General features: G+C 62.8%; 49 protein-coding genes (1 of these 49 cut by a window edge). 33 read left to right on the top strand and 16 right to left on the bottom strand.

Features of this window, described 5'->3' with window-relative positions; translation table 11 throughout:
• The 3 genes from APH36_RS02495 to APH36_RS02485 all read left to right on the top strand — a co-directional run.
• Nucleotides 1–59 carry the 3' end of an OprD family porin gene (locus APH36_RS02495; protein WP_060497347.1) on the top strand. Its footprint begins 1285 nt before the window's first position, so 59 of the gene's 1344 nt are visible here — the last part of the coding sequence; its start codon lies beyond the left edge, outside the window; the stop codon is at nucleotides 57–59.
• A gap of 168 nt (nucleotides 60–227) precedes the next feature.
• Nucleotides 228–1463, top strand: coding sequence for an SfnB family sulfur acquisition oxidoreductase (locus tag APH36_RS02490; RefSeq protein WP_060497346.1), 1236 nt, complete (start codon nucleotides 228–230; stop codon nucleotides 1461–1463).
• 10 nt (nucleotides 1464–1473) lie between these two features.
• Nucleotides 1474–1851: a hypothetical protein gene (locus APH36_RS02485; protein ID WP_060497345.1), complete on the top strand. Its 378-nt coding sequence runs from the start codon at nucleotides 1474–1476 to the stop codon at nucleotides 1849–1851.
• Between the two features lie 44 nt (nucleotides 1852–1895).
• Here APH36_RS02485 and APH36_RS02480 read toward each other — a convergent pair whose 3' ends face one another.
• Nucleotides 1896–3137, bottom strand: a complete 1242-nt coding sequence (locus tag APH36_RS02480) for an acyl-CoA dehydrogenase family protein (RefSeq protein ID WP_060497344.1) — start codon at nucleotides 3135–3137, stop codon at nucleotides 1896–1898.
• Nucleotides 3138–3419: 282 nt separating this feature from the next.
• Between APH36_RS02480 and APH36_RS02475 the strand changes: the two genes are divergently transcribed.
• On the top strand, nucleotides 3420–4520 hold the full coding sequence (locus APH36_RS02475) for an efflux RND transporter periplasmic adaptor subunit (protein ID WP_060497343.1): 1101 nt from the start codon (nucleotides 3420–3422) through the stop codon (nucleotides 4518–4520).
• Nucleotides 4521–4526: 6 nt separating this feature from the next.
• Entirely contained in the window at nucleotides 4527–7592 is a 3066-nt protein-coding gene (locus tag APH36_RS02470) for an efflux RND transporter permease subunit (protein ID WP_060497342.1), read from the top strand.
• A gap of 139 nt (nucleotides 7593–7731) precedes the next feature.
• On the opposite strand, the gene APH36_RS02465 is transcribed toward APH36_RS02470, so the two are convergent.
• The 3 genes from APH36_RS02465 to plsB all read right to left on the bottom strand — a co-directional run bounded on the left by APH36_RS02465 (nucleotide 7732) and on the right by plsB (nucleotide 11413).
• The gene (locus APH36_RS02465; RefSeq protein WP_060497341.1) at nucleotides 7732–8418 is read right to left on the bottom strand and encodes a DUF4197 domain-containing protein; all 687 of its coding nucleotides are present in this window, start codon (nucleotides 8416–8418) and stop codon (nucleotides 7732–7734) included.
• A gap of 33 nt (nucleotides 8419–8451) precedes the next feature.
• Complete coding sequence (locus tag APH36_RS02460) at nucleotides 8452–8850, bottom strand: YbaY family lipoprotein (protein WP_060497340.1); 399 nt, start codon at nucleotides 8848–8850, stop codon at nucleotides 8452–8454.
• A gap of 76 nt (nucleotides 8851–8926) precedes the next feature.
• On the bottom strand, nucleotides 8927–11413 hold the full coding sequence (gene plsB / locus APH36_RS02455) for a glycerol-3-phosphate 1-O-acyltransferase PlsB (protein WP_060497339.1): 2487 nt from the start codon (nucleotides 11411–11413) through the stop codon (nucleotides 8927–8929).
• Nucleotides 11414–11645: 232 nt separating this feature from the next.
• On the opposite strand from plsB, the gene APH36_RS02450 reads away from it, so the two are divergent.
• A complete protein-coding gene (locus tag APH36_RS02450) occupies nucleotides 11646–11855 on the top strand; it encodes a cold-shock protein (RefSeq protein WP_003252255.1) in 210 nt (69 codons plus the stop codon).
• Nucleotides 11856–11931: 76 nt separating this feature from the next.
• Here the strand turns inward: APH36_RS02450 and APH36_RS02445 are convergent, their stop codons facing one another.
• The 4 genes from APH36_RS02445 to APH36_RS02430 all read right to left on the bottom strand — a co-directional run bounded on the left by APH36_RS02445 (nucleotide 11932) and on the right by APH36_RS02430 (nucleotide 16979).
• Entirely contained in the window at nucleotides 11932–12309 is a 378-nt protein-coding gene (locus tag APH36_RS02445; RefSeq protein WP_016712948.1) for a hypothetical protein, read from the bottom strand.
• Nucleotides 12310–12326: 17 nt separating this feature from the next.
• Nucleotides 12327–13139 (bottom strand): putative RNA methyltransferase, encoded by an 813-nt coding sequence (locus APH36_RS02440; protein ID WP_060497338.1) that lies wholly within the window; start codon nucleotides 13137–13139, stop codon nucleotides 12327–12329.
• On the bottom strand, nucleotides 13139–14290 hold the full coding sequence (gene dapE, locus APH36_RS02435; protein ID WP_060497337.1) for a succinyl-diaminopimelate desuccinylase: 1152 nt from the start codon (nucleotides 14288–14290) through the stop codon (nucleotides 13139–13141). The genes APH36_RS02440 and dapE overlap by 1 nt, the downstream gene beginning before the upstream one ends.
• Before the next feature lie 97 nt (nucleotides 14291–14387).
• Complete coding sequence (locus APH36_RS02430; protein WP_060497336.1) at nucleotides 14388–16979, bottom strand: glycosyltransferase; 2592 nt, start codon at nucleotides 16977–16979, stop codon at nucleotides 14388–14390.
• Between the two features lie 119 nt (nucleotides 16980–17098).
• Here APH36_RS02430 and tcdA point away from each other — a divergent pair, with 119 nt between their 5' ends.
• Nucleotides 17099–17908 carry a tRNA cyclic N6-threonylcarbamoyladenosine(37) synthase TcdA gene (gene tcdA / locus APH36_RS02425; RefSeq protein ID WP_164524974.1) on the top strand — a complete coding sequence of 270 codons (810 nt, stop codon included), beginning with the start codon at nucleotides 17099–17101 and terminating at the stop codon, nucleotides 17906–17908.
• Between the two features lie 49 nt (nucleotides 17909–17957).
• Here the strand turns inward: tcdA and APH36_RS02420 are convergent, their stop codons facing one another.
• The 4 genes from APH36_RS02420 to APH36_RS02405 form a co-directional block, all read right to left on the bottom strand.
• The gene (locus APH36_RS02420) at nucleotides 17958–18368 is read right to left on the bottom strand and encodes a SufE family protein (protein ID WP_060497334.1); all 411 of its coding nucleotides are present in this window, start codon (nucleotides 18366–18368) and stop codon (nucleotides 17958–17960) included.
• Nucleotides 18365–19570 (bottom strand): cysteine desulfurase, encoded by a 1206-nt coding sequence (locus APH36_RS02415; protein WP_060497333.1) that lies wholly within the window; start codon nucleotides 19568–19570, stop codon nucleotides 18365–18367. Before APH36_RS02415 ends, APH36_RS02420 begins: the two co-directional genes overlap by 4 nt.
• A gap of 81 nt (nucleotides 19571–19651) precedes the next feature.
• A complete protein-coding gene (gene dapD / locus APH36_RS02410) occupies nucleotides 19652–20686 on the bottom strand; it encodes a 2,3,4,5-tetrahydropyridine-2,6-dicarboxylate N-succinyltransferase (RefSeq protein WP_060497332.1) in 1035 nt (344 codons plus the stop codon).
• 31 nt (nucleotides 20687–20717) lie between these two features.
• On the bottom strand, nucleotides 20718–21065 hold the full coding sequence (locus APH36_RS02405) for an ArsC family reductase (protein WP_060497331.1): 348 nt from the start codon (nucleotides 21063–21065) through the stop codon (nucleotides 20718–20720).
• 309 nt (nucleotides 21066–21374) lie between these two features.
• Here APH36_RS02405 and APH36_RS02400 point away from each other — a divergent pair, with 309 nt between their 5' ends.
• Complete coding sequence (locus APH36_RS02400) at nucleotides 21375–23021, top strand: Na+/H+ antiporter (RefSeq protein WP_016712939.1); 1647 nt, start codon at nucleotides 21375–21377, stop codon at nucleotides 23019–23021.
• 105 nt (nucleotides 23022–23126) lie between these two features.
• On the opposite strand, the gene dapC is transcribed toward APH36_RS02400, so the two are convergent.
• The 3 genes from dapC to map are packed head-to-tail and all read right to left on the bottom strand — an operon-like array spanning nucleotide 23127 to nucleotide 27880.
• Nucleotides 23127–24323, bottom strand: a complete 1197-nt coding sequence (dapC, locus tag APH36_RS02395) for a succinyldiaminopimelate transaminase (RefSeq protein ID WP_060497330.1) — start codon at nucleotides 24321–24323, stop codon at nucleotides 23127–23129.
• Nucleotides 24324–24353: 30 nt separating this feature from the next.
• Entirely contained in the window at nucleotides 24354–27056 is a 2703-nt protein-coding gene (locus APH36_RS02390; RefSeq protein ID WP_060497329.1) for a [protein-PII] uridylyltransferase, read from the bottom strand.
• Nucleotides 27057–27097: 41 nt separating this feature from the next.
• The gene (gene map, locus APH36_RS02385) at nucleotides 27098–27880 is read right to left on the bottom strand and encodes a type I methionyl aminopeptidase (RefSeq protein ID WP_060497328.1); all 783 of its coding nucleotides are present in this window, start codon (nucleotides 27878–27880) and stop codon (nucleotides 27098–27100) included.
• A gap of 307 nt (nucleotides 27881–28187) precedes the next feature.
• On the opposite strand from map, the gene rpsB reads away from it, so the two are divergent.
• The 23 genes from rpsB to ispD all read left to right on the top strand — a co-directional run bounded on the left by rpsB (nucleotide 28188) and on the right by ispD (nucleotide 54267).
• A complete protein-coding gene (gene rpsB, locus APH36_RS02380) occupies nucleotides 28188–28925 on the top strand; it encodes a 30S ribosomal protein S2 (protein ID WP_003252287.1) in 738 nt (245 codons plus the stop codon).
• 185 nt (nucleotides 28926–29110) lie between these two features.
• Nucleotides 29111–29974 carry a translation elongation factor Ts gene (gene tsf, locus APH36_RS02375; protein ID WP_060497327.1) on the top strand — a complete coding sequence of 288 codons (864 nt, stop codon included), beginning with the start codon at nucleotides 29111–29113 and terminating at the stop codon, nucleotides 29972–29974.
• A gap of 180 nt (nucleotides 29975–30154) precedes the next feature.
• On the top strand, nucleotides 30155–30898 hold the full coding sequence (pyrH, locus tag APH36_RS02370; RefSeq protein WP_003252294.1) for a UMP kinase: 744 nt from the start codon (nucleotides 30155–30157) through the stop codon (nucleotides 30896–30898).
• On the top strand, nucleotides 30895–31452 hold the full coding sequence (frr, locus tag APH36_RS02365; protein ID WP_060497326.1) for a ribosome recycling factor: 558 nt from the start codon (nucleotides 30895–30897) through the stop codon (nucleotides 31450–31452). Before pyrH ends, frr begins: the two co-directional genes overlap by 4 nt.
• 15 nt (nucleotides 31453–31467) lie before the next feature.
• Nucleotides 31468–32223, top strand: a complete 756-nt coding sequence (uppS, locus tag APH36_RS02360; protein ID WP_016712933.1) for a polyprenyl diphosphate synthase — start codon at nucleotides 31468–31470, stop codon at nucleotides 32221–32223.
• Nucleotides 32223–33038 carry a phosphatidate cytidylyltransferase gene (locus tag APH36_RS02355; RefSeq protein ID WP_016712932.1) on the top strand — a complete coding sequence of 272 codons (816 nt, stop codon included), beginning with the start codon at nucleotides 32223–32225 and terminating at the stop codon, nucleotides 33036–33038. The genes uppS and APH36_RS02355 overlap by 1 nt, the downstream gene beginning before the upstream one ends.
• Nucleotides 33035–34225, top strand: coding sequence for a 1-deoxy-D-xylulose-5-phosphate reductoisomerase (gene ispC / locus APH36_RS02350; RefSeq protein WP_060497325.1), 1191 nt, complete (start codon nucleotides 33035–33037; stop codon nucleotides 34223–34225). The genes APH36_RS02355 and ispC overlap by 4 nt, the downstream gene beginning before the upstream one ends.
• A 33-nt stretch (nucleotides 34226–34258) precedes the next feature.
• Nucleotides 34259–35611: an RIP metalloprotease RseP gene (gene rseP / locus APH36_RS02345; RefSeq protein WP_060497324.1), complete on the top strand. Its 1353-nt coding sequence runs from the start codon at nucleotides 34259–34261 to the stop codon at nucleotides 35609–35611.
• 73 nt (nucleotides 35612–35684) lie between these two features.
• Nucleotides 35685–38045 carry an outer membrane protein assembly factor BamA gene (gene bamA / locus APH36_RS02340; protein WP_060497323.1) on the top strand — a complete coding sequence of 787 codons (2361 nt, stop codon included), beginning with the start codon at nucleotides 35685–35687 and terminating at the stop codon, nucleotides 38043–38045.
• Between the two features lie 44 nt (nucleotides 38046–38089).
• Nucleotides 38090–38593: an OmpH family outer membrane protein gene (locus APH36_RS02335; RefSeq protein WP_003252311.1), complete on the top strand. Its 504-nt coding sequence runs from the start codon at nucleotides 38090–38092 to the stop codon at nucleotides 38591–38593.
• Between the two features lies 1 nt (nucleotide 38594).
• Nucleotides 38595–39650 (top strand): UDP-3-O-(3-hydroxymyristoyl)glucosamine N-acyltransferase, encoded by a 1056-nt coding sequence (gene lpxD, locus APH36_RS02330; RefSeq protein ID WP_060497322.1) that lies wholly within the window; start codon nucleotides 38595–38597, stop codon nucleotides 39648–39650.
• A gap of 114 nt (nucleotides 39651–39764) precedes the next feature.
• Nucleotides 39765–40205, top strand: coding sequence for a 3-hydroxyacyl-ACP dehydratase FabZ (fabZ, locus tag APH36_RS02325; RefSeq protein ID WP_003252314.1), 441 nt, complete (start codon nucleotides 39765–39767; stop codon nucleotides 40203–40205).
• Entirely contained in the window at nucleotides 40202–40978 is a 777-nt protein-coding gene (lpxA, locus tag APH36_RS02320) for an acyl-ACP--UDP-N-acetylglucosamine O-acyltransferase (RefSeq protein ID WP_016712927.1), read from the top strand. The genes fabZ and lpxA overlap by 4 nt, the downstream gene beginning before the upstream one ends.
• Before the next feature lies 1 nt (nucleotide 40979).
• The gene (gene lpxB, locus APH36_RS02315; RefSeq protein ID WP_060497321.1) at nucleotides 40980–42107 is read left to right on the top strand and encodes a lipid-A-disaccharide synthase; all 1128 of its coding nucleotides are present in this window, start codon (nucleotides 40980–40982) and stop codon (nucleotides 42105–42107) included.
• 1 nt (nucleotide 42108) lies between these two features.
• Complete coding sequence (gene rnhB / locus APH36_RS02310; protein ID WP_060497320.1) at nucleotides 42109–42732, top strand: ribonuclease HII; 624 nt, start codon at nucleotides 42109–42111, stop codon at nucleotides 42730–42732.
• A 188-nt stretch (nucleotides 42733–42920) separates the two neighbouring features.
• Nucleotides 42921–46445 (top strand): DNA polymerase III subunit alpha, encoded by a 3525-nt coding sequence (gene dnaE / locus APH36_RS02305; RefSeq protein WP_060497319.1) that lies wholly within the window; start codon nucleotides 42921–42923, stop codon nucleotides 46443–46445.
• A gap of 106 nt (nucleotides 46446–46551) precedes the next feature.
• Complete coding sequence (locus APH36_RS02300) at nucleotides 46552–47499, top strand: acetyl-CoA carboxylase carboxyltransferase subunit alpha (RefSeq protein WP_028698702.1); 948 nt, start codon at nucleotides 46552–46554, stop codon at nucleotides 47497–47499.
• Between the two features lie 140 nt (nucleotides 47500–47639).
• Nucleotides 47640–48923 (top strand): tRNA lysidine(34) synthetase TilS, encoded by a 1284-nt coding sequence (gene tilS / locus APH36_RS02295; protein ID WP_060497318.1) that lies wholly within the window; start codon nucleotides 47640–47642, stop codon nucleotides 48921–48923.
• A gap of 269 nt (nucleotides 48924–49192) precedes the next feature.
• On the top strand, nucleotides 49193–50821 hold the full coding sequence (locus tag APH36_RS02290) for a CTP synthase (protein WP_060497317.1): 1629 nt from the start codon (nucleotides 49193–49195) through the stop codon (nucleotides 50819–50821).
• 3 nt (nucleotides 50822–50824) lie between these two features.
• Entirely contained in the window at nucleotides 50825–51670 is an 846-nt protein-coding gene (gene kdsA / locus APH36_RS02285) for a 3-deoxy-8-phosphooctulonate synthase (protein ID WP_060497316.1), read from the top strand.
• Between the two features lie 153 nt (nucleotides 51671–51823).
• Complete coding sequence (eno, locus tag APH36_RS02280) at nucleotides 51824–53113, top strand: phosphopyruvate hydratase (protein ID WP_060497315.1); 1290 nt, start codon at nucleotides 51824–51826, stop codon at nucleotides 53111–53113.
• 168 nt (nucleotides 53114–53281) lie between these two features.
• On the top strand, nucleotides 53282–53563 hold the full coding sequence (gene ftsB, locus APH36_RS02275) for a cell division protein FtsB (protein ID WP_016712918.1): 282 nt from the start codon (nucleotides 53282–53284) through the stop codon (nucleotides 53561–53563).
• Nucleotides 53560–54267, top strand: a complete 708-nt coding sequence (ispD, locus tag APH36_RS02270; protein ID WP_060497314.1) for a 2-C-methyl-D-erythritol 4-phosphate cytidylyltransferase — start codon at nucleotides 53560–53562, stop codon at nucleotides 54265–54267. The genes ftsB and ispD overlap by 4 nt, the downstream gene beginning before the upstream one ends.
• Nucleotides 54268–54324: 57 nt before the next feature.
• On the opposite strand, the gene APH36_RS02265 is transcribed toward ispD, so the two are convergent.
• Nucleotides 54325–55221, bottom strand: a complete 897-nt coding sequence (locus APH36_RS02265; RefSeq protein WP_060497313.1) for a LysR substrate-binding domain-containing protein — start codon at nucleotides 55219–55221, stop codon at nucleotides 54325–54327.
• A gap of 107 nt (nucleotides 55222–55328) precedes the next feature.
• Between APH36_RS02265 and APH36_RS02260 the strand changes: the two genes are divergently transcribed.
• Nucleotides 55329–56441 (top strand): S-(hydroxymethyl)glutathione dehydrogenase/class III alcohol dehydrogenase, encoded by a 1113-nt coding sequence (locus tag APH36_RS02260; RefSeq protein ID WP_016712915.1) that lies wholly within the window; start codon nucleotides 55329–55331, stop codon nucleotides 56439–56441.
• An 8-nt stretch (nucleotides 56442–56449) separates the two neighbouring features.
• Nucleotides 56450–57304 carry an S-formylglutathione hydrolase gene (gene fghA / locus APH36_RS02255; RefSeq protein WP_060497312.1) on the top strand — a complete coding sequence of 285 codons (855 nt, stop codon included), beginning with the start codon at nucleotides 56450–56452 and terminating at the stop codon, nucleotides 57302–57304.
• Nucleotides 57305–57325 lie beyond the last annotated feature (21 nt).

Genomic DNA, 57325 nt, shown 5'->3' with positions numbered 1-57325 from the left:
AGGCCAACGTCGACGAGTTGCGGGTGATCGTCGAGTACCCGCTGGACATCAGCCTTTGAGTGGCCCCGGCGAACTGTTTGCGGGGCAACAGACAATCTGCAGTTTGTCGGCCTCGGGGCTTTTCGAATGCCAGGATAATTCGCCTAACTATCTGAATTAAAAGGATTTTTAAGGTTGGCACAGGTTCTGCTCAACAACTGTGGAACCTGTTACGCATGGAGCAGCACATGACGACCTTTTCACCCGCATCCAGCCTGCCTGGGCAGGCCCGTTCGGCGCCACGGCGCGCCGCCCATGTCATCCGCAGCGATGCCGAAGCCATCGAAGTCGCGCAGCGCCTGGCCGAGGAATTTGCCCAGGAAGCTGCCCTTCGCGACCGTGAGCGGCGCTTGCCGTGGGATGAGCTTGACCGCTTTTCCGACAGCGGCCTTTGGGCAATCACCGTGCCCAAGGAGTACGGTGGCGCGGGCGTGTCCTACGCCACGCTCAGCGAAGTGATTGCAACCATTTCGGCGGCCGATTCGTCCCTCGGCCAGCTGCCGCAAAACCACTTTGGTGTACTCAGCAACCTGCGCCTGACCGGCAGCGAAACGCAGAAGCGTGACTACTTCGCCAAGGTGCTGCAGGGCTACCGCTTCGGCAATGCGTTTTCTGAGTCGCGTGGCCAGTATGTGACCACCTTCCAGACGCAAATCCGCTTCAACGGCGACAGCGCCGTGGTCGACGGCGAGAAGGCGTACTGCACCGGCGCCTTGTTTGCCCATATCGTTCCTGTTGCTGGCGTTGATGAAGAAGGGCGGCCGCATATCGCCTTTGTCCCGCGTGATGCCGCAGGCCTCACCGTGATCGACAGTTGGGACGGCTTTGGCCAGCGCATTACCGCCAGTGGCCAGGTGCGCCTCGATGGCGTGCGGGTTCCGGCGGGCGATGTGATACCGGCCTGGAAGGCCTACGACCAGCCCACCGCCGATGGTCCGATCTCGCAGATCATCCAGGCCGCTGTGGACACCGGTATCGCCCGTGGCGCTTTCGCCGCGACCTTGCAGGTGGCCCGCCAGGCAAGGCCATGGGCCGACAGTGGCCTGCAGCATGGCTGGCAGGACCCGTTGAGCCAGGCGCTGATCGGCGAACTGGCCTGGCGCCTGCAGGCAGCCGAAGCCATCTTGCGTCGTGCGGCGCAGGCCGTCGACCTGGCGGTTGCCCAGCCTGACGAAGCGCACGTGGCGCAAGCCTCGGTGATAGTCGGTCAGGCCAAGGTGCTGTCAACGGCCATTTCGCTGGAGGCTTCCAGCCGCCTGCTGGAACTGGGTGGTACGCGCAGTGTTTCGGCCAGCCGGGGGCTGGACCGCTTCTGGCGCAATGCCCGCACGCACACCCTGCATGACCCGGTGCGCTGGAAGTACCACTTGGTCGGTAACCAGTTGCTTAACGGCATCAAGCCGCAACGTCACGCCTGGAACTGAGGAGGCGCACATGTCCAATACACATTCCCACGGCCGGAACGATCTGGTCTATGCCCGTCAGGTGGAAGCGGCCCTGCTTGAGTTCTTGCGTGACCGCGATGCCCGCCACGAAACCCTGGTGATTGCCACGGTGGGTGAGGTGCGCATTGCAATTGATGCGGCCGATGCATTGCTGGAGCGGGCCGATGATTCGCAGGCATCGGCAATTGCGTTTCGCCTGGCGGCTGCCGAGGGCGCTCGGCTTGCTGGCGAGGCGTATTTCGAGTTGGCCGGTCGCAGCGTGGCGCGGCCAGAGGTGAGCGGTGGTGAGCCTGTGCTGGCAACCCAACGGCGGTTGTTGGGGGATCACTACCTCAACGGTGCGGCGTTGGCCGATGGCCTGGAGTAAACGCTGATATTGTCGGGGCTGCAAAGCAGCCCCAATCCGGCCATTCAGGACTGCTTGGCCCCCCCACCAATCTGCCACACATACGGCGGTTCAGTACCGTTCACATGCCAGTCGCCGACAATGCGCTCCTTGTAGATTACCGGGTTGTGCGAAGCCGCCGTGCGGGCGTTGCGCCAGTGGCGGTCGAGCTGGCGGCTGGTGCTGGTGGTGGACGCACCCAAGGCATTGAACAGGTCGCTGGTGGCGCGCAGTACCAGGTCGATGGCTGCCACCTGAGCCTGGGCCGACTCCAGTTCGGCCAGCACATTGGCCTGCTGCTCTGCGGCCGGGTCATTGGCAAAACGTGCCAGGTAAGCCTGTTGGCTAGCCTCGGCGGCGCGCAAGGTCGCGGCTTCGGCGGCATACACCTGGCCCGAGGCCTTGCCGATCACTTGCAATACCTGTGGGTCCTCACTGACTGCCGCGCCGTTGCCATGGCTGAACACCCGGGTGCGCTTGCGAGTCTCGTGGCTGAAGTCGCGCACGGCGGCACGCCCGGAACCGGTGATCACCGCCAGCAGCACCAGCTGGTAGAACGCGGTCTGGTATTTGAAGCGGGTGGCGAAGTCGATGATGTTCTCTTCCTCGACCACGGCATTTTCGAACACCGAGGTACCGCTGCCGGTGGTGCGCTGTCCGAATCCGTCCCAATCGTCGCTCTGGCGGATGCCGGGTTGTCGGGTGCGAATGGCGGCGATCACGTCGGCCCCGGTGTCGTCGCGGCGGGCGAACAGGTCGATCCAGTCGGAGAAAAGGCTGCCGGTGCTGTAGTACTTGGTGCCGTTGACCACCCACTGTTCGCCCTGACGCGAGACGCGGGTGATGACATCGCCAATCTTCACCGCGCCTATCTCGGTCCAGGCGCAGCCCACCAGGTCACCCGCAACGAAGCGCTTGAACCACACATTTTGTGGCGCGCTGGCATGGGCGTTGAGGCGGTCCTCGACGAAGGCGAAATGGCCGCGCAGGGCCTGGGGCACGTTGGAGTCGGCTTCGGCCAGTTCGATCAACAACTGGAACAGCTGTGGCAACGAAGCGCCGCCACCGCCGTGCTCGACCGGTACGCGCACGGCACCAAAGCCGGCCTCCTTCAGCCAGCGGATCGGGTCGTGGGGCAGGGTGCGGTTGCGTTCGCGTTCCACGCTGCTTTCGGCAATGCGCGTGAAGATGGGCCTGAAGCGTGCCGCGAGCGTGGCGTAGTCGGCGCCGTTGGCGGGGACGGGCAGGTGTTGTTCGAGGGCAGTCATCGGAGTACTCCAAGTACATGAAGGAGGGGGTGTACCGTTGATTGCACAGGTCGTGCCGGTTGGTGGAACGCCCGTGATACGGGGCTTTCGGCGTATACAAAGGATTTCTGGCTGTGGCGGGGCGGGGCAAGTTGTTGATTGGCTGTGGGCTGTGCAACAGCTGGCGGCCGTTGAAAATCCGTCTGGATTTCTTTGTAACGCCAGCTTCCCGGCACCGACTGCCTGATTTAATATACTTGCCAGTATAAATATTCGATGTGCACCTCTGCGAAAGGATTCATCATGTTGCGCCATGCCTTGTCCATCGCTCTGCCCGCCGTTGCCGTGCTGTTACTGGCGGCGTGCGGTCAGGAAGCCACACCACCTGCAGCGCCGCGCCCGGCGCTGGTGGTGCAGCCGCAGCCGGCTGAAGCCGCTGCCGACAGTTACCCCGGTGAAGTGCGTGCGCGCTTCGAGCCGGAGCTGGCTTTCCGCATTGGCGGCAAGGTCAGCAAACGTCTGGTCGAGGAAGGGCAGCGGGTCAAGGCCGACCAGCCGCTGGCTGAACTGGACCCGCAGGACGTGCGCCTGCAACTGGAAGCCAACCGCGCCCAACTGGCAGCCGCCGAGGCCAACCTGGCACTGGTGCGCGCCGAGCGCGACCGCTACCAGAAACTGCTGGACCGGCAGATGGTCAGCCATTCCCAGTTCGATAACGCTGAAAACCTCTACCGTGCCGGCCTCGCCCGCTTGAAGCAGGCCAAGGCCGAATTCGATGTGGCCGGCAACCAGGCCGAATATGCCGTGCTGCGTGCCCCACAGGCCGGGGTGATCGCCAAGCGCCAGGTTGAAGTGGGCCAGGTGGTCGCCGCCGGGCAGACCGTGTTCACCCTGGCCGCCGATGGCGAACGGGAAGTGGCTATCGGCCTGCCAGAGCAGCAGTTCGCCCGCTTTGCCGTGGGCGAGCCGGTGAGTGTGGAGCTGTGGTCGCACCCACGGGAGCGCTTCCAGGGCCGTATCCGCGAGTTGTCGCCGGCCGCCGACCCGCGTTCGCGCACTTTCGCGGCGCGCATCGCTTTTACTTCGGCGGCTGCACCGGCCGAACTGGGCCAGAGCGCCCGGGTGTTCATCGCTCATGATGGGCTGATTCCGTTGGCAGTGCCGTTGTCGGCGGTGACGGCCGAAAACGGGGAGGCCTATGTCTGGCGGGTTACCAAGGACAGCCGCTTGGAGCGGGCCGTGGTGCGCCTTGGCGCCTATGGCAGCGACAGCGTGCCAGTGCTCGAAGGCCTTGCCCCGGGCGACTGGGTGGTCGCCGCCGGCGGTCATGTGCTGCGCGAGGGCCAGGAGGTTCGCCCTGTGGACCGCAGCAACCGTGTAGTGAACCTGACGGCCAAGGAGTAAGTCCCGATGGGTTTCAACCTTTCTGCATGGGCGCTGCGCAACCGCCAGATCGTCCTGTTCCTGATGATCCTGCTGGCGGCCATTGGCGCCATGTCCTACACCAAGCTGGGCCAGAGCGAAGACCCGCCGTTCACTTTCAAGGCCATGGTCATCCGTACCCTGTGGCACGGTGCCAGCGCCGAGGAAGTGTCGCGCCAGGTTACCGAGCGCATCGAGAAGAAGCTGATGGAAACCGGCGAGTACGAGAGGATCGTCTCGTTTTCACGCCCCGGCGAATCGCAGGTCACCTTCATGGCCCGCGACTCGCTGCATTCCAAGGACATCCCCGAGCTGTGGTACCAGATCCGCAAGAAGGTCGCGGACATCCGTCACACCTTGCCACCGGAAATCCAGGGCCCGTTCTTCAACGACGAGTTCGGCACCACCTTCGGTAACATCTATGCGCTGACCGGTGAGGGCTTCGACTACGCGGTGCTCAAGGATTACGCCGATCGCATCCAGATCCAGCTGCAGCGGGTCAAGGATGTGGGCAAGGTCGAGCTGGTCGGCCTGCAGGATGAGAAAATCTGGATCGAGCTGTCCAACCTCAAGCTGGCCACCCTTGGCGTGCCACTGCAGGCGGTGCAACAGGCCCTGCAGGAGCAGAACGCGGTGAGCACCGCCGGCTTCTTCGAAACACCCAGCGAGCGCCTGCAACTGCGGGTGAGCGGGCGCTTCGACAGTGTCGAGCAGATTCGCCAGTTCCCCATCCGCGTGGGTGACCGCACCTTCCGCATCGGCGATGTCGCCGAAGTGCACCGCGGCTTCAACGATCCGCCCGCGCCGCGCATGCGCTTCATGGGTGAGGATGCCATTGGCCTGGCCGTGTCGATGAAGGACGGCGGCGACATTCTGGTGCTGGGCAAGGCCTTGGAAGGCGAATTCGAGCGCCTGGCGCGCAGCCTGCCGGCCGGCATGGAGCTGCGCAAGGTGTCGGACCAGCCAGCGGCGGTCAAGGCCGGCGTGGGTGAGTTCGTGCAGGTGCTGGTCGAGGCCCTGGTCATCGTGCTGCTGGTGAGCTTCTTCTCGCTGGGCCTGCGCACCGGCCTGGTGGTGGCGCTGGCCATCCCGCTGGTGCTGGCCATGACCTTCGCCGCCATGCATTACTTCGGCATCGGCCTGCACAAGATCTCCCTCGGCGCTTTGGTGCTGGCGCTGGGCTTGCTGGTGGACGATGCGATCATTGCGGTAGAGATGATGGCGATCAAGATGGAGCAGGGCTACGACCGCCTCAAGGCGGCCAGCTATGCCTGGAGCAGTACTGCCTTCCCGATGCTCACCGGCACCCTGATTACCGCAGCGGGCTTCCTGCCCATCGCCACGGCTGCGTCCAGCACCGGCGAATACACCCGCTCGATCTTCCAGGTGGTGACCATCGCCCTGCTGACTTCATGGGTGGCGGCGGTGGTGTTCGTGCCTTACCTGGGCGAGCGCCTGCTTCCAGATCTGGCCAAGTTGCATGCCGCACGCCACGGCAAGGACGGCCACGCGCCAGACCCTTACACCACGCCGTTCTACCAGCGTGTGCGGCGAGTGGTGGAGTGGTGCGTGCGGCGGCGCAAGACCGTGATTCTGCTGACCATCGCCGCCTTTGTCGGCAGCATCCTGCTGTTCCGTTTTGTGCCCCAGCAGTTCTTCCCGGCCTCCGGGCGCCCGGAACTGATGGTTGACCTGAAGCTGGCTGAAGGGGCCTCGCTGACCAATACCGCCGAGCGGGTCAAACAGTTGGAGGCGCTGCTCAAGCAGCAGGACGGTATCGACAACTACGTGGCCTATGTAGGCACTGGCTCGCCACGCTTCTACCTGCCGCTGGACCAGCAGTTGCCGGCCGCCAGCTTTGCCCAGTTCGTGGTGCTGGCCAAGTCGATGGAAGACCGCGAGCGCCTGCGCAGCTGGTTGATCAGCACCGTGGACCAGCAATTCCCCGACCTGCGCGCCCGCGTTACGCGCCTGGAAAACGGCCCGCCCGTGGGCTACCCGGTGCAGTTCCGGGTGACCGGCGAACACATCGAGAAGGCCCGCGCGCTGGCGCGTGAAGTGGCTGACAAGGTGCGGGAGAACCCGCATGTGGTCAACGTGCACCTGGACTGGGAAGAACCGAGCAAGGCGGTGTTCCTGGAGATTGACCAGGACCGCGCCCGTGCCCTGGGCGTGAGCACCGCGCAATTGTCCAGCTTCCTGCAAAGCTCGCTAACCGGTACTACGGTCAGCCAGTACCGCGAAGACAACGAACTGATCGAGATTCTGCTGCGCGGTACACAACAGGAACGCGGCGAACTGGGCAACCTCGGTAGCCTGGCATTGCCCACCGATAACGGCCAGAGCGTGGCGCTGTCGCAGGTAGCCACCCTGGAATACGGCTTCGAGGAGGGCATTATCTGGCACCGCAACCGCTTGCCGACCGTGACCGTGCGTGCCGATATCTACGACAAGGAGCAACCGGCCACGCTGGTGAAGCAGATCGAGCCTACCCTGCGTGACATCCGCGCCAAGCTGCCGGATGGCTACCTGCTGGAGGTCGGCGGCACGGTAGAGGACTCCGAGCGCGGTCAGAAGTCGGTCAACGCCGGCATGCCGCTGTTCGTGGTGGTGGTGCTGAGTTTGCTGATGATCCAGCTGCGCAGCTTCTCGCGCACGGTGATGGTGTTCCTCACCGCGCCGCTTGGGCTGATTGGCGTCACCCTGTTCCTGCTGGTGTTCCGCCAGCCGTTCGGCTTTGTCGCCATGCTCGGCACCATTGCCCTGGCGGGGATGATCATGCGCAACTCGGTGATTCTGGTGGACCAGATCGAGCAGGACATCGCAGCGGGCATGGAGCGCTGGCAGGCAATCATCGAAGCCACGGTGCGGCGCTTCCGCCCGATTGTGCTGACCGCGCTGGCGGCGGTGCTGGCGATGATTCCGTTGTCACGTAGCGTGTTCTACGGGCCGATGGCGGTGGCGATCATGGGTGGGTTGATCGTGGCCACGGTGTTGACCCTATTGTTCCTGCCGGCGTTGTATGCGGCGTGGTTCAGGGTGAAGAAAACCTGAAGACCGCAGGGGAGGGCTTTGCCCTCCTTTCGCAACACAAGGCCGCTCCTACAGACGATCGCATACCCATGAAGTATCGCGTTCCGGTGTAGGAGCGGCCTTGCGTCGCGAGAGGGCTGCAAAGCAGCCCCCGGGGCTATCACAGGGCGCCGAATACCTTCTTGGCCAGGCTGGTAGCTGCCTGGGCCGGGTTCTGGCGAATGCTCTGCTCCTGCTTGCCGATCATCTCGAACAGGCCATCCAGCGCCTTCTCGGTCACGTAGTTCTCGATGTTGGCGTCATCTTTGACCAGCCCAAGGCCTTTGGCCTGTGCGGCAAAGGCATTGTACTGCTGCGCCACGCCAACCTTGTCGGTAGCTTGCTTCACAATCGGCAGGAACTTGGCGCGGATCTGCTCGCGGCTGCTCTTGTTCAGGTACTGGGTGGCCGAGTCGTCACCGCCGCTGAGGATGCCTTTGGCATCGGTCACGCTCATGTTCTTCACAGCATCCACCAGAATTGCCTGGGCCTGCGGCACGGCAGCTTCGGCGGCCTTGTTCATGCTGGTTTCCAGGGCTTCGACCTGTTCACCTTTGCCGAACATTTTCATTGCCTTGGCGGCTTTGCCCAGGTTGCCCGGCAATTCGATGCGCACGTCCGGGTTGTTGCTGAAACCGCCCGGGGTGCTCAGTTGCTTGACGGCCAGTTGCGCGCCTTGGGTCAGGGCATCTTTCAGGCCGCCGGTGGCGTCTTTCTGGGTCAGGTCACCCAGCGACAGGGCCAGGGCACTGGCCGACAGCAGCAGGCCGGCGCACAGGGTGGTGAAACGCAGGGAGGTGCGGATCATGAAGCTTTCCTTGTAAACAGATAGAGGCGGGTATCAGCGAACCGGGTCGACCTTGATGCGTACAGATTTCGGGTCGCTGCCGTCGAGCGTCACACCATGGTGCTCGGTACTGATAAACAGCAGTTTGCCATCCAGCTCGATGCGCGCACTCACCGAGTAGCGGTGGCCGGGCTTGACTTGCGCAGGGTCGTAGGTGAGGTGGAACGGCAGCGGCACGTTGCCTTTGACCGGGCCGGCCTGGCGGGCCAGGGTCACGGCAGGGGCGTCCATCAGCGAAACATCCTGCAGTTCCACGCTTAGGGTAGCGGCAGGTGGCAGGGCAATACGTTGCAGGTAGAAGACTTCACCGTCCAGGCTGGCCTGGGTGGATGGGGTTTGGCTGGAACAGGCTGCGAGCAGTGATGCGCAACACAGCATAAAGAGTTTTTTCATGGAGTCTCCGGTGTCCTTGGCGTTGGCTTGTGGCCAACCCCAGGGACTTTAGCGGATTTTCCCGGCAGATAAAGCGTTAGAGGGTCGAAGTTTCCAGGCCATCGTCACGGTGCAGGGCCACTTGGCGGATCGACAGGCGTAGCTCCGCAGACAGCACACGCTTGGCCACGCCCTCGGCCAGTTCGCCGAGCTTGTCGTGGTAACCCAGCTTGCCTTGAGCGTCGGCATGCAGCACGCCTTGCTCAAGCAGGGTCTGGATGAAGTGGCGGAACAGCGTTTTGTCGAAGAACTCCGGTGCATTCAGGCCATGCAGGATCGACAGGCGTTGGGCCATCATCACGCACAGGTCCTCCAGCGCCTCGGCGCTGAGGCTGTTCTGCCCGTTGTTGAGCAGCAGCGAAGTGGCCATGTAGAAGCGCTGCAGGGTCTGGGTGATGGTGCGGGCGAGCAGGGTCAGCAACACGAACTGCCGCGAGCTGGGCGCCGGGCGTACATACACCTCGCCGTCCAGACGCAGCAGGCCTTGCTCCACCAGCGCGGCCAGCCACTGGTCGATCACTTCCTCCAGCTGCTCTGGCGTCCAGCGCAAGAACAGTTCGGCCTGCAGGTACGGGTACAGCGCCTGTACATACTGGCCCAGCAATTCGCGGCTCATGCGCGAGCTGCTGAGGAAGAAGCTGGCCAGCAGCGCCGGCAGGGCGAAGATGTGCAGCACGTTGTTGCGGTAGTAGGTCATCAGGACCGCATTGCCTTCATCCAGGTACAGGATGCGGCCCAGGGCGTCCTTCTGTTCGGCCACCAGGTTCATGCTGCGCACATGTTCGATCAGTGCCTGGCCGTCGCCGTCGGGCAGGGTGGTATGGGGCGAGTAAGGCACTTGGCGCAGCAGCGCCAGGTACAGGTCCAGTACGCGGGTCAGGGCACGTTCGTCCAGGGCCATGCGGCTGGTGGACAGCAGCGCCAGGGCCACCAGGTTGACCGGGTTGATGGCAGCCGCCTCGTTCAGATGACGGGCCACGGTTTCACCCAGGCGGGTGGTGGCAGCGTTGAGCCATTCCGGGCGGTACTGCGGGCCATGGTCTTGCTCACGCCAGCCGGGCTGTTGTTCGTCGAGGAAGCCGGCCAGGCGGATCGGCTCGCCGAAGTTGACGTAAACCTGGCCAAAGCGCTGCTTGAGCGCGCCAAACACCTTGAAAATGTCGAACACCGACTCCTTCTTCTTGCTGGCGCCGCGCAGTTCGCCCAGGTAGGTGCGGCCTTCGAGTACGCGCTCGTAGCCGATGTACACCGGCACGAATACGATCGGCGTGCGCGACGAGCGCAGGAAACTGCGTAGGGTAATGGCCAGCATCCCGGTACGTGGTTGCAGCATGCGCCCGGTGCGCGAGCGACCGCCTTCAACGAAGTACTCGACCGGGAAACCCTTGGTGTACAGGGTGTGCAGGTACTCGTTGAACACGGCGGTGTACAGCGGGTTGCCCTTGAACGTGCGGCGCATGAAGAACGCACCGCCACGGCGCAGCAGGTTGCCCACTACCGGCATGTTGAGGTTGATGCCCGCGGCCACGTGCGGCGGGGTGAGGCCGTTGCGGAACAGCAGGTATGACAGCAGCAGGTAGTCGATGTGGCTGCGGTGGCACGGCACGTAGATCACTTCGTGGCCGGGGGCGATGCCCTGCACGTGCTCGATGTGGTTGACCTTGATGCCGTCGTAGATCTTGTTCCAGAACCAGCTCAGCACCACTTCAAGGAAGCGGATGGCGGTGTAGGTGTAGTCCGAGGCGATCTCGTTGCCGTAGCGCAGCGCCTGGGCTTCGGCCTTGGCCAGTGGCAGGTTTTCGCGCTGCGCCTCGTCGACGATGGCCTGGCGCACCTGCGGTGCGTGCACCAGGCCTTTGACCAGGTTGCGCCGGTGCGAGATGTCCGGGCCGATGACCGCCGTCTTGAGGTTGCGAAAATGCACGCGCATCAGGCGTTGGGCCATGCGCACGGTGCGCTCGTGCCCCTTGTTGTGCTGCACCAGTTCGCGCAGGTGGATAGGCGCGGAGAACTGCACCCGGGTCTTGCGCCCCAGAATCAATACGGTCAGCAGCCGGCGCAGGCGCCCGGTAACCGCCCAGCTGTCGGCGAACAGCAGCTTCCACGGGCTGGATTCACTGGCCGGGGTCTGGCCCCAGAACACACTGACGGGAATGATCTGCGCATCTTCCTCGGCATGCTGGGTGACGGCAGCGACCAGGCGCTCAAGCGTTGGTGGCGCGCCGCGTTTGTCCTGGCGGCCCAGCCAGTCCGGGTCGGGGGTGAGGTAGAAGAACCCGGCCGGCTCCTGCAGTGGGCCCACGGCTACCGGCAATACCGGGCGCGGCAGCCCCGCTTTGGTGCATTCGTGGTCGAGCACGGCCAGGTCGGTGAGCGCGGGCGACGGCAGCGCATAGAACACCGGCCGGCTGCGGTCGAGGTTGAGGGACATGGACGACTGGTTGATGGTCTCGGAGCGCACCCACAGGTACAACAGGCGACGCAGGCCGCCGAAGATCAGGCGGTGCAGGGGGGAACGGGTCATGGGGTGTGTGCCCTGGGTGTGATGTTCAGGTGAGTATCCAGCTAATTAGTCTGCCGTATCGGCGTAAGTTCAGCAAAAATCGGCCAACTGCGGGACCGTCATCAATTTTTTTTGTTCTGTGTCATATACTCGGCCTGCCACTTGCAGGATATTTCGGCAAGCGGCGTTGGCACGGGGCCGTGAGCTCATGCCTACAAGGCGATCTTCACAATAAAAATCCGGAGTAGTTCAGATGTCGTCTCGTGAGACTGGGAATGTAAAGTGGTTCAACGATGCCAAGGGTTATGGCTTCATTCAGCGCGAAGGTGGAGCGGATGTATTCGTCCACTATCGGGCGATCCGCGGTGAGGGGCATCGTACCCTGGTCGAAGGGCAGCGCGTGGAATACGCCTGCGTGCAGGGCCAGAAAGGCCTGCAAGCCGAAGACGTAGTAGGGCTCTGAGCCTCAAGCTGTAAGCCTCAAGCTGCAAGTGACCGTGTACTTGCAGCCTGATGCGATCCCTCTTGTAGCTTGCTGCTCAAGAAGTACGCCAGGTGATTTCCTCTTCACCGTCGGCGCTGATGCGGACCCAGCGGTCGGCATCTTCTTCCCCGTCTTCCTCCACCCAGCCACCCGGCGCACAGCGCACTTCCACACCCAGTGCGGCGAAGGCGGCGCGGGCACAGGCGACATCATCCGCCCATGGCGTCTGGTCGCTTTCCAGGTACAGGCTGTTCCATTTCCCTACAGCCTTGGGTAACCAGGTGACCGGAATGTTACCGGCCTGGCATTTGAAGGTATGACCTTTCTGCTTCCATTCGCTGCACGGGCCGATTGCCTGGGCGAGCCACTCGGCAATCTGCTTGTGGTCGACGTCGGCGTCCTTCAGGTAGATCTCGATATCAGGTTGGCGCATAAGGGCTCCGGGTGTGCTCAGTCTTGGCGCACGAAATAGTCATAACGCATGGAAACCGTAACCTCGAACGGCTCGGCCTGGTCGATGACCCGCGCGCGTTTTTCGGCGCTGGCGCGCCAGCCGTGCGGGGTCATGGCCAGCAGGTCGGCGCGGGCCTTGGGTTCGGCCAGGCTCAGGCGGAACTCAAGGGTTTCGCTGTGGGCATGGGCCATCCCGTCGGGGACCAGGACCAGGTGTTTGTCGTCGGCGTAAGGGCGTACTTCATCGTAGAGCACTTCGCGCAGTTCCATCAGGTGGCCGCTGGTAGGGCCGACCCGCATCAGGCCGCCGCCGGGGCTGAGCAGGCGCTTGGCCTCGGCCCAGTCCAGTGGGCTGAATACACTGGCGATGAACTGGCAACTGGCGTCGGCCAGGGGCACGCGGGCCATGCTGGCGACCATCCAGGTGACTTCCGGTGCACGACGGCAGGCACGCTTGACCGCCTCGCGGGAAATGTCCAGCGCGTAACCGTCGGCGGCCGGCAGGGCCTGGGCGATCTGCGCGGTGTAGTAACCCTCGCCGCAGCCGATGTCCAGCCAGGCGCCGGGCTGGCGCTCGGCGGCAAGCTCGGCCAGGCGACTGGCCACCGGGGCATAGTGCCCGGCATCGAGGAAGTCGCGACGGGCCTCGACCATGGCCTGGTTGTCACCCGGGTCGCGGCTGTTCTTGTGCTGTACCGGCAGCAGGTTCAGGTAACCCTGGCGGGCGCGGTCGAAGTGGTGGCCGGCCGGGCACACCACACCGTTGTCGAGCCGGCTCAGCGGCGCCTGGCAAAGGGGACAGGCGAGCATCAGGCGAGCAACCGGACCAGGGTCTGGTAGTAGATTTCGGTCAGCAGGTCGAGGTCGCTGGCCAGAATCCGCTCGTCCACCTGGTGAATGGTGGCGTTGACCGGGCCCAGCTCGACCACCTGCGTACCCATGGTGGCGATGAAGCGGCCATCGGAGGTACCGCCGCTGGTGGACGGCTGGGTGTCGCGGCCGGTGACGCCCTTGATGCTGGCCGCCACAGCGTCCAGCAGTTCGCCCGGTTCGGTGAGGAATGGCAGGCCAGACAGCGCCCAGTCGATCGACCAGTCCAGTTCATGCTTGTCGAGAATCGCCGAGACGCGCGCCTGCAGGCCTTCGACGGTGGACTCGGTAGAGAAGCGGAAGTTGAACAGTGCAGTCAGCTCGCCCGGGACCACGTTGGTGGCGCCGGTGCCGGAATTGAGGTTGGAGATCTGGAAGCTGGTCGGCGGGAAGAACGCGTTGCCTTCGTCCCAGTGCTCGGCTGCCAGCTCCGCCAGGGCCGGGGCGGCCAGGTGGATCGGGTTGCGTGCCAGGTGCGGGTAGGCCACGTGGCCTTGCTTGCCGCGCACGGTCAGTTTGGCACCCAGCGAACCGCGACGGCCGTTCTTGACCACGTCACCCAGCAGGGTGGTGCTGGAGGGTTCGCCGACGATGCACCAGTCCAGGCGTTCGTTGCGCGCTTTCAGGCGTTCGACCACCGCCTTGGTGCCGTGGTGAGCCGGGCCTTCCTCGTCGCTGGTGATCAGGAAGGCGACCTTGCCACGGTGGTTCGGGTAGTCGTGCACGAAGCGCTCGCTGGCGATCACCATGCAGGCCAGGCTGCCCTTCATGTCGGCAGCGCCACGGCCGCAGAGCATGCCGTCGGCGTCGATCAGCGCTTCGAACGGTTCATGCTGCCATTGCTGCACCGGGCCGGTCGGCACCACGTCGGTGTGGCCGGCAAAGCACAGCACCGGGCCCTCCTGGGTGCCGTGGGTGGCCCAGAAATTGTCGACGTCTTCAATGCGCATCGGCTCCAGCTGGAAGCCCACAGCGCCTAGACGGTTCATCATCTGCGCCTGGCAATCGGCGTCGACGGGGGTGACCGAGGGGCGACGGATCAGGTCGCAGGCCAGTTGAAGGGTAGGCGAGAGCTCGGCAGGGGCCGTCATGGGGGACTCCGGGGCAAGGCAAGGCGGGGAAATCTGAGGGGCGTTATCTTATATCAAACAGACAGTCCAGTGGGGCCGCTTTGCGGCCCCACTAGTCTCAAGCTTGTTGCGGTTCCGCAGCCTTTTCCACCGGCTTGGGCAGCGAAGACAGCAAGGCCATCACCAACGCCGCGACATACGGCAATGACTGTACCAGCAGCATCGCCACCCAGAAGCGCATGTCCGAACTCGGCAGCCCCTGCACCAGGTAGATGCCCAGCGCCGCGCCCCACAGCAGCAACATGATGAACAGCTCTTCGCGCGCTTCGGAAAGCGCCACCAGCAACCCATGGCTGTCGGCATTCTTCGGTGTGCGGAAGAACGGCATGCTGCTGGTGAAGAACCCGTACAGCACCGCCTTGGCGATGGTGTGCGACAGCGCCAGGCCAGCCAGCGCTGCGGCGAAGGCGTCTTTCAAGTTCACGCCTACTGCACGGCGATACAGGAAGATGATCTTGCCCACCTTGAAGAAGAACAGCGCCAGCGGCGGGATGGCGAAGATCATCAGCGGCGGGTCCACGCGGTGCGGGACGATGATCATCGCCGCCGACCACAGCAGCGCGCCGATGGTGAAGAAGATGTTCATGCCATCGGCGATCCATGGCAACCAGCCGGCCAGGAAGTGATAACGCTGGCCCCGGGTCAGCTCGCTGTCCTTGCCGCGCAGCAGGGCGCTGGCGTGGTGCTTGATGATCTGGATGGCGCCATAGGCCCAGCGGAAGCGTTGCTTCTTGAAGTCGATGAAGGTGTCAGGCATCAGGCCCTTGCCGTAGCTGTTGTGGGCGTAGGCCGCCGACAGGCCTTTTTCGAACACACGCAGGCCCAGTTCGGCGTCTTCGCAGATGCACCATTCGGCCCAGCCCAGCTCTTCTAGCACCGTGCGCCGGGTCATGGTCATGGTGCCGTGCTGGATGATCGCGTCACGGTCGTTGCGGGTGACCATGCCAATGTGGAAAAAGCCCTTGTACTCGCTGTAGCACAGCTTCTTGAACGCGCTTTCGTGCTGGTCGCGGTAGTCCTGCGGCGACTGCACCACGGCAATTTTCGGGTCGGCGAAGTGCGGCACCATGTGCTTGAGCCAGTTGCGGTCGACGCAGTAGTCCGAGTCGATCACCGCGATCACTTCGGCGTCCTTGGCGGTGTGCGGGATCAGGTAGTTCAGCGCGCCACCCTTGAAACCGGCCAGGGGCGCGACGTGGAAGAACTTGAAGCGCTCGCCGAGCTTCTCGCAGTGGGCCTTCAGCGGCTCCCATACGGCTGGGTCCTTGGTGTTGTTGTCGATCACCAGCACTTCGTAGTCGGGGTAGTCCAGTGCGGCCAGGGCATCGAGGGTCTGCTTGACCATCTCGGGTGGCTCGTTGTAGCACGGCACATGCACCGACACCTTGGGCCGGTAAGCGCTGTCGGCCTGCACCGGCAGGAATTCGCGGCGGCGCTTGTGTATCCATACCGCCTCGGCCAGTTCGTGGGCTTCGGTCAGCAGCACAATGAACACGCCCAGCGCGCCAAGGGCCAGCAGCACGCCCACGGTCAGGCTGAACCAGGTGCTGTATTGCTGGCTGTAGTCGTAGGCGATCCACACCAGCACCGACCCGCACAGGAAGGTGATGAAGGTGAGGAAGGTGCGGCCGCGCTGACGCAGGGCCGAGCCGTCGATGAACAGCACCATCAGGGCGATCATGGCCAGCACGACCGACGCCACGGCCAAAGCACGCCACTGCGGGATCGCCACCACCGGGCCGTCGAAGTTGAACTTTTGCTGGCGCTCGGCGTTGTACACGCCCCAGTAGGCCCCTACCGAGCCTTCATCGCTGGCCTTCCACGGCTGGTCATAGGCTTCGATGACGAAGTAGTTATAGCCACGGCGGTTGAGGGTGTTGACCAGCGTTCGCAGGTAGATGGCCTGGTCGGCCTGGGTGGCATCGGCACCTCCGCGCATGCGGCCGTTGCTCGGCCAGCCGACCTCTGACAGCAGCAGGGGTTTACGCGGGAACTGGTGCCGCAGTTCACGGGCACGGTCGAGCACGAACTCGACCGAATCCTTCATTGGCACGAACTCCCAGTAGGGCAGGATGTGCGCAGCAATCAGGTCGACGTGCTTGGCAATTTCCGGGTTTTCCTTCCAGATGTGCCATTGCTCACTGGTGGTCACGGGCACCTTCACTGCTGCACGCACCCGGTCTAGGTACTTGATGAGGTTTTCCGGGGTAACCTCTTCACGGAACAGCGCCTCGTTGCCGACCACGACCCGCACCACACTGCGAGAGGTGTTGGCCAACTGGATGGCGGTGGCGATTTCGCGCTCGTTGCGTTCCAGGTCCGGGCTGATCCAGATGCCCAGCGTTACCCGCAGGCCGAACTCCTCGGCCAGGCGCGGGATGTCGGCCTGGGTGCCCTCCACGGTGTAGATGCGGATGCTGTCGGTCAGTTTGCTCAACTGCTCCAGGTCCTGGCGCATCTCGTCGTCCGTGGGGTACTGGCCTTTTTGCGGGCTTTCACCCAGGCGGAACGGCGAATACGAAAAGCCAGAGATCTGCTCTGGCCAGGCGGGGGCGGAAACCGGGCGGTTGATCAGTGCCCAGAACCCGGTGAACAACGCGGCGATGGCCAGGACCACGACCAGGTTCAGGCCAAATTTACGTGAAGACATTGTCGTCCATTTGTGTCGAAGTGATAGGACATTAAAGCAGGGTTGGCAGTGTCTTTCCTAACGATGCAGGCGATGGGCCGGCTGGCATATAATGCGCGCCGGTTTTTTGGGGTATGAAGATGAGCACAGAAGATCCACGCTTCGCCGGCGTTGCCCGGTTATACGGCGACCAAGGGCTGCAGCGCCTGGGCCAGGCCCACGTGGCTGTGGTCGGGATTGGCGGGGTAGGCTCGTGGGTGGCTGAAGCGCTGGCCCGCAGCGGCGTAGGGGAAATCACCCTGTTCGACCTGGACGATGTGTGCGTCAGCAACACCAACCGCCAGGCCCATGCCCTGGAAGGCCAGGTGGGGCGGCCCAAGGTCGAGGTCATGGCCGAGCGCCTGCGGGCGATCAACCCGGCGTGCACGGTGCATGCGGTGGCCGACTTCGTTACCCGCGAGACCATGGTTGAGTACATTACCGAAAACCTCGACTGCGTGATCGACTGTATCGACAGCGTCATGGCCAAGGCGGCGCTGATCGCCTGGTGCCGTCGGCGCAAGATCGCCATCGTCACCACCGGGGGTGCCGGTGGGCAGATCGACCCCACGCAAATCCAGATTGCCGACCTGAACAAGACCTTCAACGACCCGCTGGCTTCGCGGGTGCGTTCCACCTTGCGTCGCGATTACAACTTCTCGCGCAATGTCAGCCGCAACTATGGCGTGCCATGCGTGTTCTCCAGCGAACAGCTGCGCTACCCCAAGGGCGATGGCAGCGTTTGTCTGCAGAAGAGTTTCGTGGGTGAGGGGGTGCGGCTGGACTGCTCGGGTGGCTTTGGTGCGGTGATGATGGTGACCGCGACCTTTGGCATGGTGGCGGCGAGCAAGGCGATCGAGAAGCTGGTGGCCGGTGCGCGGCGGCCTTCGGAGCGGGTCAAAGCTGAATAAATTGCGCTGGCTTCTTCGCGGGCGAGCCCGCGAAGAAGCCAGCGCCGATTTAGCGGTTGGACGCCAACTCCGCCATCCGCTGCAGCACTGCATGTAGCCCATTACTGCGCGATGGCGACAGCTGACGCTCCAACCCCAGCTGGGTGAACCAATCGCGCAAGTCGAGCCCAACCAGCTCTTCACTGGGCAAGCCTTGCACCCGCACCAGCAACAACGCCAGCAAGCCGCGTAATAAGCGCGCATCGCTACTGGCCTTGAACCGCCAAAGCCCGTCAACGTGCTCGGCCACCAGCCAAACCAGGCTTTCGCAGCCATGCACCCGGTTGGCGTCGGTCTTCTCGGCATCATCCAGCGGTTCCAGCCGCTCTCCCCACTGCATCAGCAGCCGCGCCCGCTGTTCCCAACCCTTGCCCTGTTCAAAAGCCTCCAGCGCCTGACGTGCTTGCTCCGGCATGCTCATCGCAGCAGCTCCAGGCACTGATCCAGCGCAGCGAAGAAGCGCTGAAGGTCATCGCTGTCGTTGTACACGCCCAGCGACACTCGAATTGCGCCTTCAAGGCCCAAGCCTTTCAGTAGTGGCATGGCGCAATGGTGCCCGGCTCGTACGGCAATGCCTTGCTCGGTGAGCAGGTGGGCGATATCGGCATTGTGCACCCCCTCGATAACGAAGCTGGCCAAGGCCGCCTGTGGCGCACCGAGCACCCGCACGCCCTCGCGGTCGGCCAGCCCACGGAGCAGGTGCTGGTGCAGGCTGGTTTCGTGGGCTTCGAGCGCCTGGGCGTCGAGGCTGGCCAGATAGTCCAGGGTTGCGCCCAGACCAATCACCCCGGCGATTGGCGGCGTACCCGCCTCGAAGCCCAGCGGGGCCGGGCGGAAGCTGGCGCTCTGGTACTCGGCCAGTTGCACCATCTCGCCCCCGAACTGCCAGTGGCGCAACAGTTCCAGTGCCTGAGGGCGGCCATACAGCACGCCAACCCCGTCCGGGCCATACAGTTTGTGGCTGGAGAACACATAGAAGTCGCAACCCAGGTGCTGCACATCATGGCGACCATGCACCACCCCCTGGGCACCGTCGACCACGGTCAGTGTGCCCTGGGCGCGGGCATGGGCCAGTAGCGCCGGCAGTGGCTGCCAGGTGCCCAGCACGTTGGACAGCTGGCTGACCGCCAGCACCCGGGTGCGGGGGCCGATCAGTTGCAGCGCCTGCTCCAGGTCGATGCGGCCTTGGGTATCCAGCGGCAGCACCACAAGGCGCAGGTTGCGCCGACGCGCCAGCTGTTGCCAGGGCAGCAGGTTGGCATGGTGCTCCAGCGCGCTGACGGCGATTTCGTCACCGGCTTCGAAGCGATGTTCCAGGCCGTAGGCCAGAAGGTTCAGCGCCGAGGTGGCGCCGTGGGTGAACACGATCTGCCGGGAGTCCGCGGCATTCAGCCAGGCGGCGACCTTGTCGCGGCTGGTCTCGAACGCCTGGGTTGCCAGTGCGCCGGGCAAGTGCTGGGCACGGTGCACGTTGGCCGCGCCATGGCCGTAATAATGGCTCAGGGCGTCAAGCAGGGCTTGCGGCTTCTGGGTGGTGGCGGCACTGTCCAGGTAGGTCTGGTGCTGCCGTTGCAGGGCGGCGATGGCGGGGAAGTCGGCACGCCAGGGGGAGGGCTGGAACATGTTCACGGGGCCTGGAATGAAAATCGGGTCTGGCGCGGTGGCGCCAGACCCGATCTTAACACCTCAAACCCGGGAAGGTTCTCAGTTGTGGGCGTGCAGCGCTTCGTTCAGCTCGATGGCCGACTTGTGGGTCTTGCACTCCACGGCGCCGTTCAGCGAGTTGCGGCGGAACAGCAGGTCGGTCTGGCCAGCCAGGTCGCGGGCCTTGACCACTTTGACCAGCTCGTTGTTCTCGTCCAGCAGGTTCACCTTGGTGCCCGCGGTGATGTACAGGCCGGCTTCGACGGTGTTGCGGTCGCCCAGCGGAATGCCGATACCGGCGTTGGCGCCGATCAGGCAGCCTTCACCCACCTTGATGACGATGTTGCCGCCACCGGACAGGGTGCCCATGGTCGAGCAACCGCCGCCCAGGTCCGAGCCCTTGCCAACGAATACGCCAGCGGACACGCGGCCTTCGATCATGCCAGGGCCTTCGGTGCCAGCGTTAAAGTTGACGAAGCCTTCGTGCATGATGGTGGTGCCTTCGCCGATGTAGGCGCCTAGGCGCACACGGGCGGTGTCGGCGATACGCACGCCGGCAGGGACCACGTAGTCGGTCATTTTCGGGAACTTGTCCACCGAGAACACTTCCAGCAGCTCGCCCTTCAGGCGCGCTTCCAGTTGCAGCTCGGCCAGTTCGGCCAGATCGACCGCGCCCTGGTTGGTCCAGGCCACGTTCGGCAGCAGCGGGAAGATACCGGCCAGGCTCACACCGTGCGGCTTGACCAGGCGGTGCGACAGCAGGTGCAGCTTCAGGTAGGCCTCTGGGGTGGAGGTCAGGGCAGCGTCTTCGGCCAGCAGGGTGGCGACCAGCGGCTTGTGGCTCTCGGCCAGGCGGGTCAGCAGGGCGGCCTGGGCCGCGTCAACGCCTTTCAGGGCTTCGGCCAGTTGCGCGGCCTGGGCGTTGCTGAAAGCGATGGCCTGGTTGCCACCTTCATAGCCCAGCACCGGGGCTACAGCAGCGACCAGTTCGGCGCTCGGGTTGAGCAGGGGTTGTGCGTAGAACACTTCAAGCCAGGCGCCCTGGCGGTTCTGGGAGCCGACACCGAAGGCCAGGCTGAACAGGGTATTGGACATGTGATTACCTCGTGCGAAATAGGGGAGGGGCTCAGGCCAGGGCAGCGGCGTACAGGTCGGGCTTGAAACCGACCAGGGTACGCGCGCCAAGGTCCAGCACCGGGCGTTTGATCATCGACGGCTGGGCCAGCATCAGCTCGACGGCCTTGGCCTGGTCGAGGTCGGCCTTGCTGATGTCGTCCAGCTTGCGGAAGGTGGTGCCAGCACGGTTGAGGATGACTTCCCAGCCGTGTTCGTCGCACCAGCGGTTCAGGCTGTCACGGTCGATGCCTTGGGTCTTGTAGTCGTGGAATTCGTAGGCGATGGCCTTGTCTTCGAGCCAGGTACGCGCCTTTTTCATGGTGTCACAGGCTTTGATGCCGTAGAGCGTGTAGGTCATTGTGTGCATTGGGGTCACAGGTTGCCCCAATCTCTCCGTTTTCCGAATGTCAGTCGCGGGATTATGCGGGAACGAACCTGTGAGCGCCACGGGTGTGCTTGTCTTGAGCCTTACAGTGTGTCGGAGATCGAGCGCCGCCTACGCGGCGCTCGATCTCCGATCTACCGAGGTATCATCATGTTACATATTCCAGGGCGACCTGCGACTATCGTGCAGCGGCCCCAAACCGCCGCTCGCCGCTAACATATTGTTTCAATGGCGATGTTTCGCCCTGCTATCGTTTCTGGTTCACAAAGGAAGCTTTCCCGGATGCAGTCCGCTTACACCGTCCTCATCCTGCTGACGCTGGTCAGCCTGTCGAAGCTGGTTGGCCGCATGGTGCCGCTGCCCTTGCCGTTGGTGCAGATTGCCGCCGGTGCCTTGCTGGCCTGGCCGACATTGGGCCTGCATGTGGCCCTGGACCCCGAATTGTTCCTGTTCCTGTTCTTGCCGCCGCTGCTGTTTGCCGACGGCTGGCGCATCCCCAAGCGTGAGTTGTGGCGAATCCGTGGGCCGGTGGTGGCATTGGCCGTAGGGTTGGTGTTGTTCACCGTGGTCGGAGCCGGTTACTTCATTCACTGGTTGTTGCCGAGCATCCCGCTGCCGGTGGCCTTTGCCCTGGCGGCAGTACTGTCACCCACCGATGCTGTTGCCGTGTCGGCCATCACCCAGGACCGCCTGCCCACGCCGCTGATGCACATGTTGCAAGGCGAGGCGCTGATGAACGATGCGTCTGGCCTGGTGACCTTCAAGTTTGCCCTGGTGGCGGCAATCACCGGGGTGTTCTCGCTGGCTGATGCGAGCTTCACCTTTGTTCTGGTGGCGTTGGGCGGCCTGGCGGTGGGTGTCGCCCTGAGCTGGCTGATCGGCCGCCTGCGTGCCTGGATGATCGCCCGCGGCTGGGATGATCCGGCCACCCACGTCGTGTTCATGTTGCTGCTGCCGTTTGCCGCTTATGTATTGGCAGAGCGCCTGGGCGTATCGGGCATCCTTTCGGCGGTGGCGGCCGGCATGATGCAAAGCTGGCTCGACCTGTTGCCACGGCAGACCAGCACGCGGCTGCTCAACCGCAGTGTGTGGTCACTGCTGGAGTTCGCCTTCAATGGGCTGATCTTCCTGCTGCTGGGCCTGCAATTGCCGGACATCATCAAGGCCGTGGTCAGCCACGAACCCACTGTTTGGCCGACCCTGGCCTACCGTTGCCTGGATGTAGTAGCGATCTTTGCTGCGCTGATCTTGCTGCGGTTCATCTGGGTACAGAGCATCTGGCGGTCGATTGGCGTGGTCCGCCGCTGGCGCGGCAAGCCCGCGCTGGTGCTGATGCCCACGGCGCGCTCCTGCTGGTTGCTGACGCTGGGTGGCGTTCGCGGTGCCGTTACCTTGGCCGGTGTGATGTCTATTCCGTTGTTGATAGGGGCGGGCAAGGCCTTCCCGGAACGTGACCTGCTCATCTTCATTGCCGCAGGGGTGATCTTGTTGTCGCTGATAAGCGCCTGTATCGCGCTGCCGTTCTTGTTGCGCGGGGTAACCAAGAGCGCAGACGAGCGCTTGCACCAGGAGGTGCAGGAGGCCTGGCGGCGTACGGCCGAGGCGGCGATCCACGCCCTGGAGGCTGAAGAGGTGATCGACAGCAATGCCCCGCAGGACGCCGCGCAGGCGACACTGGCAACCGAGCTGAAGGCGCGGTTAATGGCGGAGTACCGGGATGAGCTGGACAGCTATAACGACAGTGCCGAGGCGAAGGCGCTGGCCGAACAGATGGACTTGCTGGAGCGGCGTTTGCGCTTGCGTGCGCTGCGGGCGCAGCGGCTGGAGCTGTATAACCTGCATCGCCAGCACGAGGTGGGGGATGAGGTGGTGCGGCAGGTGCTGGGGGAGCTGGATATGAGCGAGGCAAACCTGGGGCCGGTCAAGTAGACCCTATCAAGGCCATTCGCGGGCAAGCCCGCTCCCACAGGTACTGCGCTGATTATGAATGCAGCGTAGTACCTGTGGGCGCGGGCTTGCCCGCGAATAGGGCTGTCAGCGGCTTTGCAGGAATGCGCGAATCCGCTCTGCCGCCTCGATGCATTCAGCCAGCGGTGCAACCAGCGCCATGCGCACACGCCCGGCACCCGGGTTTACGCCGTCCACCTCACGCGACAGGTACGACCCCGGCACCACGGTCACATGTTGGGCTTCGAACAGGTCACGGGTGAATTCGGCATCGTCACCCGGCACCTTGGCCCACAGGTAGAAGCTGCCGTCCGGGCGCTGCACGTCCAGCACCGGCTGCAGAATGTCCAGCACGGCATCGTACTTGGCGCGGTACTGGTCGCGGTTCTCGCGCACATGCGCCTCGTCCTGCCAGGCGGCAATGCTGGCCAGCTGGGTTTGCACCGGCATGGCGCAGCCGTGGTAGGTGCGGTACAGCAGGAACGGCTTGATGATCTCGGCGTCGCCCGCCACGAAGCCCGAACGCAGGCCCGGCAGGTTGGAACGCTTGGACAGGCTGTGGAACACCACGCAACGTTTGAAGTCGCTGCGGCCCAGTTCGGCGCAGGCGGTCAGCAGGCCTGGAGGCGGCGCATCTTCGTCGAAGTACAGCTCGCTGTAGCATTCGTCGGCAGCGATCACGAAGTCGTGCTCGTCAGCCAGGGCGATCAGCTTCTTCAGGGTTTCCATCGGCACCAGCGCGCCAGTGGGGTTGCCTGGCGAGCACAGGAACAGGATCTGGCAATGTTTCCACACTTCGGCTGGCACCGCGTCGAAGTCGGGGTTGAAACCATTGCTTTCCAGGCACGGCAGGTAGTGCGGAGTGGCCCCGGCCAGCAGCGCTGCGCCTTCGTAGATCTGGTAGAACGGGTTGGGGCTGACCACCAGGCCATCATCGGCGCGGTTGACCACGGCCTGGGTGAAGGCGAACAGCGCTTCGCGGGTACCGTTGACCGGCAGGATGTGGCGGTCGGCGTCCAGCCAGCCGGCGGGCACGCCAAAGCGCCTTTCGCACCATTGGCCAATCGCCTGGCGCAGAGCCGGCAGGCCGATGGTGCTGGGGTATACCGCCAGCTTGTCGAGGTTGTCGGCCATGGCCTGGGCGACGAACGCCGGCGATTCGTGCTTCGGCTCACCGATCGACAGGGCGATGGCGCGTTTGTCCGCCGCAGGCTTCACACTGCCCAGCAGGGCGCGGAGCTTTTCGAAGGGGTAGGGCTGAAGCTGGGTTAAGGCATGGTTCATCGGCGCAAGGTCTCGTCAATCGTCTAATCGTTAAAAGGTCACGCGGGTCGGGCTGGCGTCGCTACCTTGGCCGGCCTGCAGTTGCTGCACGATGGCTTCCTGCAGGCGGCTGCACAGCTGCGGGTCGGACAGCGGCTGGTTGTCGGCATCGGTGATGAAGAACACGTCTTCCACCCGTTCGCCGAGGGTGGCGATCTTGGCGTTTTGCAGCGACAGGTCGAACTCCAGGAAAATCCGCCCAAGCCGGGCCAGCAGCCCCGGGCGATCGGGCGCCGTGATTTCGAGGATGGTCACCGGGCGCTGGGCATCGTTGAGGATGGTCACCTGCGGCGGGAAGTCGAAGTGCTTGAGCTGGCGCGGTACCCGGCGCTGGATGATGGTCGGGTAGTCCTCGGGGTTGCGCAGTGCTTCGGTCAGGCCGTCGCGAATCTGTTTGACCCGCTGCGGGTTGTCGCCGATCGAGCCGCCGTCGTTATCCAGCACGATGTAGGTGTCGAGGGTGAACTGGCTGCTCGACGTGATGATCCGCGCGTCATGAATGTTCAGGTTCAGCTGCGACATGGCGGCCACCGTCACGGCGAAGAAATCATGCTGGTCGGGGGCATAGATGAAGATCTGCGTGCCGCCTTCGAACTCGCGCTGGGTGGTTTCCTTGATCAGCACCAGCGGCCCGCCATCGGCGGGTTGCTGCAGAATCGCGTCACTGTGCCAGGCCACGTCGGCGGCGTTGTGCTTGAGGAAGTAGTCATCGCCCAGTTGCGACCACAGCTGCTCGACGTCGTCCGGGTCGGTGCCTTCGCGCACCAGGATGTCCAGCGCTGCGGATTGTGTCTGGCGAATTTGCTCTTCGCGGTCCAGCGGGTTTTCCAGGCCCCGGCGCAGGGCACGCTTTGTCTCGGTATACAGCTGACGCAGCAGGCTGGCCCGCCAGGAGTTCCACAGGCTGGGGTTGGTGGCGTTGATGTCGGCCACGGTCAGCACATAGAGGTAGTCCAGGCGTGTCTCGTCACCCACGTGCAGGGCAAAGTCGTTGATCACCTGCGGGTCGGACAGGTCCTTGCGCTGGGCGGTGGTCGACATGACCAGGTGGTTCTGCACCAGCCAGACGATCAGGCGGCTGTCCCAGGCCGGCAACTGGTGGCGCTCGCAGAACTTCTTCGCATCCACTGCACCCAGTTCGGAGTGGTCGCCCTGGCGGCCTTTGCCGATGTCGTGGTACAGGCCAGCCAGGTAGATCAGCTCGGGCTTGGGCAGGCGGCCCATGAGCTTGCTGGCCAGCGGGAATTTCTCGGACACCGGCGTGTATTGCAGCTTGCGCAGGTGCTTGATGAGGTTGAGGGTGTGCGCATCGACCGTATAGATGTGGAACAGGTCATGCTGCATCTGCCCGACAATCAGCCCGAACTCCGGCAGGTAGCGGCCAAGGATGCCGTAGCGGTTCATCCGACGCAGGTTGCGGTGGATACCGATTTCGCACTTGAACAGCTCGATGAACAGGCTGGTGTTGCGGATATCGGTGCGGAACGTGTCATCGATCAGGTGCCGGTGCTCGCGCAGCAGGCGCACGGTATCGGCACGCACGCCTTTGATTTCCGGGTGTTGGGCCATCAGCACGAAGATTTCCAGCATGGCGAACGGCGTGCGCTTGAACACGTTCGCGTGGGTGGCCTCGATATAGCCATCATGCAGGCGGAAACGCGCATTCAGCGGCTGGGTGGTGCCGCTGTCGTCGTCGGCGAGGATCACTTCCTCGAAATGCTGGATGATCAGGTCGCACAGCTGGCTGATGCTCATCACCACCCGGTAGTACTGCTGCATGAACTGCTCGATTGCCCGCTTGGGGTTTTCGTCGCTGTAACCCAGCAGTGCGGCCAGGCTGCGCTGATGATCGAACAGCAGTCGGTCCTCGGCGCGCCCGGCCAGCATGTGCAGGGCGTAGCGCACCTTCCACAGAAAGTCCTGGGAGGAGGCCAGCAGCTCGTTCTCGCTTTCCAGCAAAAAGCCTTCGCCAGCCAGTGCATGCAGGTTCAGGGTGCCGTACTGGCGGCGCGCCACCCACAGTACCGTCTGGATGTCGCGCAGGCCGCCTGGTGAACCCTTGACGTTGGGTTCGAGGTTGTACTCGGTGTCGTTGTACTTGTGGTGGCGGGCCTTGAGTTCGGCGCGCTTGGCCAGGAAAAATTCCTTGCTCGGCCACATGTGTGCGGTGCTGGTTACCTCCAGCATGCGCTGGCGCAGAGCCTCGGGGCCGGCAATGGTGCGGCTTTCCATCAGGTTGGTGATGACCGTCAGGTCGGCGCGGGCCTGTTCGGCGCACTCGTCGACGGTGCGCACGCTCTGGCCCACTTCCAGGCCGATGTCCCACAGCAAGGTGAGAAAACGTTCGATGGCATCGCGGTACTGCTCGTGCTCGGCGGCGCCCAGCAAGATCAGCAGGTCGATGTCCGAATGCGGGTGCAGTTCACCGCGCCCGTAGCCGCCCACCGCAACCAGGGCGATGCCGCTGTGGTCGCCCCAGTCGAATTGGTTCCACGCCTGTTGCAGGATGTTGTCCACGAGCCAGGCGCGGGCTTCGATCAGTGGGCGGATTTCGCCGCCCGCGCGAAAACGCTTGTCGAGCACCTCGCCGGCCAGGCGGATGGCTTTCTTGAAGGCGGCGATAGGGCTCGCCTTGAGGGCCAGTTCCGCCTGGAACTGGCCGCGGTCGAACAGCTCGGGATCCACCTGTGGCATTGCGTCACGTTCCTGTCGTGGGGTGGCCTGTCGGAGTACGGTCAGGCCGAGGTGCGCGGGATGGTGTCGTCCTTGCGCAGGGTGAAGATCTCGTAGCCGGTCGCGGTCACCACCAGGGTGTGCTCCCATTGGGCCGAGAGCTTGCGGTCCTTGGTGATGGCGGTCCAGCCATCGCCCAGTACCTTGGTGTCGGCCTTGCCCTGGTTGATCATCGGCTCGATGGTGAAGGTCATGCCTTCTTTCAGTTCCATGCCGGTGCCGGCACGGCCGTAGTGCAGGATTTGCGGCTCTTCGTGGAACACCTTGCCGATGCCGTGACCGCAAAACTCGCGCACCACCGAGAAGCCGTTCTTTTCCGCGTGCTTCTGGATCACTTCACCGATGTCGCCCAGGCGGCAGCCCGGCTTGACCAGCTCGATGGCCTTGTACATGCACTCCTGGGTCACCTTGGACAGGCGTTCGGCCCATACCGGTACGGTACCCACGTGGAACATCCGGCTGGTGTCGCCGTGGTAGCCGTCCTTGATCACGGTGACGTCGATGTTGAGCGTGTCACCGTCTTTGAGCGGCTTGTCGTTGGGGATGCCATGGCAGACCACATGATTGATCGAGGTGCAGATCGACTTCGGGTAGCCCTTGTAGTTGAGCGGTGCCGGGATGGCCTGCTGGACGTTGACGATATAGTCGTGGCACAGGCGGTCGAGCGCTTCGGTGGTGATACCGGGCTTGACGTGCTCTTCGATCATTTCCAGCACGTCGGCGGCCAGGCGGCCAGCGATGCGCATCTTTTCGATGTCTTCTGCGGTCTTGATGGTGACGGTCATTACAGGCTCTCTACGGCGCCGTATACGGCGCGAACAAACGGGAAAGGCCTTATTCTATCAGAGCGTCAAGGATCAAGCTGCAAGCTGCAAGAAGAAGCGGATTGTCGCTTGCAACTTGCAGCTGTTCTCACCGGGTTCCGTTCGGCCGCGGTCTGTGGTATAAAATGCGCCGCTTTCGGGGACGACCCCGTCAGCACTTAAACCCACACACGTGTCGACACGATGACCTGGGTGCCCCGAGTTGCGAGATTCGCGGGTTGGTCATTGGGATACGTGGAGGCCCAACCCGACTTATCAAGGAACTATCATGTCCCAAGTCAACATGCGCGATATGCTGAAGGCCGGTGTGCACTTCGGCCACCAGACCCGTTACTGGAACCCGAAAATGGGCAAGTACATTTTCGGCGCGCGTAACAAGATCCACATCGTCAACCTGGAAAAAACCCTGCCAATGTTCAACGACGCTCTGTCGTTCGTTGAGCGTCTGGCCCAGGGCAAGAACAAGATCCTGTTCGTCGGCACCAAGCGTTCCGCTGGCAAGATCGTCGCCGAGCAAGCTGCTCGTTGCGGTTCGCCATACGTTGACCACCGTTGGTTGGGCGGCATGCTGACCAACTACAAGACCATCCGCGCTTCGATCAAGCGTCTGCGCGACCTGGAAACCCAGGCCGAAGACGGCACTTTTGCCAAGCTGACCAAGAAAGAAGCCCTGATGCGCTCCCGCGACCTGGAAAAACTGGATCGCAGCCTGGGCGGCATCAAGGATATGGGCGGTCTGCCAGACGCTCTGTTCGTTATCGACGTTGATCACGAGCGCATCGCGATCACCGAAGCCAACAAGCTGGGCATCCCGGTTATCGGCGTTGTCGATACCAACAGCAGCCCTGAAGGTGTTGACTACATCATCCCGGGTAACGATGACGCCATCCGCGCTATCGAGCTGTACATGACTTCGATGGCTGACGCAGTCATCCGCGGCCGCAACAACGTTGCCGGCGGCACCGAAGTTTACGCTGAAGAAGCGGCTGCACCTGCTGCTGAGTAATAGGCGCTAGCGTCTACTTGGCACGCAAAAAGGGGGCTCTGCCCCCTTTTTGCCACCTTGAAATCCTGCTGTCAGCATCGGCCCCGCATCATGGGCTCGCTGAACTGAAAACAGCGGATTAGCAGAATTGAACGCCCGTGACGAACGGGTGGAATGGTTGAAAAACTTTCCAAGAGGATTTTGAAATGGCAGCAATTACTGCAGCGCTGGTAAAAGAACTGCGCGAGCGTACCGGCGAAGGCATGATGGATTGCAAGAAGGCCCTGGAAAAGGCCGGCGGCGACATCGAGAAAGCCATTGACGACATGCGTGCCTCGGGCGCCATCAAGGCCGCCAAAAAGGCTGGCAACGTCGCTGCTGAAGGCGCTATCGCGGTCAAGACCGACGGTAAATCCGCCGTCCTGCTGGAAGTGAACTCGCAGACCGACTTCCTGGCCCTGCAAGACGACTTCAAGAGCTTCGTCGCCGAAAGCCTCGAGCAAGCCTTCGCCGAGAAGCTGACCGACGCTGCTCCGCTGATCGCTTCGCGTGAAGCTGCTCGTGAAGCCCTGGTTGCCAAGTGCGGCGAGAACGTCAACATCCGTCGCCTGGTGCGCGTTGAGGGTGACGTTGTCGGTGCCTACCTGCACGGCAACAAGATCGGCGCTGCCGTTGTCCTGAAAGGCGGCGACGTCGAGCTGGCCAAGAACATCGCCATGCACGTTGCGGCTTCGAACCCTGAGTTCCTGGATTCGTCGGAAATCTCCGCCGAGGCCATCGAGCGCGAGAAGGGTGTCTTCCTGCAGCTGAACGCCGACAAGATCGCCGGCAAGCCGGAAAACATCGTTGAGAACATGATCAACGGCCGTATCACCAAGTTCAAGGCCGAAGCCTCGCTGAAAGAGCAATCTTTCGTCATGAACCCGGAAGTCAAGGTTGGCGAACTGGCCAAGAAAGCCGGCGCTGAAATCGTTTCCTTCACCTACTTCAAAGTAGGCGAAGGCATCGAGAAGCCAGTCGACGACTTCGCTGCTGAAGTTGCCGCTCAGGTAGCTGCTGCCAAGCAGTAAGACAGCCCCGTCTGTCGCCCAAAAGAGGCTGCCCGCTCACGCGCGCAGCCTCTTTGTCAAAACGGCGAAGGGTTTATAAAACTCGCCGCCGCTGGCACCAAAACGGTGCCACGCTACAGTTAGCAGGCTGCAAACAGCCCGCACGAATTTTCTAAAAGTACGCCGCAGGAGAGACTCGCAATGGCTCAGCAGGTGAGTGGTCGCCAACCTCGCTATAAACGCATTTTGCTCAAACTTAGCGGCGAGGCCCTGATGGGCTCGGAAGACTTCGGGATCGACCCGAAAGTGCTGGATCGCATGGCCCTTGAAGTTGGCCAGCTGGTAGGGATCGGTGTCCAGGTCGGCCTGGTGATCGGTGGTGGCAACCTGTTCCGCGGCGCCGCGCTCAGCGCAGCCGGCATGGACCGCGTCACCGGCGACCACATGGGCATGCTGGCCACCGTGATGAACGGCCTGGCCATGCGCGATGCGCTGGAGCGCTCGAACATCCCGGCCCTGGTCATGTCGGCCATTTCCATGGTCGGTGTCACCGATCATTACGATCGTCGCAAAGCTATTCGCCACCTCAACTCCGGGGATGTGGTAATTTTCTCCGCCGGTACCGGCAACCCGTTCTTCACCACCGACTCCGCGGCCTGCCTGCGCGCCATCGAAATCGATGCCGACGTGGTGCTGAAGGCGACCAAGGTCGATGGTGTGTACACTGCCGATCCATTCAAGGACCCTCACGCCGAGAAGTTCGATCACCTGACCTACGATGAGGTCCTGGATCGCAAGCTAGGTGTGATGGACCTGACCGCAATCTGCCTGTGCCGTGACCACAAGATGCCATTGCGGGTATTCAACATGAACAAGCCTGGCGCCCTGCTGAACATCGTGGTGGGTGGCGCTGAAGGTACTCTGATCGAGGAAGGCCAAGCATGATCAACGACATCAAGAAAGACGCGCAGGAGCGCATGGGCAAGTCCATCGAAGCCCTGGCTCGCAACCTTGCGGCGATCCGCACCGGTCGCGCTCACCCAAGCATCCTGGACAGCGTCAAGGTCACTGCCTGGGGTAGCGAGATGCCGCTGAACCAGGTGGCCGCGATCACCGTCGAAGATGCCCGCACCCTGAAGATTGTCGCGCACGACAAAAACCTCAGCGCTGCCATCGAAAAGGCCATCCTCACCTCCGACCTGGGCCTGAACCCGTCCAGCGCCGGTACCACCATTCGCGTGCCAATGCCGGCCCTGACCGAGGAAACCCGCAAGGGTTACACCAAGCAGGCCAGCGGTGTGGCCGAGGATGCCAAGGTCGCTGTGCGCAATGTGCGCCGCGATGCCCTGGGCGACCTGAAGAAGCTGACCAAGGACAAGGAAATCAGCGAAGACGAAGAACGTCGCGCGGCGGACGAGATCCAGAAGCTGACCGACAAGTACATTGCTGAAGTCGATGCTGCTTACAAAGCCAAGGAAAAGGACCTGATGGCCGTCTAAGGCCGGGGTTTTTTAATGGAAAAGTCCAAGTTGGCGGCACCGTCCTCGGTGCCGCGTCATGTCGCGATCATCATGGATGGCAACAACCGCTGGGCGAAAAAGCGCCTGCTGCCCGGCGTTGCCGGGCACAAGGCGGGTGTCGACGCCGTTCGCGCGGTCATCGAAGTCTGTGCCAAGTCCGGGGTCGAGGTACTGACCCTGTTCGCCTTCTCCAGTGAAAACTGGCAGCGCCCGGCCGAAGAGGTTGGTGCGTTGATGGAGCTGTTCTTCTCGGCCCTGCGCCGTGAGGCCAAGCGCCTCAACGAGAACAACATCAGCCTGCGCATCATCGGTGACCGTTCGCGTTTCCACCCTGAATTGCAGGCCGCCATGCGCGAAGCCGAGGCGCTGACCGCCGGCAACAATCGCTTCATCCTGCAGATCGCAGCCAACTACGGTGGCCAGTGGGATATCGCCCAGGCCGCCCAGCGGCTGGCGCGGGAAGTGCAAGCCGGTCACCTGCGCCCGGAAGACATCACCCCGGGGCTGCTGCAGACGTGCCTGGCAACCGGCGAGCTGCCGCTGCCGGACCTGTGCATCCGCACCGGTGGCGAGCACCGCATCAGCAATTTCCTGTTGTGGCAACTGGCCTACGCCGAGTTGTACTTCTCCGACCTGTACTGGCCGGACTTCAAACACGAGGCCATGCGCAATGCCCTGGCCGATTTCGCTTCGCGCCAGCGCCGCTTCGGTAAGACCAGCGAGCAGGTCGAGGCTGGAGCTCGTGCTTAATGCTTAAACAACGCATCATTACCGCGCTGATCCTGCTGCCGATCGCGCTGGGCGGTTTTTTCCTGCTCAACGGTGGGGACTTTGCCCTGTTCATCGGCTTCGTGGTGACCCTTGGCGCCTGGGAGTGGGCGCGCTTGGCCGGGCTCATGGCCCAGCCGCTGCGCATTGCCTATGCCTTGGTGGTCGCCGGGGCGCTGATGCTGCTGTACATCCTCCCGGAACTGGCGCCCTGGGTGTTGGGCGCTGCGGTGATCTGGTGGGGCCTGGCCACCTGGCTGGTGCTTACTTATCCGCGCAGCAGCGAGCTGTGGGCCAGTGCCGCCTGTCGGTTGCTGATTGGCCTGCTGGTGTTGCTGCCAGCCTGGCAGGGGTTGGTGCTGCTCAAGCACTGGCCGCTGGGCAACTGGCTGATCCTCTCGGTCATGGTGCTGGTCTGGGCTGCCGACATCGGCGCGTACTTCTCTGGGCGGGCGTTTGGCAAGCGCAAGCTCGCCCCGCAGGTCAGCCCTGGCAAGAGCTGGGAAGGTGTGTATGGCGGCCTGGCCGTCAGCCTGTTGATTACCCTGGGTGTCGGCATCAGCCGCGACTGGGGCTTTGGCCAGCTCTTGCTGGGCCTGCTGGGCGCCGCGTTGCTGGTGATGTCCTCGGTGGTCGGTGACCTGACCGAGAGCATGTTTAAGCGCCGCTCCGGCATCAAGGACAGCAGCAACCTGCTGCCTGGCCATGGGGGTGTGTTGGACCGCATCGACAGCCTGACCGCAGCGATCCCGATCTTCGCTGTGCTGCTGTGGGCTGCCGAATGGGGTGTGATGTGAGTCGCCCGCAGCGTATTACCGTGCTCGGAGCCACTGGCTCCATCGGCCTGAGCACGCTGGATGTGATTGCGCGACACCCCGATCGCTACCAGGTGTTTGCCCTCAGCGGCTATTCGCGTATCGATGAATTACTGGCCCTTTGCGTGCGCCATCGTCCGGCGTTCGCCGTGGTGCCGAGCGCTGAGGCCGCTTCGCGGCTGCGCGAAGGCCTGTCAACGGTCGGTTGCGCTACCGAAGTGCTGGAGGGGGAGGCCGGGCTTTGCCAGGTGGCGTCGGCAGCGGAAGTAGACGCCGTGATGGCAGCCATTGTCGGTGCGGCCGGCCTGCGTCCTACCTTGGCCGCCGTCGAGGCGGGCAAGAAGGTGTTGCTGGCCAACAAGGAAGCCCTGGTGATGTCTGGCGCGCTGTTCATGGAGGCGGTACGGCGCAGTGGTGCCGTGTTGTTGCCAATCGACAGCGAGCACAACGCGATTTTCCAGTGCATGCCCGGCGATTATGCGCGCGGTTTGAGCGCGGTCGGCGTACGCCGGATTCTGCTCACGGCGTCCGGTGGTCCGTTCCGTGAAACACCGGTCGAGGCACTGCTGGACGTGACCCCGGAACAAGCCTGCGCGCACCCTAACTGGTCGATGGGGCGCAAGATTTCCGTCGACTCGGCCAGCATGATGAACAAAGGGCTTGAGCTGATCGAAGCCTGCTGGCTGTTCGACGCCGCGCCGGCCAAGGTAGAGGTGGTGGTGCACCCGCAGAGCGTGATCCACTCCCTGGTCGACTATGTGGACGGTTCGGTGCTGGCGCAGCTGGGGAACCCGGACATGCGCACGCCGATCGCCAATGCCCTGGCGTGGCCCGAGCGGATCGACTCCGGAGTGGCACCGCTGGACCTGTTCGCCATCGCCCGTCTGGATTTTCAGGCGCCCGACGAACAGCGCTTCCCTTGCCTGCGCCTGGCGCGGCAGGCTGCGGAGGCCGGTAACAGTGCGCCCGCTGTGCTCAACGCAGCCAACGAGGTGGCGGTCGAGGCATTTCTCGGGCGGCGTATCCGCTTCCCGGAGATCGCGGGTATGATCGAGCAGGTGCTCGACCAAGAGCCCGTCGTGCCGTTGCCATCGCTGGATGCGGTGTTTGCCGCCGACCAGCGTGCCCGAGAGCTTTCCCGTGAGTGGCTGAGGCGTCACGGTCGCTGAAGCCGGCCTGCTGAACATCATTCGGAGATGGACATGACAGCGCTCTACATGATTATCGGCACCCTCGTGGCCTTGGGTGTGCTGGTCACCTTCCACGAATTCGGCCACTTTTGGGTGGCGCGCCGCTGCGGCGTCAAGGTGCTGCGCTTCTCGGTGGGCTTCGGCACGCCGTTGCTGCGCTGGCATGACCGCCACGGGACCGAGTTCGTAGTCGCGGCGATTCCGCTGGGTGGCTACGTCAAGATGCTCGACGAGCGCGAGGGCGATGTGCCGCCTGCGCTGGCCGGGCAGTCGTTCAACCGCAAGTCGGTTCGCCAGCGTATCGCGATCGTCGCGGCAGGCCCGATTGCCAACTTCCTGCTGGCCATCCTGTTCTTCTGGGTGCTGGCAATGCTGGGTACCCAGCAGGTCCGTCCGGTGATCGGTGCGGTCGACAGTGACAGCCTGGCTGCGTCGGCTGGCCTGACCGCAGGTCAGGAAATCGTCTCCATTGACGGCAAGCCGACCAACGGTTGGTCGGCGGTCAATCTGCAGCTGGTTCGCCGTCTGGGTGAGAGCGGCACTTTGCAGGTTGGCGTGCTCGACGAAGGCGCCATTGCCGAGCGCCAGTTGCAGGTCAAACTGGACAGCTGGCTCAAGGGCGCCGACGAGCCGGACCCGATCCAGTCGCTTGGTCTGCACCCTTGGCGCCCGGCGATCGTGCCCGTACTGGCCGAGATCGATCCGAAGGGGCCAGCTGCCGCTGCGGGCCTGAAAACCGGTGACAAACTGCTGGCGGTCGATGGCGTGGCCGTGACCGAATGGCAACAGGTTGTCGACAGCGTGCGTGCGCGCCCGGATGCCAAAATAGTCGTGCGCGTGGAGCGTGATGGCGCGGCCCTGGACGTTCCGGTGACCCTGGCCCGCAAAGGCGAGGGCAAAGCAGTCGGTGGCTATCTGGGTGCCGGGGTAAAAGGTGGCGAATGGCCTGCCAGCATGCTCCGCGAAGTCAGCTATGGCCCGCTGGAAGCGGTGGGTGAGGGCTTGTCGCGCACCTGGAACATGAGCGTCCTGACCCTTGAGTCGCTGAAGAAAATGCTGTTCGGAGAGCTCTCGGTAAAAAACTTGAGTGGACCGATAACCATTGCTAAAGTGGCGGGCGCTTCGGCCCAGTCCGGCGTGGGGGATTTCCTGAATTTCCTGGCCTACCTGAGCATAAGCCTGGGGGTTCTTAACCTGCTGCCCATTCCAGTACTGGATGGGGGGCATTTGCTGTTTTACCTGGTCGAGTGGGCGCGCGGTCGTCCGCTGTCGGATCGGGTGCAAGGTTGGGGGGTCCAGATCGGTATCAGTTTGGTCATAGGGGTGATGTTGCTCGCCCTGATCAACGATCTGGGTCGACTATAAAGCTTCGCTCAATTGCGAACCTGCCGTGTTGTAGCGGCGGGTTGTTTATTGCCAGTTGGAATAAAAGGACTTCATGAAACGTCTGCTGCTAACTGCGGTCATGTCCGCACTGATGATCGCTGAAGTTCACGCCGAGTCCTTCACCATCTCCGATATTCGCGTCAACGGCCTGCAGCGGGTTTCCGCCGGCAGTGTGTTCGGTGCCCTGCCGCTGAACGTCGGCGACCAGGCGGACGACCGCCGCCTGGTGGACTCGACCCGTTCCCTGTTCAAGACTGGGTTCTTCCAGGACATTCAGCTGAACCGCGATGGCAATGTGCTGATCATCAACGTGGTCGAGCGCCCGTCGGTGTCGAGCATCGAGATCGAAGGCAACAAGGCAATCAGCACCGAAGACCTGATGAAGGGCCTGAAGCAATCGGGCCTGGCCGAAGGCGAGATCTTCCAGCGTGCCACCCTCGAAGGCGTGCGTAACGAGCTGCAACGCCAGTACGTGGCCCAGGGCCGCTACTCGGCCGAGGTCGACGCCGAAGTGGTGCCGCAACCGCGCAACCGCGTCGCGCTGAAGATCAAGATCAACGAAGGCACCGTCGCTGCCATCCAGCACATCAACATCGTTGGCAACAACGTGTTCGACGATGAAACCCTGGGGCAGTTGTTCGAGCTGAAGACCACCAACTGGCTGTCGTTCTTCAAGAACGACGACAAGTACGCCCGCGAAAAATTGTCCGGCGACCTGGAGCGTCTGCGCTCCTACTACCTGGACCGCGGCTACATCAACATGGACATCGCCTCCACCCAGGTGTCCATCACGCCAGACAAGAAACACGTCTACATCACCGTCAACATCAACGAAGGCGAGAAGTACACCGTTCGCGACGTGAAGCTGTCCGGTGACCTGAAAGTGCCGGAAGACCAGGTCAAGTCGCTGCTGCTGGTGCAGCCGGGCCAGGTGTTCTCGCGCAAGGTGATGACTACCACGTCCGAGCTGATCACCCGCCGCCTGGGTAACGAAGGCTATACCTTCGCCAACGTCAACGGCGTACCTCAGCCGAACGACCAGGACCACACGGTCGACATCATGTTCGTGGTCGACCCGGGCAAGCGTGCCTACGTCAACCGCATCAACTACCGCGGCAACACCAAGACCGAAGACGAAGTGCTGCGTCGCGAAATGCGCCAGATGGAAGGCGGCTGGGCCTCGACCTACCTGATCGACCAGTCCAAGACTCGTCTGGAGCGCCTGGGCTTCTTCAAGGAAGTCAACGTAGAGACCCCGCCGGTGCCGGGCACCGACGACCAGGTCGACGTCAATTACAGCGTCGAAGAGCAAGCTTCGGGCTCGATCACCGCCAGTGTCGGTTTCGCCCAGAGCGCCGGCCTGATCCTCGGCGGTTCGATCAGCCAGAGCAACTTCCTCGGTACCGGTAACAAGGTATCCGTCGGCCTGACCCGTTCGGAATACCAGACCCGCTACAACTTCGGCTTCGTGGACCCCTACTTCACGGCCGACGGCGTCAGCCTGGGCTACAACGCCTTCTACCGCAGCACCAACTACGACGACCTCGATGTCGACGTGGCCAGCTATGCGGTGGACAGCTACGGCGCGGGCGTTAGCCTAGGCTACCCGATCAGCGAAACCTCGCGCCTGACCTATGGCCTGAGCGTGCAGCAGGACAAGATCAAGACCGGTAAGTACACCGTTGACGAGATCTTCGATTTCCTCGAGCAGGAAGGCGACAACTTCCTGAACTTCAAGGCCTCGATCGGCTGGTCCGAGTCGACCTTGAACAAAGGTGTGCTGGCTACCCGTGGTCACTCGCAAAGCCTGACTCTGGAATCCACCATTCCGGGTAGCGACCTGTCGTTCTTCAAGCTCGACTACCGTGGTCAGCTTTTCAAGCCGATCACCAACGACTACACCCTGCGCCTGCACACCGAGCTGGGCTATGGTGACGGTTACGGCAGCACCTCCGGCCTGCCGTTCTACGAGAACTACTTCGCGGGTGGCTTCAACTCCGTCCGTGGCTTCAAGGACAGCAGCCTGGGCCCACGCAGTACGCCGAGCCGCGGCGCGGCCGACGGTGGCAAGCCAGGTACCATCCGCGACCCGGATCAGGATCCGTTGCCGTTCGGTGGTAACGTGCTGGTGCAAGGTGGTGCCGAGTTGCTGTTCCCGCTGCCGTTCGTCAAGGACCAGCGTTCGCTGCGCACCTCCGTGTTCTGGGACGTCGGTAACGTGTTCGACACCAATTGCGGCAACAAGCCTGATTGCGAGAAAGTCGGTTTCTCGGGCATGGCCAGCTCGGTTGGTCTTGGTGTGACCTGGATTACCGCACTGGGCCCGCTGAGCTTCAGCTTGGCAATGCCGGTGAAGAAGCCGGACGATGCCGATACCCAGGTGTTCCAATTCTCTCTGGGCCAGACCTTCTAAGGTCGGCCCTTGCTTAATGACAACGGTTTATCCAGGAGTGCATCGTGCGTAAATTGGCTCAACTGGCCGTAGTGGCCGCGGCGCTGGTCGCCACCCCGGCTTTCGCCGAAATGAAGGTTGCCGTGCTGAACTATCAGATGGCCCTGCTGGAATCGGATGCTGCCAAGAAGTACGCAGTTGATGCCGAAAAGAAGTTCGGCCCGCAACTGACCAAGCTGAAAAGCCTGGAAAGCAGCGCCAAGGGCATCCAGGACCGCCTGATCAAGGGCGGCGACAAGATGCAGCAGCAGGAGCGTGAGCGCCTGGAGCTCGAGTTCAAGCAAAAGGCCCGTGACTTCCAGTTCCAGTCCAAGGAACTGAACGAAGCCAAAGCCGTTGCCGATCGCGACATGCTCAAGCAACTGAAGCCAAAGCTGGATGGTGCTGTCGAGGAAGTGATCAAGAAGGGCGGCTACGACCTGGTCCTCGAGCGTGGTGCGGTCATCGATGTCAAGCCTCAGTACGACATCACCCGCCAGGTCATCGAGCGCATGAACCAAGCCCGTTGATATGAGTGTGACCATGACGCTAGGCCAGCTGGCCGAGGCCCTCGGTGCCACCCTCAAGGGGCCCGAGGCGTTGCAGATTACCGGGCTGGCCACCTTGCAGGAGGCAGGCCCCGGTCAATTGAGCTTCCTCGCCAACCCGCAGTACCGCAAGTACCTGGATAACTGCCAGGCGGGTGCGGTATTGCTCAAGGCTGCGGATGCCGAAAGCTTCGCTGGCAATGCCCTGATCGTGGCCGACCCGTACCAGGCGTATGCGCGTATTTCCCACTTGTTCGACCCCAAACCCAAGGCTGTGGCGGGAATCCATCCCAGCGCCGTGGTGGCTGAGGACGCGCAGGTGGACGCCAGCGCCAGCATCGGGCCGTTCGCGGTTATCGAAAGCGGTGCGCGCATCGGGGCTGATGTCAGCATCGGCGCACATTGCTTCATCGGTGCGCGTTGCGTTGTAGGTGAAGGCGGCTGGCTGGCGCCGCGGGTGACGTTGTATCACGACGTCACCATCGGCAAGCGAGTGGTCATCCAGTCAGGTGCTGTGATCGGCGGCGAAGGCTTCGGCTTTGCCAATGAGAAAGGCATCTGGCGCAAGATCGCCCAGATTGGCGGCGTCACCATTGGTGATGACGTTGAAATCGGCGTCAACACTGCCGTCGACCGTGGTGCGCTGTCCGACACGCGGATCGGCGACGGGGTAAAGCTCGACAACCAGATCCAGATCGCCCACAACGTGCAGATCGGTGACCACACGGCCATGGCGGCTTGCGTGGGCATCTCCGGCAGTACGCGCATCGGCAAGCATTGCATGCTGGCCGGCGGCGTAGGCCTGGTAGGGCACATTGATATTTGCGATAACGTATTTGTTTCCGGGATGACAATGGTAACCCGTTCGATCACTGAACCCGGTTCCTATTCTTCCGGCACAGCCATGCAGCCTTTGGCTGACTGGCGCAAGAGCGCTGCGCGTATCCGTCAGCTCGATGACATGGCCAAGCGTCTTCAGCAGCTGGAAAAACGCGTCGATACCGTGACCTCAGGTGGCCTGCCGACATCAGAAGGCTGATACCATTCCCTGAGCAAGAGTGAACAGTCGCTAGCTGGCTCCTCTTTGGATTGCAAAAGGAGCGTGTGGTCAGCACCTGCGCTCCCTATTCTTATTACAGGCTTCCCCCCCGAAATGATGGACATCAACGAGATTCGCGAATACCTGCCTCACCGTTACCCGTTCCTGCTGGTGGACCGAGTGACGGATCTGGACTTCGAGGCCCAGAGCATTCGTGCCTACAAGAATGTCAGCATCAACGAGCCGTTCTTCAATGGCCACTTCCCGGCGCACCCGATCATGCCGGGTGTCCTGATCATCGAAGCCATGGCCCAGGCGGCCGGCATCCTTGGCTTCAAGATGCTCGATGCCAAGCCGGCCGACGGCACCCTGTACTACTTCGTCGGCTCCGACAAGCTGCGTTTCCGTCAGCCGGTACTGCCGGGTGACCAGTTGGTGCTGGAAGCCAAGTTCCTCAGCCGCAAGAGCATGATCTGGAAATTCGAGTGCCGTGCCCTGGTCGACGGCAAGCCGGTTTGCTCGGCAGAGATCACCTGCGCGGAACGCTCCCTATGAATTCGATTGATCCTCGGGCCATTATCGACCCGTCGGCCAAACTGGCCGATGGCGTCGAGGTCGGCCCTTGGTCGATCGTTGGCCCCGATGTGGAAATCGGGGAGGGCACCGTTATCGGCCCGCATGTTGTGCTCAAAGGCCCGACCCGCATCGGCAAGCACAACCGTATCTTTCAGTTTTCCTCGATCGGTGAAGACACCCCGGACCTCAAGTACAAGGGTGAACCGACGCGCCTGGTGATCGGTGACCACAATGTGATCCGTGAAGGGGTGACCATTCACCGTGGTACCGTTCAGGACCGCGCCGAAACCACCGTGGGTGACCACAACCTGATCATGGCCTATGCCCACATCGGCCACGACAGCGTCATTGGCAATCACTGCATCCTGGTCAACAACACAGCCCTGGCCGGCCATGTGCATGTGGGTGACTGGGCGATCCTGTCTGGCTACACCCTGGTGCACCAGTACTGCCATATCGGCGCCCACGCGTTTTCCGGCATGGGTACGGCGATTGGCAAGGACGTTCCGGCTTTTGTTACCGTGTTTGGCAGCCCGGCCGAAGCCCGTAGCATGAACTTCGAGGGCATGCGCCGTCGCGGTTTCAGCGACGAGGTGATCCATGTGCTGCGCCGTTGCTACAAGATTGTCTACCGCCAGGGCCTGACCGTCGAAGACGCGCTCAAGGAGTTGGCGGAAATGGCCGCGCAACACCCTGAGGTCGAACTGTTCCGCCAGTCGATCGTGAACTCCGCCCGCGGCATCACCCGCTGACATGGCCCCGCTTTGCGTAGCCTTGGTCGCAGGTGAGGCCAGCGGCGATATTCTGGGGTCCGGCCTGATGCGTGCCCTCAAGGCGCGCCACCCGGATGTGCGTTTCATAGGCGTTGGCGGCCCGTTGATGGAAGCCGAAGGCCTGCAATCGTACTTCCCCATGGAGCGCCTGGCTGTCATGGGCCTGGTCGAAGTGCTGGGGCGCCTGCGCGAGTTGCTCAAGCGCCGCAAGCTGCTGATCCAGACGCTGATCGCCGAAAAGCCGGATGTATTCATCGGCATCGACGCCCCTGACTTCACCCTCAACATCGAGCTGAAACTGCGTCAGGCCGGGATCAAGACCGTGCACTACGTCAGCCCGTCGGTCTGGGCGTGGCGGCAGAAGCGTGTGCTGAAGATTCGCGAAGGCTGCGACCTGATGCTGACGCTGTTGCCGTTCGAGGCGCGGTTCTATGAAGAGCAGGGCGTGCCGGTACGTTTTGTTGGCCACCCGTTGGCCGACACCATACCGCTTGAAGCCGACCGCCCGGCTGCGCGCGCTGCGTTGGGCTTTGGCGAGGGGCCGGTAGTGGCACTGATGCCGGGTAGCCGGGGTGGGGAAGTCGGGCGACTGGGCGTATTGTTCCTTGATGCCGCAGAGCGCTTGTGCCAACAGGTGCCGGGCGTGCGCTTCGTGCTGCCGTGCGCCAATGCCGCGCGCCGTGCCCAGGTCGAGCAGATGCTCGAAGGGCGGCAGCTGCCGCTGACGCTGCTGGATGGCCAGTCGCATCAGGCCCTGGCGGCCTGTGATGCCGTACTGATCGCCTCTGGCACCGCCACCCTCGAAGCGTTGCTGTTCAAGCGGCCTATGGTGGTGGCCTATCGCCTTGCGCCCTTGACCTACTGGATTCTCAAGCGCCTGGTGAAAAGCCCCTACGTCTCATTGCCGAACCTGCTGGCCCAGCGCGAGCTGGTGCCCGAGTTGCTGCAGGATGACGCCACCAGCGAAGCGTTGGCCAATACCCTTGCGCCGCTGGTGCGTGATGGCAGTCGGCAGACCGAGCGTTTCGACGAAATTCACCGCACCCTGCGCCGCGACGCCTCCAATCAGGCGGCCGAGGCGGTACTGGCCCTGCTCAAGGACCGCTGACATGCAAATTGGACTGGACTTCAACCTGGTCGAGGACCTGGTCGCCGGCGTTGACGAAGTGGGCCGTGGCCCACTGTGTGGCGCGGTGGTGACGGCGGCGGTGATCCTCGATCCTGCGCGCCCGATCCTGGGCCTGAACGATTCGAAGAAGCTCACCGAAGCCAAGCGCGAGGCGTTGTTCGACGAAATCCGTGAAAAGGCGCTGAGCTTCTGTATCGCCCGTGCCGAGGTCGATGAAATCGACCGCCTGAACATCCTGCAGGCCACGATGCTGGCCATGCAGCGTGCGGTGGAAGGCTTGCACATCACGCCGAAACTGGCCCTGATCGATGGCAACCGCTGCCCGAAGCTGGCCGTACCGGCCTCGCCGGTGGTCAAGGGCGATAGTCAGGTGCCGGCGATCGCGGCGGCTTCGATCCTGGCCAAGGTGACACGAGACCGGGAGATGAGTGCATTCGAGCTGATCTACCCGGGTTATGGCATTGGCGGGCACAAGGGCTACCCGACCCCAGTGCACCTCGAGGCGCTCGCACGATTGGGGCCTACGCCCATTCATCGGCGTTCCTTTGCCCCGGTGCGGGCGGCCTGGGACGCACGTGAAGGCGTCATCGATTCCCTGATCTGACCCGTTGGGGCCGCTGTGCGGCCCTTCGCGGGCAAGCCCGCTCCCACAGGTATAGTGTTGTTCCTGAGGGCGATGATATCCCTGTGGGAGCGGGCTTGCCCGCGAAGGGCTGCGACGCAGCCCAAAAACCCTCTCGCAATTAAGCTACAATCCCGCCCTTGTCGTTCAGCACTGCTACAGGATTTTCCATGTCGGTTCCCTTCGTTCACCTGCGCGTCCACTCCGAATTCTCGCTGGTCGACGGCCTGGTGCGGGTCAAACCGCTGGCCAAGGCGCTGGCGGGGATGAACATGCCGGCGGTGGCGATCACCGACCAGAGCAACATGTGCTCGCTTGTGAAGTTCTATAAGACCGCCATGGGCGCCGGCATCAAGCCGATCTGCGGCGCTGACCTGTGGCTGGCCGGTGCCGACCCGGAAGCGCCGCTGTCGCGCATCTGCTTCCTGGCCATGGACCCCAAGGGCTATCGCAACCTCACCGAGTTGATCTCGCGTGGCTGGACCGACGGCCAGCGCAATGGCCTGGTCATCCTGCAGCGTGAATGGATCGCCCCTGTCAGTGAAGGCCTGATTGCCCTGTCTGCGGGCAAGGAAGGCGACATCGGCATGGCCTTGCTGGCTGGCCGGGACGACGAAGCCCAGGCCCTGCTGCAAGACTGGATGGGCATGTTCCCCGATCGCTTCTACGTTGAAGTGCAGCGCACCAACCGCGCCCGTGACGAAGAGTACGTGCACGCTGCGGTAGCGCTGGCAGACAAGCTCGGCGCCCCGCTGGTGGCCACCAACGACGTGCGCTTCCTCAAGCAAGCCGACTTCGATGCCCACGAAACCCGCGTGTGCATTGGCGAGGGCTGGACCCTCGACGACCCGCGCCGCCCGCGTAGCTACAGCGATCAGCAGTACCTGAAGTCGGCCGAGGAAATGGCCGAGCTGTTCAGCGACCTGCCTGATGCCATCGCCAACACGGTCGAAATCGCCAAGCGCTGCAATATCCAGGTTCAGCTGGGCAAGTACTTCCTGCCCGATTTCCCCACGCCCAATGGCATGGGTATCGACGATTACTTGCGGCATGTGTCCCACGAAGGCCTGGAAGAGCGCCTGGCGGTGCTGTGGCCGAAAGAGACCACGCCCAATTACGAAGAAAAGCGCCAGGTGTACCTGGACCGCCTGAAGTTCGAGCTGGACATCATCATCCAGATGGGCTTCCCCGGCTACTTCCTGATCGTTATGGACTTCATCAAGTGGGCCAAGAACAACGACGTGCCGGTAGGCCCGGGCCGTGGTTCGGGTGCTGGCTCGTTGGTGGCCTACGTACTCAAGATCACTGACCTCGACCCGCTGGCCTACGACCTGCTGTTCGAGCGCTTCCTTAACCCTGAACGTATTTCCATGCCCGACTTCGACGTCGACTTCTGCATGGACGGCCGTGACCGGGTGATCGACTACGTGGCCGAGGCTTACGGCCGCAACGCGGTGAGCCAGATCATCACCTTCGGTACCATGGCCGCCAAGGCAGTGGTGCGTGACGTGGCGCGGGTGCAGGGCAAGTCCTACGGCCTGGCCGACCGCCTGTCGAAGATGATCCCGTTCGAAGTGGGCATGACCCTGGAGAAGGCCTACGAGCAGGAAGAGATCCTGCGCGACTTCCTCAAAGGCGACGAAGACGCCCGCGAAATCTGGGACATGGCCCTGAAGCTGGAAGGTGTGACCCGGGGTACCGGCAAGCACGCCGGTGGTGTGGTTATCGCGCCGACCAAGCTCACCGACTTTTCGCCGATCGCCTGTGACGAAGAGGGCGGTGGGTTGGTAACCCAGTTCGACAAGGATGACGTCGAGGCTGCGGGCCTGGTGAAGTTCGACTTCCTCGGCTTGCGTACGCTCACCATCATTAAGTGGGCGATGGAGATCATCAACCGCGAGCAGGCCAAGAAGAACCTGCCGGATCTCAACATCGACTTCATCCCGCTGGACGACCGCAAGACGTACGAGTTGCTGCAAAAAGCCGAGACCACGGCGGTGTTCCAGCTCGAATCGCGCGGCATGAAGGAGCTGATCAAGAAGCTCAAGCCCGACTGCCTGGAAGACCTGATCGCACTGGTGGCACTGTTCCGCCCGGGCCCGCTGCAATCGGGCATGGTGGACGACTTCATCAACCGCAAGCACGGCCGCGCCGAGCTGGCTTACCCGCACTCCGACTACCAGTATGAAGGCCTCAAGCCGGTACTGGCACCGACCTACGGCATCATCCTGTATCAGGAACAGGTGATGCAGATTGCCCAGGTGATGGCGGGCTATACCCTGGGCGGCGCCGACATGCTGCGCCGGGCGATGGGTAAGAAAAAACCCGAGGAAATGGCCAAGCAGCGCGGTGGTTTCATCGAAGGCTGCGTGGCCAACAATATCGATGCGGACCTTGCCGGTAACATCTTCGACCTGGTAGAGAAGTTCGCCGGTTACGGGTTCAACAAATCCCACTCCGCGGCTTATGGCCTGGTGTCGTACCAGACCGCCTGGCTGAAAACCCACTACCCGGCGCCGTTCATGGCTGCGGTACTGTCGGCGGACATGCACAACACCGACAAGGTGGTGGTGCTGGTCGAGGAAGTGCGCAGCATGAAGCTGCGCCTCGACGCGCCGGATGTGAACTTCTCCGACTTCAAGTTCACCGTCAACAACGACGGCCGTATCGTCTATGGCCTGGGTGCCATCAAGGGCGTGGGTGAAGGCCCGGTGGAGGCAATTGTAGAGGCCCGTGCCCAGGGCGGCCCGTTCAAGGACCTGTTCGACTTCTGTGAACGTATCGACCTCAAGCGGGTCAACAAGCGTACCCTGGATGCGTTGATCCGAAGTGGCGCGCTGGACCGCCTGGGGCCGCATTTCCATGACGAGATCAAGGCCTATCACGCCAACATCGACATCAACCGTGCAACCTTGATCTCTGCGTTGGGTGAGGCCATCAAGGCTGCCGAGCAGGCAGCCCATACCGCTGACAGCGGCCATGTCGACCTGTTCGGCAGCATGTTCGACGCGGCGGATGTCGATGTTTATGCCAACCACCGCAAGGTGCGTGAACTCACCCTCAAGGAGCGCCTGAAGGGGGAGAAGGACACCCTCGGCCTGTACCTCACCGGCCACCCGATCGACGAGTACGAGGCCGAAATCCGCCGCTTTGCCCGCCAGCGCATCGTCGACCTGAAGCCGTCGCGTGAAACCCAGACGATCGCCGGCATGATCATTGCGCTGCGGGTGATGAAGAACAAGAAGGGCGACAAGATGGGCTTTGTCACGCTGGATGACCGCTCCGGGCGCATCGAGGCATCGTTGTTCGCCGATGCGTTCATGGCGGCACAGTCCTTGCTGCAGAACGATGCCATGGTGGTGGTGGAGGGTGAGGTCAGCAACGACGACTTCTCCGGTGGCCTGCGCCTGCGGGTCAAGCAGGTGATGACCATGGAAGATGCGCGCACCAAGCTGGCCGAAAGCTTGCGCCTGAAGGTGGCGCACGACGCATTGAAGGGCGACCGCCTGAAGTGGCTGGGCGAGCTGATTAACCGCCATCGCGGTGCCTGCCCGATTACCCTGGAATACACCGGCAGTGATGCCAAGGCCATGCTGCAGTTCGGCGACCAGTGGGCAATCGACCCGGCCGACGGGCTGATTCAGGCGCTGCGTGACCAGTTCGGACGTGAGAACGTCTTCCTGCAATATCGTTGAACCGAAAAAAATTTAATCTCGACCTGAATGCGCCTGATCCCTTAAGGTAGGGCGCCAAACGGATCAACCGGCCGGCCGCCTGGCCGTAGACCCAAGACGGATGACTATGAACCCGAATTTTCTCGATTTCGAACAGCCGATTGCCGACCTGCAAGCCAAGATCGAAGGCCTGCGCCTGGTAGGCAACGACAACTCGCTGAACATCAGCGATGAAATTGCCCGTCTGCAAGACAAGAGCAGCACCCTGACCGAAAGCATCTTCGGCAACCTGACCAGCTGGCAGATCGCCCGTCTGGCCCGTCATCCGCGTCGTCCTTACACCCTGGACTACCTGGAACACATCTTCACCGAGTTCGAAGAGCTGCACGGTGACCGCCACTTCTCCGACGACGCCGCCATTGTGGGGGGGACCGCACGCCTGGACGGCAAGCCGGTCATGGTCATCGGCCATCAGAAGGGCCGTGAAGTGCGTGAGAAGGTGCGCCGCAACTTCGGCATGCCGCGCCCGGAAGGCTACCGCAAGGCTTGCCGCCTGATGGAAATGGCCGAGCGCTTCAAGATGCCGATCCTGACCTTCATCGACACCCCGGGTGCCTACCCGGGTATCGACGCCGAAGAGCGCAACCAGAGCGAGGCAATCGCCTGGAACCTGCGTGTGATGGCTCGCCTGAAAACCCCGATCATCGCGACCGTAATTGGCGAGGGTGGTTCTGGCGGTGCATTGGCCATCGGTGTGTGTGACCAGCTCAACATGCTGCAATATTCCACCTACTCGGTGATCTCGCCGGAAGGTTGCGCTTCGATCCTGTGGAAGACTGCCGACAAGGCAGCTGATGCGGCCGAGGCCATGGGCATAACTGCCGAGCGCCTGAAGAGCCTGAACATCGTTGACAAGGTGATCCAGGAACCGCTGGGCGGCGCCCACCGCGACCCGGCCAAGATGTCGGAAAGCATCCGCGCCGACCTGGTGCAGCAGCTGGACATGCTCAGCAAGTTCGACAACGACGCGCTGCTGGCCCGTCGTTACGAGCGCCTGATGAGCTACGGCCTCTGATAGCGAGATGAATGGCACCGGCTTCGCCGGTGTTCGCGGGCAAGCCCGCTCCCACAGGGACAGCGCTCTTCTGCACTGAGCGAGCAACTTGTGGGAGCGGGCTTGCCCGCGAATGCATTCTTGAATGGAGTGCGGGTTCGATGATCAACCTCACCCCTTGGCTCAACGCCCCAGCCTGGTACATCGCCTTTTCAGGCGGCCTCGATTCCACCGTCCTCCTGCACCTGCTGGCCGACTACGCTCGCCATCACACATCCCCCCCGCTGCGTGCGGTCCACATCCATCACGGTCTGCAAACCGCCGCCGACGCCTGGCCCGCACACTGCCAAGCCATCTGCGACAATCTCGGCATTGAACTCCAGGTCATCCACGTCCAGGTCGCCCCCGGCGCCAGCCTCGAACAGGCCGCTCGCGATGCCCGCTATGCCGCGTTCAAACAAGCCCTGAGCCCCGGCGACATCCTGTTCACCGGCCAGCACCGTGACGACCAGGCCGAAACCCTGCTGTTTCGTCTGTTGCGCGGCGCCGGTCTGCGTGGCCTGGCTGCAATGCCGATGCAGCGGGCGCTAGGGCAGGGCAGTCTGGTCAGGCCTTTGCTGGCTTGTGCTCGGCAGCAGCTGCAAGCCTATGCCCGAATGAAGGGGCTAGCCTGGATCGAAGACCCGTCAAACGCCGACACACATTTCGCCCGCAACTTCCTGCGTGGCGAGGTGCTTCCGCATTTGCAGCAACGTTGGCCGCAAACCACCCAGAACCTCGCCCGCGCCGCAGAGCACCTGGGCGAAGCCTTGGGGCTGCTGGACGAGCTCGCCCAAGGTGACCTTGCGTGCGCAGAAAGGGGGGCGCCGAAGGCCTGGGCCGGGTTGGACTCGCTCGATCTGGCATCTCTGGTCGCGTTGTCGCCCGCCCGTCAGCGCAATGCCCTGCAGTATTGGCTGAGCCTTCGCACCCGTTTGCCAGACACCCGCCACTGGGCCGGCTGGGCGGACCTGCGTGATGCTGCCGGGGATGCGCAGCCGGTCTGGCGGCTCGCCGACGGGCACCTGCTGCGCAGCCATGGGCGCATCTGGTGGCTGAGTGGTGACTGGCTACAGCTGCCCGTCGGCGAGCTGGTATGGGGGAACCCCACCGTGCCGCTGTTGCTGCCAGGTAACGGCAGCGTGCGTCTTGCGGTCGCACAGCCGCTCGCAGACCTGCGCATCGCCTACCGCCAGGGCGGCGAAATGCTGGACATCCCCGGCCGTGGGCGGCGCGACCTCAAGCGCCTGCTCAACGAGTTGCAGGTGCCGCATTTCCTGCGCTCACGCCTGCCGCTGCTGTATCAGGGCGAGTGTTTGCTGGCGGTGGCCAACCTACCGGGGTTGGTGCAGGCGGATTGCCAGCTGCACTGGCAGTTACCGACGAACGCGCAAGGTTTGAGCTGAAGGGTACATTCGGGTAGACTACCCTCCCTTCTTGATACAGCTTCTGTGGGTTCCGCGAAAACACAGGAGTTGCCGATTACCAAGCAGTTTTTTGCTGGGCTGATTCTGGAAATGACGAGCGAGCTCCATGCCGGGAATACCCCTGGTCTGTACAGACGCGGCAGTTTTTCGAGATGCACTGTGATTGACGCAGGTGATCGGGGGCTTCGGCCTTCCTTCGCTTTCTCCGGCGGCGCTGGCCGCTTTAACGCAGACTTCTAGGGTTTTTCATGACGCGCTACATATTCGTCACGGGCGGTGTTGTTTCTTCATTGGGGAAAGGCATTGCCTCGGCTTCCCTGGCGGCCATCCTGGAAGCGCGGGGCCTGAAGGTCACCATGCTCAAGCTGGATCCGTACATCAACGTCGATCCGGGCACCATGAGCCCGTTCCAGCACGGTGAAGTGTTCGTCACCCACGATGGCGCCGAGACCGACCTCGACCTGGGTCACTACGAGCGGTTCATCCGCACCACCATGACCCAGAACAACAACTTCACCACCGGCCGCATCTACGAGCACGTGCTGCGTAAAGAGCGTCGTGGTGATTACCTGGGCGCGACCATCCAGGTCATCCCGCACATCACCGACGAGATCAAACGTCGCATCATCAAGGGTGCCGGCGATGCCGACGTGGCCCTGGTGGAAATCGGCGGTACCGTGGGTGACATCGAGTCGCAGCCGTTCCTCGAGGCCATCCGCCAGCTGCGCGTCGAAGTGGGCTCCAAGCGCGCCATGCTGATGCACCTGACCCTGGTCCCGTACATCGCCACCGCTGGCGAAACCAAGACCAAGCCGACCCAGCACTCGGTCAAGGAGCTGCGCTCCATCGGCCTGCAGCCTGACGTGCTGATCTGCCGCTCCGACCACCCGGTCGATGCCTCGTCGCGTCGCAAGATCGCGCTGTTCACCAACGTTGAAGAGCGTGCGGTGATTTCGCTGGAAGACGTCGACACCATCTACAAGATCCCGGGCGTACTGCACGCACAGGGCCTGGACGACTTCGTCGTCGAGCGTTTCGGCCTGCAGTGCAATGGCGCCGACCTGTCCGAGTGGGACAAGGTGGTCGATGCCAAGCTCAACCCTGAGCAGGAAGTGACCATCGCTATGGTCGGCAAGTACATGGAGCTGCTGGACGCGTACAAGTCGCTGATCGAAGCGATGAGCCACGCCGGCATCACCAACCGTACCAAGGTCAACCTGCGCTACATCGATTCGGAAGACATCGAGAACCAGGGCACCAGCCTGCTCGAAGGCGCCGATGCCATTCTGGTGCCGGGCGGTTTCGGCCTGCGCGGCGTGGAAGGCAAGATCACTGCGGTGCAATACGCCCGTGAAAACAAGGTGCCGTACCTGGGTATCTGCCTGGGCATGCAGGTGGCCGTGATCGAATTCGCCCGTAACGTCATGGGCTGGAAAGACGCCAACTCCACCGAGTTCGACCGCAACAGCGGCCACCCTGTGGTCGGCCTGATCACCGAGTGGGCCGATGCCACCGGTGCCGTCGAAACCCGCAACGAGGCTTCCGACCTGGGCGGCACCATGCGCCTGGGCGCACAGGACTGCCAGCTGGCTGCCGGTTCCAAGGTGCACGACTGCTACGGCAAGGACGTGATCACCGAGCGTCATCGCCACCGCTACGAAGTGAACAACAACCTGCTGCCGCAACTGGTCGACGCTGGCCTGGTGGTTTCTGGCCGTTCCGAAGACGGCGCGCTGGTGGAAGTGGTCGAGTCCAAGGACCACCCATGGTTCGTCGCCTGCCAGTTCCACCCGGAGTTCACCTCCACCCCGCGTGACGGCCACCCGCTGTTCAGTGGTTTCGTCAAGGCAGCCCTGGCTCAGAAGAACAAGGCCTGATCAATGACCCAGAAGATCATCCGCGTCGGTAACATCGAGATCGCCAACGACAAGCCGTTCGTCCTGTTCGGCGGCATGAACGTCCTGGAGTCCCGTGACCTGGCAATGAAGGTCTGCGAGGAGTACGTGCGGGTGACCGAGAAGCTCGGTATCCCCTACGTGTTCAAGGCCAGTTTCGACAAGGCCAACCGTTCGTCGGTGACGTCTTACCGTGGCCCGGGCATGGAAGAAGGGCTGAAGATCTTCGAAGAGATCAAGCGCACCTTCAACGTGCCGGTGATCACTGATGTGCACGAGCCCTACCAGTGCGAGCCGGTGGCCAAGGTGTGTGACATCATCCAGTTGCCAGCCTTCCTTTCGCGCCAGACCGACCTGGTCGTCGCGATGGCCAAGACCGGCGCTGTGATCAACATCAAGAAGGCGCAGTTCCTCGCGCCGCACGAGATGAAGCACATCCTCGCCAAGTGCGTCGAGGCCGGTAACGACCAGCTCATCCTGTGTGAGCGCGGTTCGAGCTTCGGCTACAACAACCTGGTGGTGGACATGCTCGGCTTCGGCATCATGAAGCAGTTCGAGTACCCGGTGTTCTTCGACGTGACCCACGCCCTGCAGACGCCGGGCGGTCGCGCTGATTCCGCCGGTGGCCGCCGCGCCCAGGTCACCGACCTGGCCAAGGCGGGCATGAGCCAGGGCCTGGCCGGCCTGTTCCTCGAAGCCCACCCGGACCCGGACAACGCCAAATGCGATGGCCCATGCGCCCTGCGCCTGGACAAACTGGAGCCATTCCTGGCCCAGCTCAAGCAACTGGACGACCTGGTGAAAAGTTTTCCGACGGTAGAAACCGCGTAAAGCTCATTTCTCGGGTAAAGTACCGCCCGATCCACCCCTGACCAATCGGTCAGGGGCTCCCTTCACCCGGCCTGCCCCCTGCAAATCCGCCTGGTGAACGGCAAGAATTTCTTAAGCTAAGTTGTTTTCGTCAATTCTGGAGTGCTTACAACAATGGCAAAAATCGTCGACATCAAAGGTCGTGAAGTTCTCGATTCGCGTGGCAACCCCACCGTGGAAGCCGATGTACTGCTCGACAACGGCATCATCGGCAGCGCTTGCGCGCCGTCCGGTGCTTCCACCGGCTCGCGCGAAGCGCTGGAGCTGCGTGATGGCGACAAGAGCCGTTACCTGGGCAAGGGCGTGCTGAAGGCTGTCGCCAACATCAACGGCCCGATCCGTGACCTGCTGCTGGGCAAGGACCCTTCCGACCAGAAGGCCCTGGACCACGCCATGATCGAACTGGACGGTACCGAGAACAAGGCCAAGCTCGGCGCCAACGCCATCCTGGCTGTTTCCCTGGCTGCCGCCAAGGCCGCTGCCCAGGACCAGGACCTGCCGCTGTACGCGCACATCGCCAACCTGAACGGCACTCCGGGCCAGTACTCGATGCCGGTTCCGATGATGAACATCATCAACGGTGGCGAGCACGCCGACAACAACGTCGACATCCAGGAGTTCATGGTTCAGCCGGTTGGCGCCAAGACCTTCTCCGACGGCCTGCGCATGGGCACCGAAATTTTCCACCACCTCAAAGCCGTGCTGAAGGCCCGTGGCCTGAACACCGCCGTGGGTGACGAAGGTGGCTTCGCCCCTAACCTGGCTTCCAACGAAGATGCCCTGGGCGCCATCGCCGAAGCGGTCGAAAAAGCCGGCTACAAGCTGGGCACCGACGTGACCCTGGCCCTGGACTGCGCGGCTTCCGAATTCTACGAAGACGGCAAGTACAACCTGTCCGGCGAAGGCAAGTCGTTCGACGCCGAAGGTTTCGCCGAATACCTGAAAGGCCTGACCGAGCGCTTCCCGATCATCTCGATCGAAGATGGCCTGGACGAGTCCGACTGGGCTGGCTGGAAGATCCTCACCGACAAGATTGGTGAAAAGGTACAGCTGGTGGGCGACGACCTGTTCGTGACCAACACCAAGATCCTGAAGGAAGGCATCGAGAAGGGCATCGGTAACTCGATCCTGATCAAGTTCAACCAGATCGGCTCGCTGACCGAAACCCTGGAAGCCATCCAGATGGCCAAGGCTGCTGGCTACACCGCAGTGATCTCGCACCGCTCCGGTGAAACCGAAGACTCGACCATTGCCGACCTGGCCGTGGGTACCGCTGCTGGCCAGATCAAGACTGGTTCGCTGTGCCGTTCCGACCGCGTTTCCAAGTACAACCAGCTGCTGCGCATCGAAGAGCAACTGGGTGCCAAAGCGGTTTACCGTGGTCGTGCCGAGTTTCGCGGCTAAGCAAGAGATGGTAAAAAGACAGCAGCCGGAGTTGTAGGAACGTTCGTATTGATCTTTCCTTCATCCCAACGGGTTTCTGTCAACGAAGCCTGGCCTCGGCCAGGCTTCGTGCTATTCGAGGCCCCGAAGTAACAAGTACGCGGCAGCCTTTTTAACCTGGATAACGTGATGCGCAGTCCCTATTGGGTGTTCCTCGTTCTGCTCCTGCTGCTGGGTGGCCTGCAGTACCGCCTGTGGGTGGGTAATGGCAGCCTGGCGCAAGTGACCGAACTGAAGCAGCAGATTGACGAGCAGCATGCCGAGAACGAGCGCTTGCTTGAGCGCAACCGCGTGCTCGATGCCGAAGTGCTGGAGCTGAAAAAAGGCATGGAGACCGTTGAAGAACGGGCTCGCCACGAATTGGGAATGGTCAAAGAGGGCGAAACCCTCTTCCAGTTGCCACAGAAATGATCGATACCTTACCGGCCTTCTGGGCCGTGATTCCTGCTGCGGGCGTAGGTGCCCGCATGGCTGCCGACCGCCCCAAGCAATACCTGGAGCTGGCTGGGCAGACCATCCTCGAGCACAGCCTCGACGGTTTTCTTGGCCACCCGGCACTCAAAGGTGTGGTGGTCAGCATTGCTGAAGATGACCCGTACTGGCCGGCCCTGCGTTGCGCCAGCGACCCGCGCATCCAGCGCGCAGCGGGTGGGCGCGAGCGTGCCGATTCGGTGCTCAATGCCTTGCTGTTGCTGCATGCACATGGCGCCTCGGACAGCGACTGGGTGCTGGTGCATGATGCTGCGCGGCCGAATTTGGCGCGCAGCGACCTGGACAAACTGTTGTCGGAGCTGGCGGACGACCCGGTGGGTGGCCTGCTGGCGGTACCGGCGCGCGATACCCTCAAGCGTGCCGATGGCAGCGGCCGGGTAAGTGCTACCGTGGACCGTAGCACCATCTGGCAAGCGTATACGCCGCAGATGTTCCGCCTTGGCGCGTTGCACCGGGCGCTCGCTGAGTGCCTGGTGTCGGATGTGGTAGTTACCGATGAAGCTTCTGCCATCGAATGGTCCGGCCAGGCGCCGCGTTTGGTGGAAGGGCGTAGCGACAACATCAAGGTGACCCGGCCGGAAGACCTTGAATGGTTGCGCCAGCGCTGGGCTGGGCGGCGCTGAAGGCTCAAACCGGTGTTGGCTTGCCCGCGAAGAGGCCGGTAAAGCCAGCATATCCCTTCAGCCGAAACGATATTCCGGCAACCCCGCCAACCCCTCCTTCAGGTAATCCACCAGCCGCCGCACTTTGGGCGACAGGTGCCGCTGCTGCGGATACAACGCCCACACCGCCGTATTCGGCGGCTGGTGCGCTTCCAGCAACGACACCAGAGCCCCCGTATTCAGGTGCTCCAGCACGTAGTAATCCGGCAACTGGCACAACCCCATCCCCTGCAATGCCGCATCCAGCACCGCCTGCCCGCTGTTGCAGCGCCAGTTACCCTGCACCCGCTGGCTTATCTCGCGCCCATCCTGCTGCAATGCCCACAAGTCCGAACTGCCCACCAGGCAATTGTGCCGCGCCAACTCTGACAGGCTGTGGGGTCGACCATAACGTTCCAGATAAGCCGGCGAGGCACACACGTACATGCGCCGGGGGGCGAGGCGGGCGGCCACCAATCGAGAGTCGGCCAGCCGCCCCAAACGGATGGCCAGGTCCATGCCTTCGTGCAGCAGGTCGAGGGTGTGGTTGCTCAACTCCACCTCCACCCGCAGCTGCGGGTACAGCGCTATGAACCGTGTCACGAGCGGCACGATGAAGCGCTCGCCGTACGCTACCGCGCACGTCATGCGCAGCAATCCCTTTGGCTCGCTGGCTAAGTCGCCCATGGCGCGCATGGCTTCCTCGCGGCCATCCTGAAGACGTTGGCAATGCTGCAGAAAGGTTTGCCCGGCCTCGCTCAAGGTCACCCGACGCGTACTGCGGTAGAGCAGGCGTGTTTGCAGGCGCTCCTCTAGCCGGGCGATCTGGCGGCTGATGTGCGACGAAGAAACCCCCAGGCGTTCGGCCGCCGCCGTGAACTGGCCAGATTCGGCCACGGCGACGAATTCGTCGATACCTTCCCAGCGGCTGCTCATTGATTATCCCTGTATGGCAATAATGTTTTGTCTTTGCCTGGATTATTCATCAAAAGGCACTGAATTACACTGCAAGCCTGAATCGACACTCTGTCTGGAGACCTTTGATGATCAAGTCCCGTGCCGCCGTAGCCTTCGAAGCCAAGAAACCCCTGGAAATCGTCGAAGTCGACGTGGCCATGCCCAAGGCCGGTGAAGTGCTGCTGCGCGTGGTCGCCAGCGGTGTCTGCCACACCGACGCCTACACCCTGTCCGGTGCCGACCCGGAAGGCATCTTCCCGTCGATCCTCGGCCACGAAGGTGGCGCGATCGTTGAGGCGGTAGGCGAGGGCGTGACCTCGGTGGCCGTTGGCGATCATGTGATTCCGCTTTACACCCCGGAATGCGGCAAGTGCAAGTTCTGCCTCTCGGGCAAGACCAACCTGTGCCAGGCCATCCGTGCGACCCAAGGCAAGGGTCTGATGCCAGACGGCACCACGCGCTTCTCGTACAAGGGCCAGCAGCTGTTCCACTACATGGGGACCTCGACCTTCTCCGAGTACACCGTGCTGCCGGAAATCTCCGTGGCCAAGATCCAGAAAGAAGCCCCCCTGGAAAAGGTGTGCCTGCTGGGCTGTGGCGTCACCACCGGTATTGGTGCGGTGCTCAACACCGCCAAGGTCAAGCCGGGTGATACCGTGGCCATCTTCGGCCTGGGCGGCATCGGCCTGTCGGCGGTGATCGGTGCGGTCAAGGCCAAGGCCTCGCGCATCATCGCCATCGACATCAACCCGGCCAAGTTCGAGATCGCCCGCCAGCTGGGCGCCACCGACTGCATCAACCCGAAAGACTACGACCGCCCGATCCAGGAAGTGATCGTCGACCTCACCGACGGTGGCGTGGACTTCTCCTTCGAGTGCATCGGCAACGTGCAACTGATGCGTGCGGCGCTGGAGTGCTGCCACAAGGGCTGGGGCGAGTCGGTGATCATCGGCGTGGCCGGTGCCGGCCAGGAAATCGCCACCCGTCCGTTCCAGCTGGTGACCGGCCGGGTATGGCGCGGTTCGGCGTTCGGTGGCGTGCGTGGCCGCAGCGAGCTGCCAAGCTACGTGGAAATGTCCGAGAAGGGCGAGATCCCGCTGGATACCTTCATCACCCACACCATGGGCCTGGAGGATATCAACAAAGCCTTCGACCTGATGCATGAAGGCAAGAGCATCCGCAGCGTGATCCACTTCTGAGGTACGCCATGAGCCTGGATAACATCTCCTGCCAGAAAAGCTTCGGCGGTTGGCACAAGCGTTACCGGCATCACTCCAAGGTGCTGGGCTGCGACATGGTATTTGCCGTGTACTTGCCGCCGCAGGCCGAGCTGGGTGAGAAGCTGCCGGTGCTGTACTGGCTTAGCGGCCTCACCTGCACCGACGAGAACTTCATGCAGAAGGCCGGCGCCCAGCGCCTGGCCGCCGAGCTTGGGCTGATCATCGTCGCCCCCGACACCAGCCCGCGTGGCGAGCAGGTGCCGGGCGACCCGGACGGCGCCTGGGACTTCGGCCTGGGCGCGGGCTTCTACCTCAACGCCACCCAGCAACCTTGGGCCAAGCACTACCACATGCACGACTATGTGGTGGAGGAGTTGCCCGCGCTGATCGAGGCGCACTTCCCGGCATCGGGCGAGCGCAGTATCAGTGGCCACTCCATGGGCGGGCATGGCGCACTGGTGTGCGCCTTGCGCAACCCGGGGCGCTACCGTTCGGTGTCGGCGTTCTCGCCGATCAGCAACCCGATGGATTGCCCCTGGGGCGAAAAGGCCTTCAGCCGGTACCTGGGTGACGACCGTGCGCGCTGGCGTGAGTGGGATGCCAGTGTGCTGTTGGCCGAAACGCCGGCCGGCGAGTGCCCGCCGTTGCTGGTGGACCAGGGCGACCGTGACGACTTCCTCGAAAAGCAGCTCAAGCCTGAAGCGCTGGAGCAGGCGGCACGCAAAGGGGGGCATGAACTGACCCTGCGCTTGCAGCCGGGCTATGACCATAGCTACTACTTCATTGCCAGCTTCATCGAGGAGCACCTGCGCCATCATGCGGTGGCATTGGGGCGGGTGTAAGACGTAGCGTTTTTGGTGCCT

The organism is Pseudomonas sp. NBRC 111133 (assembly GCF_001320605.1).
Taxonomy (GTDB): Bacteria; Pseudomonadota; Gammaproteobacteria; order Pseudomonadales; family Pseudomonadaceae; genus Aquipseudomonas; species Aquipseudomonas monteilii.
This window is presented reverse-complemented; position numbering and strand designations above follow the sequence as displayed.

Bases quoted from the DNA above. Each gene is read 5' to 3' on its own strand.
- APH36_RS02490 (WP_060497346.1), top strand. From the start codon at position 228: ATGACGACCTTTTCACCCGCATCCAGCCTGCCTGGGCAGGCCCGTTCG.
- APH36_RS02485 (WP_060497345.1), top strand. From the start codon at position 1,474: ATGTCCAATACACATTCCCACGGCCGGAACGATCTGGTCTATGCCCGT.
- APH36_RS02480 (WP_060497344.1), bottom strand. From the start codon at position 3,137: ATGACTGCCCTCGAACAACACCTGCCCGTCCCCGCCAACGGCGCCGAC.
- APH36_RS02475 (WP_060497343.1), top strand. From the start codon at position 3,420: ATGTTGCGCCATGCCTTGTCCATCGCTCTGCCCGCCGTTGCCGTGCTG.
- APH36_RS02470 (WP_060497342.1), top strand. From the start codon at position 4,527: ATGGGTTTCAACCTTTCTGCATGGGCGCTGCGCAACCGCCAGATCGTC.
- APH36_RS02465 (WP_060497341.1), bottom strand. From the start codon at position 8,418: ATGATCCGCACCTCCCTGCGTTTCACCACCCTGTGCGCCGGCCTGCTG.
- APH36_RS02460 (WP_060497340.1), bottom strand. From the start codon at position 8,850: ATGAAAAAACTCTTTATGCTGTGTTGCGCATCACTGCTCGCAGCCTGT.
- plsB (WP_060497339.1), bottom strand. From the start codon at position 11,413: ATGACCCGTTCCCCCCTGCACCGCCTGATCTTCGGCGGCCTGCGTCGC.
- APH36_RS02450 (WP_003252255.1), top strand. From the start codon at position 11,646: ATGTCGTCTCGTGAGACTGGGAATGTAAAGTGGTTCAACGATGCCAAG.
- APH36_RS02445 (WP_016712948.1), bottom strand. From the start codon at position 12,309: ATGCGCCAACCTGATATCGAGATCTACCTGAAGGACGCCGACGTCGAC.
- APH36_RS02440 (WP_060497338.1), bottom strand. From the start codon at position 13,139: ATGCTCGCCTGTCCCCTTTGCCAGGCGCCGCTGAGCCGGCTCGACAAC.
- dapE (WP_060497337.1), bottom strand. From the start codon at position 14,290: ATGACGGCCCCTGCCGAGCTCTCGCCTACCCTTCAACTGGCCTGCGAC.
- APH36_RS02430 (WP_060497336.1), bottom strand. From the start codon at position 16,979: ATGTCTTCACGTAAATTTGGCCTGAACCTGGTCGTGGTCCTGGCCATC.
- tcdA (WP_164524974.1), top strand. From the start codon at position 17,099: ATGAGCACAGAAGATCCACGCTTCGCCGGCGTTGCCCGGTTATACGGC.
- APH36_RS02420 (WP_060497334.1), bottom strand. From the start codon at position 18,368: ATGAGCATGCCGGAGCAAGCACGTCAGGCGCTGGAGGCTTTTGAACAG.
- APH36_RS02415 (WP_060497333.1), bottom strand. From the start codon at position 19,570: ATGTTCCAGCCCTCCCCCTGGCGTGCCGACTTCCCCGCCATCGCCGCC.
- dapD (WP_060497332.1), bottom strand. From the start codon at position 20,686: ATGTCCAATACCCTGTTCAGCCTGGCCTTCGGTGTCGGCTCCCAGAAC.
- APH36_RS02405 (WP_060497331.1), bottom strand. From the start codon at position 21,065: ATGACCTACACGCTCTACGGCATCAAAGCCTGTGACACCATGAAAAAG.
- APH36_RS02400 (WP_016712939.1), top strand. From the start codon at position 21,375: ATGCAGTCCGCTTACACCGTCCTCATCCTGCTGACGCTGGTCAGCCTG.
- dapC (WP_060497330.1), bottom strand. From the start codon at position 24,323: ATGAACCATGCCTTAACCCAGCTTCAGCCCTACCCCTTCGAAAAGCTC.
- APH36_RS02390 (WP_060497329.1), bottom strand. From the start codon at position 27,056: ATGCCACAGGTGGATCCCGAGCTGTTCGACCGCGGCCAGTTCCAGGCG.
- map (WP_060497328.1), bottom strand. From the start codon at position 27,880: ATGACCGTCACCATCAAGACCGCAGAAGACATCGAAAAGATGCGCATC.
- rpsB (WP_003252287.1), top strand. From the start codon at position 28,188: ATGTCCCAAGTCAACATGCGCGATATGCTGAAGGCCGGTGTGCACTTC.
- tsf (WP_060497327.1), top strand. From the start codon at position 29,111: ATGGCAGCAATTACTGCAGCGCTGGTAAAAGAACTGCGCGAGCGTACC.
- pyrH (WP_003252294.1), top strand. From the start codon at position 30,155: ATGGCTCAGCAGGTGAGTGGTCGCCAACCTCGCTATAAACGCATTTTG.
- frr (WP_060497326.1), top strand. From the start codon at position 30,895: ATGATCAACGACATCAAGAAAGACGCGCAGGAGCGCATGGGCAAGTCC.
- uppS (WP_016712933.1), top strand. From the start codon at position 31,468: ATGGAAAAGTCCAAGTTGGCGGCACCGTCCTCGGTGCCGCGTCATGTC.
- APH36_RS02355 (WP_016712932.1), top strand. From the start codon at position 32,223: ATGCTTAAACAACGCATCATTACCGCGCTGATCCTGCTGCCGATCGCG.
- rseP (WP_060497324.1), top strand. From the start codon at position 34,259: ATGACAGCGCTCTACATGATTATCGGCACCCTCGTGGCCTTGGGTGTG.
- bamA (WP_060497323.1), top strand. From the start codon at position 35,685: ATGAAACGTCTGCTGCTAACTGCGGTCATGTCCGCACTGATGATCGCT.
- lpxD (WP_060497322.1), top strand. From the start codon at position 38,595: ATGAGTGTGACCATGACGCTAGGCCAGCTGGCCGAGGCCCTCGGTGCC.
- fabZ (WP_003252314.1), top strand. From the start codon at position 39,765: ATGATGGACATCAACGAGATTCGCGAATACCTGCCTCACCGTTACCCG.
- lpxA (WP_016712927.1), top strand. From the start codon at position 40,202: ATGAATTCGATTGATCCTCGGGCCATTATCGACCCGTCGGCCAAACTG.
- lpxB (WP_060497321.1), top strand. From the start codon at position 40,980: ATGGCCCCGCTTTGCGTAGCCTTGGTCGCAGGTGAGGCCAGCGGCGAT.
- rnhB (WP_060497320.1), top strand. From the start codon at position 42,109: ATGCAAATTGGACTGGACTTCAACCTGGTCGAGGACCTGGTCGCCGGC.
- dnaE (WP_060497319.1), top strand. From the start codon at position 42,921: ATGTCGGTTCCCTTCGTTCACCTGCGCGTCCACTCCGAATTCTCGCTG.
- APH36_RS02300 (WP_028698702.1), top strand. From the start codon at position 46,552: ATGAACCCGAATTTTCTCGATTTCGAACAGCCGATTGCCGACCTGCAA.
- tilS (WP_060497318.1), top strand. From the start codon at position 47,640: ATGATCAACCTCACCCCTTGGCTCAACGCCCCAGCCTGGTACATCGCC.
- APH36_RS02290 (WP_060497317.1), top strand. From the start codon at position 49,193: ATGACGCGCTACATATTCGTCACGGGCGGTGTTGTTTCTTCATTGGGG.
- kdsA (WP_060497316.1), top strand. From the start codon at position 50,825: ATGACCCAGAAGATCATCCGCGTCGGTAACATCGAGATCGCCAACGAC.
- eno (WP_060497315.1), top strand. From the start codon at position 51,824: ATGGCAAAAATCGTCGACATCAAAGGTCGTGAAGTTCTCGATTCGCGT.
- ftsB (WP_016712918.1), top strand. From the start codon at position 53,282: ATGCGCAGTCCCTATTGGGTGTTCCTCGTTCTGCTCCTGCTGCTGGGT.
- ispD (WP_060497314.1), top strand. From the start codon at position 53,560: ATGATCGATACCTTACCGGCCTTCTGGGCCGTGATTCCTGCTGCGGGC.
- APH36_RS02265 (WP_060497313.1), bottom strand. From the start codon at position 55,221: ATGAGCAGCCGCTGGGAAGGTATCGACGAATTCGTCGCCGTGGCCGAA.
- APH36_RS02260 (WP_016712915.1), top strand. From the start codon at position 55,329: ATGATCAAGTCCCGTGCCGCCGTAGCCTTCGAAGCCAAGAAACCCCTG.
- fghA (WP_060497312.1), top strand. From the start codon at position 56,450: ATGAGCCTGGATAACATCTCCTGCCAGAAAAGCTTCGGCGGTTGGCAC.